56 protein-coding genes and 1 riboswitch (1 of these 57 only partly in view) are annotated in these 54,468 nt (G+C 62.0%); of the genes, 32 read left to right on the top strand and 24 right to left on the bottom strand.

The genetic code is table 11. The features are described from left to right. Both AC1ECN_RS22720 and AC1ECN_RS22715 read left to right on the top strand, forming a co-directional pair. A protein-coding gene (locus AC1ECN_RS22720) for a nucleotidyltransferase domain-containing protein (protein WP_026171062.1) crosses the window boundary here: on the top strand, positions 1 to 482 show its 3' portion. Its footprint begins 271 nt before the window's first position; 482 of the gene's 753 nt are visible here — the last part of the coding sequence; its start codon lies beyond the left edge, outside the window; the stop codon is at positions 480 to 482. A 44-nt stretch (positions 483 to 526) separates the two neighbouring features. Then, a complete protein-coding gene (locus AC1ECN_RS22715; RefSeq protein ID WP_024320864.1) occupies positions 527 to 1,066 on the top strand; it encodes a GNAT family N-acetyltransferase in 540 nt (179 codons plus the stop codon). A 48-nt stretch (positions 1,067 to 1,114) separates the two neighbouring features. On the opposite strand, the gene AC1ECN_RS22710 is transcribed toward AC1ECN_RS22715, so the two are convergent. Beyond that, positions 1,115 to 3,097 carry an adenylate/guanylate cyclase domain-containing protein gene (locus tag AC1ECN_RS22710; RefSeq protein ID WP_024320865.1) on the bottom strand — a complete coding sequence of 661 codons (1,983 nt, stop codon included), beginning with the start codon at positions 3,095 to 3,097 and terminating at the stop codon, positions 1,115 to 1,117. After that, entirely contained in the window at positions 3,097 to 6,864 is a 3,768-nt protein-coding gene (locus AC1ECN_RS22705; RefSeq protein WP_130725876.1) for a FecR domain-containing protein, read from the bottom strand. The genes AC1ECN_RS22710 and AC1ECN_RS22705 overlap by 1 nt, the downstream gene beginning before the upstream one ends. Before the next feature lie 123 nt (positions 6,865 to 6,987). On the opposite strand from AC1ECN_RS22705, the gene AC1ECN_RS22700 reads away from it, so the two are divergent. After that, the gene (locus AC1ECN_RS22700; protein ID WP_130662820.1) at positions 6,988 to 7,527 is read left to right on the top strand and encodes a Pycsar system effector family protein; all 540 of its coding nucleotides are present in this window, start codon (positions 6,988 to 6,990) and stop codon (positions 7,525 to 7,527) included. Between the two features lie 102 nt (positions 7,528 to 7,629). Here AC1ECN_RS22700 and AC1ECN_RS22695 read toward each other — a convergent pair whose 3' ends face one another. Together AC1ECN_RS22695 and AC1ECN_RS22690 are read right to left on the bottom strand one after the other, a co-directional pair. After that, the gene (locus AC1ECN_RS22695; RefSeq protein WP_130661901.1) at positions 7,630 to 8,118 is read right to left on the bottom strand and encodes a RidA family protein; all 489 of its coding nucleotides are present in this window, start codon (positions 8,116 to 8,118) and stop codon (positions 7,630 to 7,632) included. Then, complete coding sequence (locus AC1ECN_RS22690) at positions 8,112 to 8,837, bottom strand: SDR family NAD(P)-dependent oxidoreductase (RefSeq protein ID WP_024320869.1); 726 nt, start codon at positions 8,835 to 8,837, stop codon at positions 8,112 to 8,114. Before AC1ECN_RS22690 ends, AC1ECN_RS22695 begins: the two co-directional genes overlap by 7 nt. Before the next feature lie 192 nt (positions 8,838 to 9,029). Between AC1ECN_RS22690 and AC1ECN_RS22685 the strand changes: the two genes are divergently transcribed. Both AC1ECN_RS22685 and AC1ECN_RS22680 read left to right on the top strand, forming a co-directional pair. Next, a complete protein-coding gene (locus tag AC1ECN_RS22685) occupies positions 9,030 to 9,932 on the top strand; it encodes a LysR family transcriptional regulator (RefSeq protein WP_477954146.1) in 903 nt (300 codons plus the stop codon). Between the two features lie 113 nt (positions 9,933 to 10,045). Next, a complete protein-coding gene (locus AC1ECN_RS22680; protein WP_024320871.1) occupies positions 10,046 to 10,822 on the top strand; it encodes a DUF1194 domain-containing protein in 777 nt (258 codons plus the stop codon). Between the two features lie 118 nt (positions 10,823 to 10,940). Here AC1ECN_RS22680 and ampC read toward each other — a convergent pair whose 3' ends face one another. Further along, positions 10,941 to 12,098, bottom strand: a complete 1,158-nt coding sequence (ampC, locus tag AC1ECN_RS22675; protein WP_477954144.1) for a class C beta-lactamase — start codon at positions 12,096 to 12,098, stop codon at positions 10,941 to 10,943. A 123-nt stretch (positions 12,099 to 12,221) separates the two neighbouring features. Here ampC and AC1ECN_RS22670 point away from each other — a divergent pair, with 123 nt between their 5' ends. Continuing rightward, complete coding sequence (locus AC1ECN_RS22670) at positions 12,222 to 13,106, top strand: LysR family transcriptional regulator (protein WP_477954142.1); 885 nt, start codon at positions 12,222 to 12,224, stop codon at positions 13,104 to 13,106. Between the two features lie 145 nt (positions 13,107 to 13,251). Here AC1ECN_RS22670 and AC1ECN_RS22665 read toward each other — a convergent pair whose 3' ends face one another. After that, positions 13,252 to 13,941: a VOC family protein gene (locus AC1ECN_RS22665; protein WP_477954140.1), complete on the bottom strand. Its 690-nt coding sequence runs from the start codon at positions 13,939 to 13,941 to the stop codon at positions 13,252 to 13,254. 187 nt (positions 13,942 to 14,128) lie between these two features. Continuing rightward, positions 14,129 to 14,755, bottom strand: coding sequence for a CGNR zinc finger domain-containing protein (locus AC1ECN_RS22660; RefSeq protein ID WP_130672845.1), 627 nt, complete (start codon positions 14,753 to 14,755; stop codon positions 14,129 to 14,131). Between the two features lie 170 nt (positions 14,756 to 14,925). Between AC1ECN_RS22660 and AC1ECN_RS22655 the strand changes: the two genes are divergently transcribed. From AC1ECN_RS22655 to AC1ECN_RS22640, 4 genes are all read left to right on the top strand, one after another. After that, entirely contained in the window at positions 14,926 to 15,618 is a 693-nt protein-coding gene (locus AC1ECN_RS22655) for an alpha/beta fold hydrolase (RefSeq protein ID WP_018482916.1), read from the top strand. 35 nt (positions 15,619 to 15,653) lie between these two features. After that, positions 15,654 to 16,253, top strand: coding sequence for a TMEM175 family protein (locus AC1ECN_RS22650; RefSeq protein WP_130672844.1), 600 nt, complete (start codon positions 15,654 to 15,656; stop codon positions 16,251 to 16,253). 46 nt (positions 16,254 to 16,299) lie between these two features. Next, positions 16,300 to 17,145: an alpha/beta fold hydrolase gene (locus tag AC1ECN_RS22645; RefSeq protein WP_075224050.1), complete on the top strand. Its 846-nt coding sequence runs from the start codon at positions 16,300 to 16,302 to the stop codon at positions 17,143 to 17,145. A gap of 64 nt (positions 17,146 to 17,209) precedes the next feature. After that, positions 17,210 to 17,980, top strand: a complete 771-nt coding sequence (locus tag AC1ECN_RS22640; protein WP_130672843.1) for an SDR family oxidoreductase — start codon at positions 17,210 to 17,212, stop codon at positions 17,978 to 17,980. Between the two features lie 66 nt (positions 17,981 to 18,046). On the opposite strand, the gene AC1ECN_RS22635 is transcribed toward AC1ECN_RS22640, so the two are convergent. Further along, positions 18,047 to 18,481: a 6,7-dimethyl-8-ribityllumazine synthase gene (locus AC1ECN_RS22635; RefSeq protein WP_130672842.1), complete on the bottom strand. Its 435-nt coding sequence runs from the start codon at positions 18,479 to 18,481 to the stop codon at positions 18,047 to 18,049. Positions 18,482 to 18,559: 78 nt separating this feature from the next. Next, positions 18,560 to 18,702: riboswitch (FMN riboswitch) on the bottom strand. Positions 18,703 to 18,963: 261 nt separating this feature from the next. On the opposite strand from AC1ECN_RS22635, the gene AC1ECN_RS22630 reads away from it, so the two are divergent. Then, complete coding sequence (locus AC1ECN_RS22630; protein WP_018074290.1) at positions 18,964 to 19,410, top strand: SRPBCC family protein; 447 nt, start codon at positions 18,964 to 18,966, stop codon at positions 19,408 to 19,410. Positions 19,411 to 19,596: 186 nt separating this feature from the next. Beyond that, on the top strand, positions 19,597 to 19,905 hold the full coding sequence (locus tag AC1ECN_RS22625) for a GCG_CRPN prefix-to-repeats domain-containing protein (protein WP_018074291.1): 309 nt from the start codon (positions 19,597 to 19,599) through the stop codon (positions 19,903 to 19,905). Positions 19,906 to 20,014: 109 nt separating this feature from the next. Here AC1ECN_RS22625 and AC1ECN_RS22620 read toward each other — a convergent pair whose 3' ends face one another. Further along, positions 20,015 to 20,239, bottom strand: a complete 225-nt coding sequence (locus tag AC1ECN_RS22620) for a hypothetical protein (RefSeq protein WP_011652655.1) — start codon at positions 20,237 to 20,239, stop codon at positions 20,015 to 20,017. Positions 20,240 to 20,478: 239 nt separating this feature from the next. Between AC1ECN_RS22620 and AC1ECN_RS22615 the strand changes: the two genes are divergently transcribed. The 3 genes from AC1ECN_RS22615 to AC1ECN_RS22605 all read left to right on the top strand — a co-directional run bounded on the left by AC1ECN_RS22615 (position 20,479) and on the right by AC1ECN_RS22605 (position 23,574). Continuing rightward, positions 20,479 to 21,594, top strand: coding sequence for an adenylate/guanylate cyclase domain-containing protein (locus AC1ECN_RS22615; RefSeq protein WP_130672841.1), 1,116 nt, complete (start codon positions 20,479 to 20,481; stop codon positions 21,592 to 21,594). Positions 21,595 to 21,664: 70 nt separating this feature from the next. Continuing rightward, on the top strand, positions 21,665 to 22,309 hold the full coding sequence (locus AC1ECN_RS22610; RefSeq protein ID WP_130655851.1) for an ArsR/SmtB family transcription factor: 645 nt from the start codon (positions 21,665 to 21,667) through the stop codon (positions 22,307 to 22,309). Next, positions 22,306 to 23,574, top strand: coding sequence for an MFS transporter (locus AC1ECN_RS22605; protein ID WP_477954138.1), 1,269 nt, complete (start codon positions 22,306 to 22,308; stop codon positions 23,572 to 23,574). The genes AC1ECN_RS22610 and AC1ECN_RS22605 overlap by 4 nt, the downstream gene beginning before the upstream one ends. Positions 23,575 to 23,592: 18 nt before the next feature. Here AC1ECN_RS22605 and AC1ECN_RS22600 read toward each other — a convergent pair whose 3' ends face one another. Beyond that, the gene (locus tag AC1ECN_RS22600) at positions 23,593 to 24,522 is read right to left on the bottom strand and encodes a LysR family transcriptional regulator (RefSeq protein WP_018074295.1); all 930 of its coding nucleotides are present in this window, start codon (positions 24,520 to 24,522) and stop codon (positions 23,593 to 23,595) included. A 195-nt stretch (positions 24,523 to 24,717) separates the two neighbouring features. Then, positions 24,718 to 25,641 (bottom strand): phytanoyl-CoA dioxygenase family protein, encoded by a 924-nt coding sequence (locus AC1ECN_RS22595; RefSeq protein WP_130672840.1) that lies wholly within the window; start codon positions 25,639 to 25,641, stop codon positions 24,718 to 24,720. Positions 25,642 to 25,738: 97 nt separating this feature from the next. On the opposite strand from AC1ECN_RS22595, the gene AC1ECN_RS22590 reads away from it, so the two are divergent. From AC1ECN_RS22590 to AC1ECN_RS22580, 3 genes are all read left to right on the top strand, one after another. Continuing rightward, positions 25,739 to 26,563 (top strand): helix-turn-helix transcriptional regulator, encoded by an 825-nt coding sequence (locus AC1ECN_RS22590; protein WP_130672839.1) that lies wholly within the window; start codon positions 25,739 to 25,741, stop codon positions 26,561 to 26,563. A 197-nt stretch (positions 26,564 to 26,760) separates the two neighbouring features. Further along, complete coding sequence (locus AC1ECN_RS22585; RefSeq protein WP_130672838.1) at positions 26,761 to 27,867, top strand: AI-2E family transporter; 1,107 nt, start codon at positions 26,761 to 26,763, stop codon at positions 27,865 to 27,867. Next, the gene (locus AC1ECN_RS22580) at positions 27,864 to 28,313 is read left to right on the top strand and encodes a potassium channel family protein (RefSeq protein WP_018074299.1); all 450 of its coding nucleotides are present in this window, start codon (positions 27,864 to 27,866) and stop codon (positions 28,311 to 28,313) included. Before AC1ECN_RS22585 ends, AC1ECN_RS22580 begins: the two co-directional genes overlap by 4 nt. 45 nt (positions 28,314 to 28,358) lie before the next feature. Here the strand turns inward: AC1ECN_RS22580 and AC1ECN_RS22575 are convergent, their stop codons facing one another. Then, the gene (locus tag AC1ECN_RS22575; protein WP_130672837.1) at positions 28,359 to 29,381 is read right to left on the bottom strand and encodes an LLM class flavin-dependent oxidoreductase; all 1,023 of its coding nucleotides are present in this window, start codon (positions 29,379 to 29,381) and stop codon (positions 28,359 to 28,361) included. A 159-nt stretch (positions 29,382 to 29,540) separates the two neighbouring features. Between AC1ECN_RS22575 and AC1ECN_RS22570 the strand changes: the two genes are divergently transcribed. Further along, positions 29,541 to 30,323: a class I SAM-dependent methyltransferase gene (locus AC1ECN_RS22570; RefSeq protein ID WP_018074301.1), complete on the top strand. Its 783-nt coding sequence runs from the start codon at positions 29,541 to 29,543 to the stop codon at positions 30,321 to 30,323. 299 nt (positions 30,324 to 30,622) lie between these two features. Here AC1ECN_RS22570 and AC1ECN_RS22565 read toward each other — a convergent pair whose 3' ends face one another. The 3 genes from AC1ECN_RS22565 to AC1ECN_RS22555 form a co-directional block, all read right to left on the bottom strand. Then, entirely contained in the window at positions 30,623 to 31,504 is an 882-nt protein-coding gene (locus AC1ECN_RS22565) for a transglutaminase-like domain-containing protein (protein ID WP_130673543.1), read from the bottom strand. Positions 31,505 to 31,625: 121 nt separating this feature from the next. After that, a complete protein-coding gene (locus AC1ECN_RS22560; RefSeq protein ID WP_245484729.1) occupies positions 31,626 to 32,183 on the bottom strand; it encodes an RNA ligase family protein in 558 nt (185 codons plus the stop codon). A 239-nt stretch (positions 32,184 to 32,422) separates the two neighbouring features. Then, positions 32,423 to 33,355, bottom strand: a complete 933-nt coding sequence (locus tag AC1ECN_RS22555; protein ID WP_075224040.1) for a LysR family transcriptional regulator — start codon at positions 33,353 to 33,355, stop codon at positions 32,423 to 32,425. Positions 33,356 to 33,470: 115 nt separating this feature from the next. Between AC1ECN_RS22555 and AC1ECN_RS22550 the strand changes: the two genes are divergently transcribed. Both AC1ECN_RS22550 and AC1ECN_RS22545 read left to right on the top strand, forming a co-directional pair. Further along, positions 33,471 to 34,217: an SDR family oxidoreductase gene (locus tag AC1ECN_RS22550; protein WP_075224039.1), complete on the top strand. Its 747-nt coding sequence runs from the start codon at positions 33,471 to 33,473 to the stop codon at positions 34,215 to 34,217. A 199-nt stretch (positions 34,218 to 34,416) separates the two neighbouring features. Further along, a complete protein-coding gene (locus AC1ECN_RS22545; RefSeq protein ID WP_018074305.1) occupies positions 34,417 to 35,064 on the top strand; it encodes a metallophosphoesterase family protein in 648 nt (215 codons plus the stop codon). A gap of 108 nt (positions 35,065 to 35,172) precedes the next feature. Here AC1ECN_RS22545 and AC1ECN_RS22540 read toward each other — a convergent pair whose 3' ends face one another. Together AC1ECN_RS22540 and AC1ECN_RS22535 are read right to left on the bottom strand one after the other, a co-directional pair. Then, entirely contained in the window at positions 35,173 to 35,517 is a 345-nt protein-coding gene (locus AC1ECN_RS22540; protein ID WP_018074306.1) for a hypothetical protein, read from the bottom strand. 5 nt (positions 35,518 to 35,522) lie between these two features. Continuing rightward, a complete protein-coding gene (locus AC1ECN_RS22535) occupies positions 35,523 to 36,332 on the bottom strand; it encodes a DUF899 domain-containing protein (protein WP_024320887.1) in 810 nt (269 codons plus the stop codon). A gap of 119 nt (positions 36,333 to 36,451) precedes the next feature. Here AC1ECN_RS22535 and AC1ECN_RS22530 point away from each other — a divergent pair, with 119 nt between their 5' ends. The 4 genes from AC1ECN_RS22530 to AC1ECN_RS22515 all read left to right on the top strand — a co-directional run bounded on the left by AC1ECN_RS22530 (position 36,452) and on the right by AC1ECN_RS22515 (position 40,260). Next, complete coding sequence (locus tag AC1ECN_RS22530; protein ID WP_130672835.1) at positions 36,452 to 37,672, top strand: helix-turn-helix domain-containing protein; 1,221 nt, start codon at positions 36,452 to 36,454, stop codon at positions 37,670 to 37,672. Positions 37,673 to 37,728: 56 nt separating this feature from the next. Then, positions 37,729 to 38,385: a Vgb family protein gene (locus AC1ECN_RS22525; RefSeq protein ID WP_130672834.1), complete on the top strand. Its 657-nt coding sequence runs from the start codon at positions 37,729 to 37,731 to the stop codon at positions 38,383 to 38,385. A 216-nt stretch (positions 38,386 to 38,601) separates the two neighbouring features. Beyond that, positions 38,602 to 39,516 carry a phosphotriesterase family protein gene (locus tag AC1ECN_RS22520; RefSeq protein WP_130672833.1) on the top strand — a complete coding sequence of 305 codons (915 nt, stop codon included), beginning with the start codon at positions 38,602 to 38,604 and terminating at the stop codon, positions 39,514 to 39,516. Positions 39,517 to 39,633: 117 nt separating this feature from the next. Then, positions 39,634 to 40,260 carry a hypothetical protein gene (locus tag AC1ECN_RS22515; RefSeq protein ID WP_130672832.1) on the top strand — a complete coding sequence of 209 codons (627 nt, stop codon included), beginning with the start codon at positions 39,634 to 39,636 and terminating at the stop codon, positions 40,258 to 40,260. Here AC1ECN_RS22515 and AC1ECN_RS22510 read toward each other — a convergent pair. Both AC1ECN_RS22510 and AC1ECN_RS22505 read right to left on the bottom strand, forming a co-directional pair. Beyond that, positions 40,245 to 41,159 (bottom strand): hypothetical protein, encoded by a 915-nt coding sequence (locus AC1ECN_RS22510; RefSeq protein WP_245484728.1) that lies wholly within the window; start codon positions 41,157 to 41,159, stop codon positions 40,245 to 40,247. The two genes, AC1ECN_RS22515 and AC1ECN_RS22510, sit on opposite strands and share 16 nt — an antisense overlap. Before the next feature lie 153 nt (positions 41,160 to 41,312). Beyond that, positions 41,313 to 41,849, bottom strand: a complete 537-nt coding sequence (locus AC1ECN_RS22505; protein WP_018074312.1) for a GNAT family N-acetyltransferase — start codon at positions 41,847 to 41,849, stop codon at positions 41,313 to 41,315. An 85-nt stretch (positions 41,850 to 41,934) separates the two neighbouring features. Between AC1ECN_RS22505 and AC1ECN_RS22500 the strand changes: the two genes are divergently transcribed. Continuing rightward, the gene (locus AC1ECN_RS22500) at positions 41,935 to 43,680 is read left to right on the top strand and encodes a sensor histidine kinase (RefSeq protein ID WP_130656946.1); all 1,746 of its coding nucleotides are present in this window, start codon (positions 41,935 to 41,937) and stop codon (positions 43,678 to 43,680) included. A gap of 10 nt (positions 43,681 to 43,690) precedes the next feature. Then, complete coding sequence (locus tag AC1ECN_RS22495; protein WP_003560657.1) at positions 43,691 to 44,092, top strand: response regulator; 402 nt, start codon at positions 43,691 to 43,693, stop codon at positions 44,090 to 44,092. Between the two features lie 189 nt (positions 44,093 to 44,281). On the opposite strand, the gene AC1ECN_RS22490 is transcribed toward AC1ECN_RS22495, so the two are convergent. Then, positions 44,282 to 45,691, bottom strand: a complete 1,410-nt coding sequence (locus AC1ECN_RS22490) for an aminotransferase-like domain-containing protein (RefSeq protein ID WP_130692162.1) — start codon at positions 45,689 to 45,691, stop codon at positions 44,282 to 44,284. Positions 45,692 to 45,781: 90 nt separating this feature from the next. Between AC1ECN_RS22490 and AC1ECN_RS22485 the strand changes: the two genes are divergently transcribed. Next, on the top strand, positions 45,782 to 46,645 hold the full coding sequence (locus AC1ECN_RS22485; protein WP_130673542.1) for a DMT family transporter: 864 nt from the start codon (positions 45,782 to 45,784) through the stop codon (positions 46,643 to 46,645). A gap of 444 nt (positions 46,646 to 47,089) precedes the next feature. Here the strand turns inward: AC1ECN_RS22485 and AC1ECN_RS22480 are convergent, their stop codons facing one another. Beyond that, on the bottom strand, positions 47,090 to 47,425 hold the full coding sequence (locus AC1ECN_RS22480; protein ID WP_130672830.1) for an antibiotic biosynthesis monooxygenase family protein: 336 nt from the start codon (positions 47,423 to 47,425) through the stop codon (positions 47,090 to 47,092). A gap of 449 nt (positions 47,426 to 47,874) precedes the next feature. Here AC1ECN_RS22480 and AC1ECN_RS22475 point away from each other — a divergent pair, with 449 nt between their 5' ends. Next, positions 47,875 to 48,612, top strand: coding sequence for a phosphotransferase family protein (locus AC1ECN_RS22475; RefSeq protein WP_130672829.1), 738 nt, complete (start codon positions 47,875 to 47,877; stop codon positions 48,610 to 48,612). A 76-nt stretch (positions 48,613 to 48,688) separates the two neighbouring features. On the opposite strand, the gene AC1ECN_RS22470 is transcribed toward AC1ECN_RS22475, so the two are convergent. The 3 genes from AC1ECN_RS22470 to AC1ECN_RS22460 all read right to left on the bottom strand — a co-directional run bounded on the left by AC1ECN_RS22470 (position 48,689) and on the right by AC1ECN_RS22460 (position 51,143). After that, entirely contained in the window at positions 48,689 to 49,216 is a 528-nt protein-coding gene (locus AC1ECN_RS22470) for a cupin domain-containing protein (RefSeq protein WP_018074319.1), read from the bottom strand. A 207-nt stretch (positions 49,217 to 49,423) separates the two neighbouring features. After that, positions 49,424 to 49,810 carry a cupin domain-containing protein gene (locus AC1ECN_RS22465; protein WP_130672828.1) on the bottom strand — a complete coding sequence of 129 codons (387 nt, stop codon included), beginning with the start codon at positions 49,808 to 49,810 and terminating at the stop codon, positions 49,424 to 49,426. Between the two features lie 115 nt (positions 49,811 to 49,925). Continuing rightward, entirely contained in the window at positions 49,926 to 51,143 is a 1,218-nt protein-coding gene (locus AC1ECN_RS22460) for an ROK family protein (protein ID WP_018074321.1), read from the bottom strand. A 195-nt stretch (positions 51,144 to 51,338) separates the two neighbouring features. Here AC1ECN_RS22460 and AC1ECN_RS22455 point away from each other — a divergent pair, with 195 nt between their 5' ends. The 3 genes from AC1ECN_RS22455 to AC1ECN_RS22445 all read left to right on the top strand — a co-directional run. Continuing rightward, positions 51,339 to 52,613 (top strand): ABC transporter substrate-binding protein, encoded by a 1,275-nt coding sequence (locus AC1ECN_RS22455; protein WP_130672827.1) that lies wholly within the window; start codon positions 51,339 to 51,341, stop codon positions 52,611 to 52,613. Between the two features lie 133 nt (positions 52,614 to 52,746). Beyond that, positions 52,747 to 53,631 carry a carbohydrate ABC transporter permease gene (locus AC1ECN_RS22450; RefSeq protein ID WP_130672826.1) on the top strand — a complete coding sequence of 295 codons (885 nt, stop codon included), beginning with the start codon at positions 52,747 to 52,749 and terminating at the stop codon, positions 53,629 to 53,631. Next, positions 53,631 to 54,468 (top strand): carbohydrate ABC transporter permease (locus tag AC1ECN_RS22445; RefSeq protein ID WP_477954131.1); only part of this gene is annotated, 838 nt, incomplete at its 3' end. The genes AC1ECN_RS22450 and AC1ECN_RS22445, both read left to right, overlap by 1 nt.

Raw genomic sequence — 54,468 nt, 5'->3', positions numbered from 1 at the left:
ACAGCGGCTATCCCATCATGGCCAACATGGTCGCGACGGGCTGTATAATGGGATCGGATATCGACAGCGCGCGCGTCATCCAGGCAAAGGCGGCAAGTATGCTGGCGGCAGGACCCAAGCCTCTTGCCGGGGCAGACTACGACTTGTTGCGCTATCAGGTCACCGATCTGGCCGACGATCTGCGAGGAACGCGCCCACCCGAAGAGATCGCCGCCATCGCCGCGCTGCTCTATCAGAAGCTCGCCGACCTGATGCTTCTCGGACGTGGCGTGTGGGCTGGCCGGGGAAAGTGGGCGCCCCGTCTGATGAGGGAGTTCGACGCGCAATTGGCGGCCGAATTCGACGCGGCGTTCAGTCTGGCGGCTGCGGGTGACGGCACCCGGTTCCTGGCTTTGGCCGATCGGGAGCTTGCCCTGCATGGCGGCCGCTATTTCGAGGGATTCAGGCAGGACGCGCCGCTGGAAGCGCGCCGCCTGGAATAATTTGGTATCGGTGACGTTGCCGCATTTTGAAAATTGGATGGAAGATGCTTGAGCACGAATTCAAGGGCGCCTTGCAGTCGGCAGTAAGGCGTACCGCCAGATTGCGCCTCAGAATTCCCTTGGAGGGGGATATCGATTTCCTGACCCGACTTTTTTCGCGGCCGGAATTGGTCGCACACCGACCGGTGCCCCGGCCTGATACGCCGGCGGAAAGCGCAGCGCGGCTTGCGCGCGACATCGGGCATTGGAAAGATCACGGGTTTGGGCGTTGGGCCGTTGAGGCGAACGGTACGTTGATCGGGTTCGGCGGTGTGACCGTTTCAAAGGAATTCGACGACCTCAATCTTTCCTATCATCTGCAACCTGAAAGCTGGGGGCAGGGATATGCCACGGAATTGGTCAGGGAAGCCCTGGTGTTTGCCATTGATGATCTGCATGCGGGGCGGATGATCGGATTGGTTCGCACCGCCAATGTCGCTTCAAGACGCATTCTCGAGAAATGTGGCTTCAAATACGAGCGGGAGGTAATGCTGCACGGTGCGCCGACCAACATGTACGCCTTCGGCAAAACGAGCGGCTCATGAACGAACATCCGTGCGCAATTGTCAGGTGTGACGAGACGTCTTCGCCGGTCATTCCTCGCCCGCCTCGGCCAGCGCATCCCGCACGATCGCGTAATAGCCTGCAAGCTCCGGGATATCAGCGGCCAGCCTGTCGAAGGCGGGGTCGGATGGCGCAAGTGTGCCGGCGTATTTCGCTTGCGTGAAGGCCCGATGGGCGGCAAGGGCTTCGGCGTCGGCCTTGTGCACGACGGTATAGACAGGCGAGGGCACGGTGCGGCCCTTGACGATGATGCGGTCGAGCTCGATGACAGTGTAGGTGCCGGCGACCAGTCTTGCAGTCTCCTCGCCGAGCAGCAGCGCCACGCCATAATTCTTCGAGGCGCCTTCGAGGCGGGAGGCGAGATTGACGCTGTCGCCGAGGCAGGAATAGTCGAATCGGCGGGTCGAGCCCATGTTGCCGACGATGCATTCGCCGGTGTTGATGCCGACACCCATCTTCAACACGTGCGGCCTGCCACCGCGCGCTGCCGCCTCCCGCTCCAGCTCACGGTTCAGGCTCGATATCGCCGCCTGCATGGCGAGCGAGGCTTTGACTGCGTGGAGTGCATGATCGGGATCGTCGAGCGGCGCGTTCCAGAAGGCCATGATGCAGTCGCCCATATATTTGTCGATCGTACCGCCATGATCCATCACCACGTCGGAAAGCGGCGTCAGCAGCCGGTTGATCAGCCCGGTCAGCTGCTCCGGCTCGTCCTTCAGCGTCTCGGCGATGGTTGTGAACCCACGCACATCCGAAAACAGCACCGAGAGCGTGCGCCGCTCGCCGCCAAGCTTCAACTGCGATGGATCGTTCGACAGGCGCTTGACCAGATCGGGCGAGATATATTGGGCGAAGGCGCGGATGATCTGCCGCTTGTTGCGGCGCTCCTCGGCATAATCGAAGGCGGCCTGGCCGAAGGCGACCGAGACATAGGCGACGACAGGGCCGAGCGGCGAGACGAAGACATGGGCAAAGCGGATGCCGGCAAAACTCGCGGCCGCGAATGCAAGCACTGCCACCGCGCTGGCTACGATCGTCAACCATCCCGTCGAACGCCAGACGGTGGCGGCGGCGAGCAGCACGGAGATCAGGATGCAGGCGGCGACCAGCGGCAGGCGGGCTTCCGCGATCGACAGGCCACGACGGATATTGTCGTAGATCGTTGCCTGGATCTCGACGCCGGAGGTCAGCGTGCCGGTGTGGACGGTATAAGGTGTCGCGAAGGCATCGACGCCGCCCTTGTCGATGGCAGGGGCATTCTGCAGGCTGAGACCGACGAGCACGACGCGGCCCTTGAAATAATCCGGCGGCAGCAGGTTCTCAGGGTCGAGCGCCTGGTAGTAGGAGACTGTGGGATAGCTGCGGGCCGCGCCGAAGGATTGGATGAGCCGGCCAGCCGGCAAGGCTTTGGGTGCTGCTCCCGACGCCTTCATCAGCATGGCGGCAAAGCCGTCCTCATAACCTGGAATGCGCCGGAACGCACCGTCACCGCTGAGATCGACGGAGGCGATGCCGGTCACAGCACCCGCTTCAGTCAGTTGCGGCAGCGGCGTGGCGCGGATCAATTGCGAGGACTGGGGCGTCTCGATCAGCGTTTCGTCGCCGGCGAGCACGACATCCGGGCCGACGGCCTTCGTGATCGCGTCGTCGTTCTCGGGGTTCGAAGGTTCGGCCATGATGATATCGAGGCCGATGACACGGGCACCGGCCGTGCGTAGCTGCCTGACAAGCTGGGCATGCAGGCTGCGCGGCCAGGGCCACTGCGCATTGATATCGGCAAGCGAAGGCTCGTCGATCGCGACGATGACGGGTCCGCCGGGTGGCGGACGGGGATCGTCGACGGTCGAGAGATAGTCGAAGCTTCTCAGCTCAAGCAGCGACCAGGCGGGCAGGCGCGACAGCAGCGAGATGGCGATCAGGACGGTAAGCGACAGCACCAGCAGCCTGAGGCGGCGGCTTTCGGCCTGCCCGCCGGCCGGTCTGAGTTGCCGAGGCTTTTTCTGCTCCCGCATCAGAAGCGGACTTTGAGCGTGCCCTTGAAGGCGCGGCCCCAGCCGGGCACGCCGGGCGTGATCTCGAAGTCGTCGTCGAGGAGATTGTAGGCGGCCGCTTCCAGCTCGATGCGCTTGTCCAGCGGTTCCCAGATCAGGTGGGCATCGAGGCTCCAATAGTCGTCGAGCTTGGTGCCGAGGTCGTCGCCGTCGCGCTCGCCGACATAATTGGCCGCCACCGTCGCCTTGACCTTGGCCTCGTTGACCCAGGTCAGCGCGATCTGGCCGGAATTCTTGGGTATATAGGGMAGGTTACCGCCGTAGTTGAAGGTTCCCGGATCCTTGTTTTCGGAATCCATGTGGGCGTAGGTGGCCGAGAGACCGAAACCATTGCCGAGCGCAACGTTGGCGGTAACGGCGGCGCGGTCGATGCTGCCGCGCGAGAGCGGCAGGCTGTCGAGGGCCGGAAGCGAAATCAGCGGCAGACCGATCGAGAAATCATGGAGTTCCTGATGCTGGTACTCCACCGTGGTGAAGAGACGGTCGGTCCATTCAGCATCCCATTCGAGCGCCGCCGTATCGACGTAACCTTCAGTGCCGACGGAGAACTGGTTCGCCTGAAGACCCAGGATGCCGATCGGCGCAAGGGTAGGAACGCCTGTGTCGGTGCTCTGGCGCATGAAGGCCGCGCGAAGCCAATGGTTCTGCGTCGGCGCCCAGGCAAGGCCGAAGCGTGGTTCGAGCCGGCTGACATCAACGCCATCGCCTTCCAGGCGCGTGCCGAAGAGCGCATATTCGCCCTTCAGGTTCGGGGTGATTTCATGGAGGAGGTCGACATAGGCGCGACCGATATTGATGCGGGTCTCAACCTCCGTGGGTCCGTCGGTCACACCGTCGATGAGGCCCGGAATGACATCCTCGAGATGGAAATAGGTCTCGCGCGACGCGTCGATCCAGCCGCCCTCGATACCGTAACGCCAGGTCAGCGACTCATCGCCGATGCTGTGGCCGAGCGCCGCGATGTAGGCCTTCGAGTCATTTTCGTCGCTGGTTTGAAGGAAAGGCCTGATGTCCCTGCCGGGGCCGCCGAGAAGCGGCACGTCCGCCCAGTCGAACCGTATGTCGTTGGTGGTTTTCGCTTCGGTCTGCTGATAGAGGAATGCAGCGTTCAGGACATTCTCATAGGCGAAGGTATGGCTCCAGCCAAGGCCGGCGTTGGTGAGTTGCGTTGTATCTCGCCGAGTGGTGTAGAGCGGCAGTTCGTCCGGTGCCAGCGGTAAGCCAAAGAAACGCAATACGGGATTCAGCGCATCCGAGAGCGAGGGATCCGTCGACAGCGCATTCAGCGTTCCATCAATCTTGGCGTGATTGAAATAGGCCACGACGCGGTCATCCGGCGTCACAGTCGCCGTCAGATAGCCGTTGCCGCCGAGCAGTTCATTGTCGGTCGCATATCCGCCGAAGTCGCGGTAGTCCCCATCGAGCGCCAGCTCTTCCCAGGTCAGATTGCCATAGAAGCTGATTGGAATCGTCTCGTTGGAATAGCCCTGGATATCGGCTTCGCCGATGCCTCTGGTATGGCCGTCGACGCTGTTGATGCCGCCGCCAAGCGAGCCTTCGATGAAGGGCACATCGAACAGCGTTGCCGAGCGCGAACGGCCCGACAGCATGTGCGGCGAGAGCAGCAGGCCCTGGATGAAGGATGAGTAGCTTGACGCGTTGCCGCGGTTTTGGATGATATTGTCATCGCTAAAGCTCGCCGCGTTGACGTAGGGAAAGATGCTGCCCTTGATCGACTGGTCGATGTAACCGGTGCCTTTGAACGGGTCGAAGGCGGCATCGCCGTAATAGCGGCCCCAGGCGTCCAGGCCCTGCAGGCGGAAGGCGTTGTTGAGCGTCGAACCGGCGCTCGCATTGGCGCCGAGCGAGCTGTAATCGCCGCCGCGGGCGCGAGAGCGTCGCAGGTAATCCTGCGCATTGCGGATCGCGCCGTCGGCGTCGTAATCGTCGATATCGACGGCGGTGCGGAAGGCGGAGATAACCGGGTCGTTCTTGTCGAGTCGGTCGGCATTGTCGAGCGCCTGCTGAGAAGGGATGCGGTCGCCTTTTTCGTAATGGGCGGCGGCGAGCATCAGCTGCGACTGCGAATGCGCCGGATTGGCGGTGCTGGCGGCCAGCAGGTCCTCCATCGCCTTGTCGCGCTCGCCGGTCTGCAGGTAATAGCGGCCGCGGGCAAGGAGTGCGATGTCGAAGGACGAATCGAGCGCGATGGCCGTGTCGATTTCGCGCTTGGCTTCCTTCATGCGCCCCTGGTCAAGATAGAGGATGGCGAGGTTGGCGTGGAGCAACGGGTCCTGCGGATCGAGCTCGATCGCCTTCTTGAAGGCCTTTTCCGCTTCGCCATTGGCATCGCGCGAACTCTGCAGCAGGCCGAGCGAATTCAGCGTGCCTGACCCGCCGGGGGCAAGCTCGATGGCGCGGTTCAGATCGGCGAGCGCGCCGTTGATGTCGCTCTGATAGGCCGCCTTGTAACTCGCGCGGGCGGAGAGCGCCATCGGATGATCAGGGTCGAGCGACAGCGAGCGTTCTATCGCTTCCTTCATCTGCTCGCGATCGTCGGTGAGCTGCGCCAGCTGGGCGCGGACCGCCGGCAGGGTCGGGTCATCAGGATAGCGCTGCTCCGCTTTCTTTATGATCTCGAGCGCTGCGCGCGGGTTTTTCAGGAAGCCTGCCGTATAGGCCTCCATGATCGCGCCATAGGGACCGGTGGTGTTAGCCGGCGGCTGTTCGGCATGGGCGGGGTCGGCCAGCGCACGGGCGAAATAGCCGCCATATTGGGCCATGTTGCGGCGTGTCGGGTCGAGATGCGGCAGGGCCTTCCGGAGGAGCTTAGCGGCATCGCCATAACGCTTCTCGGAGCCGGCGATGGTGGCGTCGATCAGATTGACGCGCGCCTGCTGGGCTGTCGTCAGTTTGCGGTCGCGGATATTCTGCAGCGTTGCGGCGGCAGCCTGGCGTCCGTCGAAGGCGCTCTGCACTTCGGCAAGTTCCAGCCAGTCTTCGGTGGTGCGGCGCTCCGGCGGCAGCGCCAGCAGGCGGCGGCGTTCTGTCGCCATGCGGTCGGCCCGCAGCGGCGAAGTCGGCATCAAGTCGAAGCCGTCGCGCAGGTCCAGATAGAAGAGCATCTGTTCGCGGTCGTCGGGATTGACGCTGATGACCTTATGTGGCGCCTGGCCGATCGTGGCGACCGCTCCTTCGCCCTCGTTCACCTCGACGCTGCCCTGCGGGTTGGTGAGCGCCACGCGGCCTTCGAGCACGATCATCGAGGTCTTGGCGCCCTCAACCGTCATGGTCCAGTCGGTGCCGCGGATGGCGGCTGCGGCCGCCGGCGTTTCCACAGTCAGGCCCTGGCCACCGCGCTCGGCGCGCGCCCAGATCGTTCCCGATTGCAGCTCCAGCGTCGTGTCGCCGCTCGCGGCCATCTTCTTGACCTGCAGCGAGGAATTGCGGCCAAGGCGAACCTGGGTGTGATCGGAAAAGACAATGGCGAGCTGGCCGTTGGCATTGGTGCGCAACACGTCGCCGGTCAGGAGATCTTGATTGATGTCGACGACGCGCCAGTTCGACACGTCGATGAAGCGGACCTCCTCGCCGGTCTTGCGGGCGATGACGGAACCGGCGACCGGTGTTGCACGCTGCACGGGGTCAGCCGCCGCCGGCGAAAAGCCCGGTACGACAAGCGCAAGCGCCACCCCGGCGCGACAGATGTTTTTCCAGCGACCCAGCATGACCCCAACCCCCGCTTCCCCTTTGTCCAAGTAGAAAAGAAAAGTCAAGCATATTGCACACGTGTTCTTGAATTCAGCGTGAAGTGTAATATCAGGGAAACACTTATGGGATGGAGTATTCGGGTGAGCGATTTCGAGAGTACAACTGAACTTATGCCAAGCGAACCGTCGACGGGTGACATCGGCGCCGGGTATTTCGATCATATCAAGAAAATCAATGACATATTTTATGATCAGATCAAGATCTCGGACCAGAAGGCCGCTTATATTTTTACTTTCATGCTGGCCTTCCTGGTGAGTTCCAGCGATGTCAGGGCAGTGTTCAGCCTGGCGCGCTACGTGAGCGGGACGCCGGGCAGTATGCTGTTCTCCGGCTTGCTTGCCGCAGCTTCGGTCTTCTCGATCCTGTCGGCGATCCTCGTCGTACTGCCGCGCCATTTGAACAGCTCGACGTCACTGTTCTGGGGCGCCTGGCATGGCCATCGCGACCGGTTCTTCGATGCGGCGCTGCGGCGCGACGAGCGCTACCTTTTCGAGCAGTATCTCGAAAACGCCGACATCCTCTCCACCATCGCCCGCAACAAATACCGTTGCGTCACTTTTGCGTTCCGCGGGCTGATGGTGAGTGTAATCGCCTATGTGCTGCTGTTGGCGGTGGTGTGAGCGCGGCAAGCCCCAGGAAAATCTCCCCTGAGGTGTCTTTCAGGGGGGTGTCGAAGGGCGAGATGCGCTCCGCCGGGCGCGCCGAAACGCGCCCGGCCGTTTTCATCCCTCGACTTCGAGGACGAGTTCGAGTTCGATCGGCACGCCTAAAGGCAGGCTGGCGACGCCGAGCACGACGCGGCCTGAGAGCTTTTCCTCGCCGAAGACCGCAAGCAGCATTTCGGATGCTCCGTCAGCAACCTTCGGATGGTCGCGGAAATCGCCTTCGGTCGCGATATAGACGCCCAGCTTGACGACCCTGACGACCCTGTCCAGTGAACCGAGATAGTCCCTGGCGGCTGCGAGCGCGCTCAGCGTTGCCGTTTCGGCCGCCTTCCTGCCATCTTCGGCCGCCAGCGCACCGCCGACGCGGCCGATATAGCGGGGCTCATGGCCGACAACCGGCAGCATCCCGCTGAAGAAGACCAAGTTGCCGGTCCTTATCGCTTCGACATAGGCCCCAAAGGGTGTCGGCGGCGGAGGAAGCGTGATGCCGAGTTCCTGCAGCCGTCGATCCGCGCCGGCTGCCTGCGCTTTCGCATGGTCTACCATCTGCCCAGATGTGCGCCGCCGTCGACGTGCAGCACCTCCCCGGTTACGCGCGGCGCTTCGGTAAGGAAGACGACTGCGTCGGCGATCTCCTCGACGTTTGATATGCCTGCCATCGGCGAAAGCGTCTTCAAGAAATCTTTCGGATTGTCCTTGTGCAGCGGCGTATCCACCACACCGGGAGCGACGATATTGAAGCGAATTCCTTTGTTCGCATATTCCATCGCCAGGTTCTTGGAGATGGCGTTGATGCCGCCCTTTGTCATCATCGACACCGAAGCGGAGAAACCGGCGATCGGATGATCGGTCAATGGCGTGGTGATGCTGACGACGCTGCCGCCGGTTTTCTGTGTGAGCATCTGTCCGACGACTAGTTGTGTCAGGTGGATGAAGCCTTCGAGATTGGTCGAGGACAATTTTTTGAAGTCGTCCATGGTGAAATCGACGAACGGCTTGGCCAAGAAAATGCCGGCATTGTTGACGAGGGCGTCGATCGAGCCGAACCGCTCGATTGCGGTCTTTGCCACCCGCGCTGCGGTTTCGGCATCGCCAATGTCACCGTCGACGAGCGCCAGCCTGTCGGAGGCTTGGAAAGCGTTCGAAGTGCTGACCTGGCGCGAGGTGGCGACGACATTATAGCCGCGCTCGATGAAGGCGTTGACGAGGCCGGCTCCGATACCCTGCGAGGCGCCCGTGACGATGACTGTTTTTTTCGTAGTCATGCTGATCTCCATAAGCCGGTTCGGGCAACGCGGGCCGTATGTTTTGCGGAGGCCGGTCGCTCGAGATGGGGCTGCTGCGAATGCGCCTCCATCGGTTGTTTTGTTTTCGCAGGGTGAATATGGCGAAAACTCCATTACCCGATTAGATGGAAATATCTGGATTCTCTTTTGCATCTATGCAAAAATCAGAGCATGGCTGATCTGAACGATATCGCCGTTTTCGTGAAGGTGGCGCAGTACGGCAGCTTCAGCCGCGCTGCCCATTCCCTCGGCATGCCGGTATCGACCGTCAGCCGGAAAGTAACGTCGCTGGAGGAGCAGCTCGGCGTGACGCTGCTGCAGCGGACAACTCGCAAACTGAGCCTGACCGCGCAGGGCCGGGCCTATTACAACAGGTGCAGCGAACCGCTCGCCCATCTCCTCGACGCTGAGCAAGTGCTCACCGAGACACAGAGAAAACCGGAAGGTCTGCTGAAGATCTCCGTGCCCGTCATCTTCGGACAGGAGGTCTTCTACGAATTCGTCTCGGCTTTCCTGAAGACCTATCCGAAGATCCAGGTCGACCTCTTCGTCACCAACCTGTTCCTCGATCTGATCGCGGAGAACATCGATCTCGGCATCCGCTTCGGCGAACTCAAGGATTCGACCATCGTCGCCCAGCGGCTCGGCAAGAGCGTGCGCTATCTGGTCGCCGCACCGGACTATCTGAAGGGCAGGGTGCTTCCCACCAAACCCGAAGAGCTGAAGGACCATCAGTGCGTTCTCTTGAACGGCCGCAACGGCGAGGCGGAATGGCATCTGGTGAGCGGTCGCAAATCTGTTCGCCTGCATGTGTCGGGGCCGGTATCAAGCCGGGATTTCGATGCGGTAAGCGCCTTCACCTATCGCGGACACGGCATCGGCTTGCTGCCTTCGACCTATTGCGACGAACAGATCAGAAGAGGCGAACTTGTTCGCCTGCTGCCGGGCTGGTCGTCCGAGGAAATTTTCGTGCACGCCGTCTATCCCACGCGCCGCTTCCTGCCTTCCCGATTACAGGTCTTTCTCGAGGCGCTGAAGGCATGGACGACCCCCTTGTGGCTTCCCTTGCATTGAGGGCTTTCGATTCCATCACCGAAAATTGAAGCCGCGCGCGGGGCCGAGCGATCTGCGTCGGTCAAGCTGTGTTAGAGTTCGCTGGCTTGGATGGCGCAGGGATTGGATTGCCAATGCTGACGACACTTGCGGTGCTTATGAGTCTTTCCGGCCTCGTCCCCATCGCGCAAGCGGGGGGAAGCGAGGTCGATGTGACCCTCGTGCTTGCTGTCGACACCTCGCGGTCGATGGACTTCGAGGAGATCGGCATCCAGCGCGAAGGTTATGTCGAAGCGCTCAAGCACAAGGAGTTTATCGACGCGGTGAAGGGCGGGCTGACCGGCCGCATCGCCATCAGCTATTTCGAATGGGCTGGCTATGTCGTCCAGGATTCCGTGATCGACTGGCAGGTGATCGAGACGGAAGAGGACGCGATCGCTTTTGCCGGCAAACTCGAAGCCCGGCCGATTGCCACGCAACGGCGCACATCGATCTCTACCGCGATCGCCCAGGGCGCCAGCATGATCGTTTCCGGTCCCTTTCAGTCCAGGCGACAGGTGATCGATGTCTCCGGCGACGGTCCGAACAATTCCGGCGATCCCGTCACCCCCGCCCGCGACAAGGCGGTGGAAGCAGGCGTGATCATCAACGGCCTTGCCATCATGCTGCGGCCCTCCGATGCGCCCAATGGGCTCGACAAATATTATGCGGATTGCGTGATCGGCGGCCCCGGCGCCTTCGTGCTGCCGGTCCGCAAGATCGAGGATTTCGCCGTTGCCGTGCGCCGCAAGCTGGTGCTGGAGATCAGCGGCCTTTCCCCGCCGGTGATGGTGCAGAAGATCGCCGGCGCTGAGGCGGGCACAGACTGCATGATCGGTGAGAAGCAGTGGCGGGACATCTTCGACCGCTGATGCCAGAACAGGATGATTTTAGGCCGGGTCGGCCTAAAATCTCAATCCTGTTCTGAATTACATAGTTAGAGCATGATGTCGTCCGAAAACCGCGCACGCTTCATCATGCTCTACCGGGTCAGCGCGCCGAAGTTATATCAGTCAGTATTTGGTATGCCGCAGAGACGCGATCCTCGTTGGGATAGTTTTTGTTGGCCAGAATGACGATGCCAACTCGCTCTTTCGGGATGAACGCGACATATGCGCCGAAACCATTCGTGGAGCCGGTTTTATTGATCCACACATCGTCGCGCGGTTCCATCGCCGGCGTCAGCTGCTTGACGGGAATGGTTTTGAGCATCGCGCTGGAATTGTTGTCCATCAACGTCGTCAATGTCGGGGGATAGGAGTACTGCTCCCAAATAAGGTCTTGCGTCATCGCGCCGACATCGAAGTATCCCATGTGCGTGTTCGTGATCGCCTGCTGGAGCTTTCCGTCCAACTTGACCAGTTCCATGTTTGCGTCGATGAACCGGATCATGTCGCTTGCTGTGGATTTCACTCCATAGGCCTCGGACGAAAGAGTGGCGAGTGTCATCCGAGCCGGCTCACCGCTTCGCTTGTAGCCTTGGGCATAGTCGGCCATTCTCGATTTCGGCACATTGATATACGTGCTCGTCAACCCGAGAGAAGGAAACAATTGGTCTTCCATAAGGGMTGCGAAATCTTTGCCCATGCTTTTCGCCGTTATGTATCCGAGCACGCCGATGCTTGGATTGGCGTATGTTCGGTGCGTTCCGGCGGCATATGAAGGTTTCCAACTTGCGAAATACTCCATCAGCTGTTTTTCGGTTTTGACTTCATCGGGAACTTGCAGCGGAAATCCGCCAGCCGTGTGCGTGCCCAAATTCATCAGCTCGACATCGCCGAAGGGTCTTCTCTTCATCGACGGAAGATATTTGCGTGCCTTGTCCGACAGCGAAAGTCGGCCGGTCACGTCCGCGTAGGAGGTGAGGGTGACTGTAAACGTTTTGCTGATCGATCCCAGTTCGAACATGGTCGCCGGGCTGACGGGCCTGCCTGTGTCCTTCGACTCGACACCGTAGTTGAAGATGTGGTCCTCTCCGTCAACGGCGATGGCAACGGCCATGCCCGGAATGCTGTTTTTATCCATAATCGGCTTTACCGCTGCGTCCGAGATTGCTTTCAGTTTCATCTCGTCGGCCGCAAAGCCACTTGTGGCAATGCATGTCGAGACCAAGGTGGCCGATAGAATTTTTATCCAATTACGATTCATTTTCATCCTCCGCAGGCAGCTTTTCATCAACGCAAAGGCGCATGAGGACGGCATTTAACGGCACTGTTTTACAGCAGCAAACGATGATATCTCGGAGGAGATCCAAGAAAATCTAGGGCTAAGATGGTTCGGCAATTCCTCCCTCTAAATGGCTTGAGAGCCTTCGAGGCATCGGCAAGACATCTCAGCTTCACCCGTGCCGCGATCGAGCTTTGTGTTACCCAGGCCGCGGTAAGCCAGCAGGTCAAAAGCCTGGAGAAGCGATTGGGGGCTGCCCTTTTTCAGYGTCTCCCGAGGGGCTTGAAAATCACCGCAGAAGGCGAAGCTCTTTTGCCGACCTTGACCAATTCCTTCGATCAGATGGCGATCACGCTGGACCGGATTGAAGCCGGGCAGGTTCGGGAATTGCTGTTCCTGGGCGTGGTCGGAACGTTTGCCGTCGGCTGGTTGTTGCCAAAGCTTTCGGATTTTCAACAGCAGCACCCGTTCATCGATGTGCGCGTTTCGACAAACAATAATCGCGTCGATATGGCGGCCGAGGGACTGGACTTAGCCATTCGCTTCGGCAGTGGCTCCTGGCACGGCACAGAAGCGCTGCGTCTGTTCGACGCTCCGCTCTCTCCTCTGTGCACGCCCAAATTGGCCGAGCGTTTGAGGTCGCCTGCAGACCTGGTCGAAGCGACGCTTTTGCGGAGCTACAGGGCGGACGAATGGAGCACCTGGTTTGCGGCAGCGAACGTTCCTCCGGCGGCGCAGGTAAATGCCGGTATCGTCTTCGACTCTTCCCTCGCGATGATGGAGGCGGCCCTGCAAGGACTGGGGATCGCTCTGGCACCGCCGTCGATGTTTTCCAGACATCTATCCTCGGGGGCTATTAGACAACCTTTTCCTACGACCATATCGTTGGGGAGCTATTGGCTGACCCGACTTCAATCAAGGCCGCCAACAGCAGCCATGCTCGCATTTTCCGATTGGATAACGTCGCAGATGTCTTCCGCATCTCAATGACAGCTTCTGGTGGATTCCGATCCTCGACCTGACGTCGGCAAGGAGATCGGTGAAATTGGTGAGGCGAAGACACAATAGAGTATTTCGGTATGGCGCGCGCCATACCGAAATGCCGTTGCTTCTCAGAGGATGTCGCCGCTGTTGCCTATAAGGGCAGCTGCTTGCCGGCCTGTTCGCTGACCATGTATTCGGCGTACCAGTCCGGCCAACCTTCGTCGTGCTTGCCGCCGTTTCGCTTCTCGTGTTCGCCGTGGGCGGTCGCCGCGCGGCGGAGCGYTGACGCAAGCTCGGTCGACGTCGTGAATTTCGTGTCGTCGGCGTCGATGCGTCCCGGCAACCGCGTGGTGACTTCCTGGAACAGCCAGCCGTTGCCGTCGGGATCCTTGAAAGATGCGAAGGAGCGATAGCTGCGGTGATCGGGATCGCGGCCGGCGATCCGCAGCCGTCCGAACAGATAGGGCTCGTCCTTGCCGGCATAGACGCCGGCCGCGTCATGGAACACTTGGCTCACCTCGACCCCGCGGGCGATCAGGTCGCGGCGGGCCGCCTCGACGTCGGAGACGATAAGGTAAAGGCCCTGGGCCGAGCCGGGTGGCGCGGCGGTGACGTTCTTGCCGAAGATGATCGCACAGCCGGAGCCGGGCGGGGTAAACTGGATCACACGGAAATCGGCATCATTGGCGAAGTCGGCATCGAGCCGCCAGCCCAGGCCGTCGTAAAAACGTTTGGCGCGGTCGACGTCGGAAACGGGGATGACGACCACCTCGAGCTTGGTGTCGACAGGCTGTGTTCTCGGGGTCTCAATGGGGGTTTCACTGCGCATGGCATTGCTCATCTTCAGCTCCTTGAGGTTTTGGATGCGTTAAGAATGGCGATACATGTCACCAGCCAGTGGACCACAGCGCTGTGAGGCCGTCGAATCAATTATTCTGTCTGATTTGGCCGGTATTGGCGGATTCCATGCCTATACCGGTTGAAGACAGATTCCGACCCGGCCATGCAAAGATCCGGCTGACAGCGCATCACTCGTGATCCGCCTTCAGCCGATGCCTGTGGGCTGCCTGCTTTGCCCGGTTGCCGCACATGGCCATGCTGCACCAGCGCCGCCGGTGGCCACGGGTGTGGTCGGCAAAAAGCAACGTGCAGACCGGTCCCTCGCAGGCCTTCACGGTAGAGAAATCCTCCGTGCAGACGAATTGCGCCAGCGCTTCGCCGACCGGCAGCAGCAGCGCATCGGGCGAGCGCCATTTGCGCATCGGCTGAAGCTCCAGTGTGGCGTGGCCGTCGGCGTGCCCAGTGACGATGCGGCTGAAGCCCTCGTTGCGTTCGAGCAGGCGGTTCAACGGCTCCAGCTCTTCCAGGGCATTTGCTGGAAGCGGGCGGCCCTTGTGGGCGCGGACGAAATCCCGGAACCACTCGCGCAGGTGCCTCGCCTGGTCGGCGACCTTATCGAGTTCGCCGGGCAGAGCCTGCGCCCTCATCGCCTCCAGCGTCTCGTGCGGGACGAGCCCTGCCTGCTCCAGCCAGCGCAGCAGTCCTTCGCCGTCGTCGATCCAGTCGATCGGCATGTCCACGGGTGTGGCGATCGAATTCAGAAAATCCAGTCCCAACGCGTCGCCGACGAAAATGGCAGGGGAGCGGTTGTCCATCATAACTCCTGTTCCGGCTGCCGCGATGTGCACCGCCGGCGATCTCTCGAAGACATCAATGGCATGTAACCTCTTAAATGGTTCTTGACAAGTTACGCGCTATGGAAGTAACCGTTATAAACACATTAAACAGGTTACCTGATCTCAGCCAGATGCAGAGGAGAAGGCCGATGTCCCCCAATGAAGTAAATGTTGTGCTCGTCCACGGCGCGTGGGCCGATGGTTCTAGCTGGTCGAAGATCATCCCGCCGCTCACCGCCGAAGGCGTGGCAGTGGTCGCAGCACCGCTGCCGCTGACCTCCTTCAGCGATGACGTTGCGGCACTCGAGCACACCTTGGAGCGGGTGGCGGGGCCGGTGGTTCTCGTCGGCCATGCCTATGCCGGCGCGGTGATCGCGGCGACGAAGGATGAGAAGGTCAAGGCGTTGGTCTACATCGCCGCGCTGGCGCCCGATGAGGGCGAGACGGTTGCCGATATCTTCTATCGCGGCGAGCCGCACCCGCAAGCGCCGAAACTTTCGCCCGATAGCCATGGCCTGATCTACCTGCCTGATGAGGCCTTTGGCAAAGCATTCGCCCCGAATGCCGGGGCCGATGAGCAGATAGTGCTTGCCGCCGTGCAGCGGCCGATCTCGCCGGCCTGCATCACCGTTCCCGTGCCGCGCCCGCTCTGGAAGGACCGCCCGACCTGGTTCCTGGTCGCCGAACAAGACCGGATGATCGTTGCCGACAATCAGCGCTTCATGGCCGAACGGATGGGCGCGCTTACGCGTTTCCACGCTGTCGACCACACGCCCGGTGTGACCGCGCCGGCCGCCGTGCTCGACATTGTCAGGGAGGCAGTCGCCGCGGCGGCGGCCTGATGTCAACCGTCAACATGGGATGAGGAGGAACTGAGATGCACGGAGAGAAGATGACGACGGAGCGGGTGAGCGCCTTTTCGGACGCCGTGCTCGCGGTGATCATCACCATCATGGTGCTGGAATTGAAGGCGCCCGAGGTTCCGGACATATCGGCGATGCTGTCGCTCTGGCCGATATTGGTCAGCTATGCGCTGAGCTACCTGTTCATCGCAATCATCTGGATCAACCATCACCATCTGCTGCGGCTGGTGCGCTTTGCGTCGACCCGGCTGATCTGGATCAACTTCGCGCACCTGTTCCTGGTGTCGCTGCTGCCGTTCACGACGGCCTGGATGGCGAGGACCGACCTCGCGCCAATGCCGGTCGCCATCTATGCCGCCGTCTTCGTGGTCGTCAATGCCGCCTATCTCTTGTTCGAGCGCGAGATATTCGCGCATGCCGAGGCGGACGCCATGCCCGAACCGGCCCGCCGCCTGGCGCGCCGGCGCACGCTGCTGGGTCTTGCGATCTTCGCCGTGGCGGGGTTCGTCGCCCCTTTCGTGCCGCTCTTCGGCTTCTTCCTGATCTGCTGCGCCCTCGTTCTCTATCTCCAGCCGGAGATCTTCAGCAGCCGCCTGCAACGGCAGGCGAAATAACCGAACATAATATCTCAAACAAGTTACCAACACAAAGGAGACTGTCATGTCCACCATCAAATACCGCACCGCCGACGTCGACGGCTTCAAGATATTCTATCGCGAAGCGGGTTCGCCGGATGCTCCGAAGCTGCTTTTGCTGCACGGCTTTCCGAGCGCCGGCCACATGTTCCGCGACCTGATTCCGCTGCTGGCCGACCGCTTCCACATCGTCGCGCCCGATCTTCCGGGCTTCGGACAATCCGACCTGCCGGCCCGGCCTGCCACCTTCGACGGGATCGCGGCCACGATCGACCGCTTCACCGAAATCGTCGGCTTCGATCGTTACGCCGTCTACGTGTTCGACTATGGCGCGCCGACGGGCTTCCGGCTGGCGGTGAAACATCCCGAGCGCATCACGGCGATCATCTCGCAGAACGGCAATGCCTATGTCGAAGGTCTCAGCGACGGCTGGAACCCGATCCAGGCCTATTGGGAGGACGCCTCCGAAGAGAACCGCAATGCGCTGAAAGCGATGCTCCAGCCGGAGGCGACGATCTGGCAATATACCCATGGCGTCGCCGATCCGACGGCGGTTTCGCCGGATGGTTATTCGCTCGACAATTTCTATCTGGCCCGGCCTGAAGTCGAGGATGTGCAACTCGATCTTTTCGGCGACTACAAGAGCAATGTCGCGCTCTATCCTGCCTTCCAGGCGTATTTCCGCACCCACAAGCCGCCGTTCCTGGCCGTGTGGGGTGAGAATGACCCGTTCTTCCTGCCGCCCGGTGCAGAGGCCTTCAAGCGCGATAATCCGGGCGCGGTCGTGCGCTTCCTCGACACGGGCCATTTTGCGCTGGAAACGCATGCTGCCGAGATCGCTGCCGAGATTCGGGATTTTCTGGCCCGCTGACGGCAACCCGGCGCCGCCCCGCCGGAATGGGCGGGCGGTGGCCGAAGCAGAGAGGAGAAACGACATGTCGAACTCAGTAGCGATCATCACCGGGGCCAGCCAGGGTATCGGCCAGGCGACGGCGCGGCGCCTCGCGCGCGATTTTTCGGCGCTGGTGCTGGTCGCCCGCAACCGCGCCAATCTTGAGGAGACCGCGCAGGCGGTGAGGGCGGCCGGCGCGCAAGCCCTCGTCATCGGCGCCGACCTTGCCGAGCCGCAAACGGCGCAGGCCGTGGTCGATCAGGCGCTTGGCGCCTTCGGCCGCATCGATGCGCTGCTCAACATCGCCGGCGGGGTGCCACAGATCGATCTTTTCGAGATGACCGATGCGCAGTGGGAAGACGGGCTGGCGTTAAAGCTGCACGGCGCGAGGCGCCTGACGATAGCGGCATGGCCGGCGCTGAAAGAGGCAAAGGGCTCCGTCGTCTTGATGTCGGGCAATTCGGCGGTGTTTCCGAAGGCGCCGTATGCGGCGGTCGGTACCATCAATGCTGCCATCGTCGCGCTCGCCAAGGCCTTTTCCGATCGCGGCATCACCGATGGCGTGCAGGTCAACAGCGTGCTGCCCGGTCCCGTCATGACCGGCCGGCGTCGTTCCTATCTCGATTACTGGGCGCCGCTGCATGGCGTGAGCGTGGAAGAGGCGACCGCGCATTTCCCCAAGCAGGCCGGCATCGCCCGCTACGGCGAACCGGAAGAAATCGCCGAACTGATGGCTTTCCTGGTATCGCCGGGCGCACGCTGGATGACCGGCTCGACGCTGCGCATGGATGGCGGCGAGGTGAAGTCGATCTGATGCGGTCGACGGCGGGAGTGCCCCGCCGTCTTCATCTCCTGCGTTCCTCTGTTCGTCGAACCGCTTTCACGCGGCGAGAGCGGCGCGGGTTTTGCCGATCGTCAGAGCCGCCTTTGCGGCCTCGCGCCCTTTCTCGACGAAATGTGCGCGGTAGATCTGCTGGTGATGCTCGGTTTCCTGATACTGATGCGGCGTCAGCGAAACCGACAGCACCGGCACGCCGGTATCCATGCCGGCGCGCATCAGCCCATCGACGACGGCCTGGGCGACGAATTCGTGCCGGTAGATTCCGCCGTCGACGACGAAGGCGGCGGCAACGACAGCAGCATAGCGCCCGCTTGCCGCAAGATCGCGTGACAGCAGCGGCATCTCGAATGCGCCGGGAACATCGAACACATCGACCTGCTCGGGCGGAATAAGCTGATGGAAGCCATCTAGGGCACGGTCGACGATATCGGCATGCCAGCTGGCTTTGATGAAGGCATAGCGGGTGAGTGTCATGGTAATCTCCTTTGGCGAACAGACACATCACCCAAGGCGATCACGAACGTCCCCGACAGCCGCAAGGGCGGCAGGAACGCGCGTTCTCTTTCATCCGGACTATGACCGTCGGCTCAGGCATCTCACCTGATCTGCTGACCCTTCCTGAGAAGGCGCTCGCGGGCTCGCAATCCAAATTGCATACCGCCGGTAGGGACTTGCACCCCGCCCTGAGAACGGCGCGAACAATAGGTGGAAGGTGACGGGCTGGCAATAGTCAGGAAGAGGCTTTCGTGACCGATGAAAGCGCCGATGCAGGATCAGGGCTCCCGACGCGGCGATTTTGCTTGTTCGTCGATCGCGACGGGCAAGCCCTCTTGTGGAGGATGGGCTTGCGCCTACATGCTTCCAGTGAGGACATTCACGTCAGAATAGCACGGCAAGACAGGATGCGCCGTCTCCACCGGAGACGGGCAGGGCCGTGGCAACCACGGGAGAGAGAGATGCAAGACCCCTTCGTCGTCCACCGCGAGGCGCATATCGCGGCGCCGCCGGCCGCGGTGTTCGCGCTGATGACCGACCCGGAAAAGATCCTGCGCTGGATGGGAACGGAGGCGCAGGTCGAGCCGCAGCCCGGTGGGCTCTATCTCGTCAACGTCACCGGCGCCCGCTTTGCGCGCGGCTCGTTTCGAGAAGTGGTTCCGGTTCATCGCCTTGCCTACAGCTTCGGCTGGGACGGCAGTGAGGTGGTGCCGCCGGGGTCGAGCCTGGTCGAGATCGACCTGATCGAGCAAGGAGATGGAACGCTGTTGCGGCTCACCCATAGCGGCCTGCCGAGCGCCGAGCAATGCGCCGGCCATGCGGAAGGCTGGGCGCATTACCTCGGGCGGTTGACCGAGGTCGCCGCCGGGCATGATCCGGGTCCCGACCCTTTTTACGGCAGGACATGAACAAATTTTGCCGGCAGCGGGGCGTCTGTGAAGCGCTTGCCGTTGCGACAACAACGGTCGGCGAGCGCCCAAGCCGGTCGTGCGGAAGCGCTTCTTTTGCTACCGCAAACATGAACGCGCAGTTCATCTCCAGTTCAATTTAGCGGTCCTAATCTGCGGACGGCTGGATTGAAAATGGAGTTCACGATGAAGGCACTTTCTATCGCGGCTGCCTTGCTTGCCGGCAGCCTCTCGATCGGTACCGCGGAGGCAATGCCGATGGGGACAATCAATGTCCAGAGCAATGTCACAAAGGTCGACTACGCCTGCGGTCGCGGCTGGCATCTGACGCGCTGGGGCGAATGCCGGCGAAACTGGAGACGCCCGCCGCCGGTAGCTTTCTACGGTGGTCCGCCCCGCTGGGGCTGGGAGCGGCGTCACCGGGATTGGGATGGTCCGCGCTGGCGCGATGAGAGGCGCTGGGATCGCGACCGGCGCTGGCGGGATGATGACTAAAGGTCTGGCTTAGATGTAGATGGACGAAGGCCGGAGCGATTTTCGCCCGGCCTTTTCTAATGCTTCGCCGACGCTGACAGCCAGCGTTCTCCCGATTCGCCCGAGAGGATCAGATCCTGCTGACGAGCCAGTGCTTGTCGTCGATCAATTCCTCGAGCTCGACGGGATCCTTGACGCCGAATTCGAACCATTCGACGAGTTCTTTCGCCTTGCGGCTACTCTCCTCCGCCGTCAGCTCGACCTGATATCTTTCGCACCATCGCCGAAGGATCGACGTCAGCAGCGTCATGTCATTCCCATCCAGCGGATCTTTCGGCCAGAAAATCGTGCCCATCGTACCCCTCAATCACACGATGACGAACGGCCCCATAATGGAATCAAAGCCGCGCAAGTTTAAAGTGTTTATTTTTTGTTTTCCACCGCGGCGAATGGTTTTCGACAGGGGAGTGGAACGTCCTTTTGGGGATGAAAGGTTGAGCCGGTGGAAACGTCCTCATGGACATTCGGAATGGCTGCTTGCGCTCACCCGGGGACATCCTTGCGGCCGCCCCGGTCAGCGTGCGATGTTAAGCCATGGATCTGCCATCTCCCCTTGCCTGGCTGGTTGATGAGGCCGGTGCCTCGCCCAGTCCCGAATGGTTTCTGGCCGAACTCGGGCGCCGGCTGCTGGCCGATGGCCTGCCGCTTTTGGGCGGCGCGCTGACGCTTTCGGTGCCGCATCCGATCATCGCGCGGCGCACCTGGCTGTGGCGGGCGGAGACTGGCGCTGTTATTGAGGCTTTGGCCTTTGCCGCCGCTCCGCGGAGCGAGGCCGGGCGCGAGTGGCTGGCCGGGCTCGGGCCGGTATGGGAAGACAGGATCGGGCCTTCACAGGACAATCGGTCGGACAGCCCGCTGCTCGGCTGGGCGAGGGTTGCCAGCGGGGAAGGGGCAGGTGCATTCGGCGCAGCCGAGGCCGGCCTGCTGCGCGAGGTCGCGCGTTTTGCTGCAGCGCCGCTCGCCGCTTTGGCGGCGCGCGAGGCGCGGGCAGCGCTGCTTGAAGCCTATCTCGGCCGCCGTAGCGCCGCGCGGGTGCAGGCCGGCGCGCTTGCCCGCGGCACCGGCGAGACCATCCGCGCGGCCCTTCTCTGTGCCGATCTGCGCGACTTCACCGCCCTCTCCGAGGTGACCGAACCTCACGTGATGATATCAGCACTGGACGCCTGGTTTGACCGCGTCGCTGGCGCCGTGCATGCCTTCGGCGGTGAGGTGTTGAAATTCATCGGCGACGGCGTGCTGGCGATCTTTCCGGTCACGGCTACGTCAGGCGAGGGCGACGCAGCCCGAGGGGATTGCGAGGCTTGCGAGGCCGCACTTCGGGCGGTCGCCGCCAGCCGTGCCGGCATGGCCCATCTCGATCAACTGCGCCAGGCGCAGGGACTGGCACCGCTGCCCTTCGGCGCAGCACTTCATTTCGGCGAAATCCTGTGGGGCAATATCGGCGCGGCCGACCGGTTGGATTTTACCGCCATCGGCCCCGCCGTCAATCTGGTCAGCCGGCTGGAAGGGCTCTGCAAGCCGCTCGGCCGAAGCGTGCTGATCTCGGGCGCGGTGGCAGCGAATACGGCGACGGCGCTGACGCCGCTCGGAGAGCACACATTGCGCGGCATCGCCGACCCTTGCGCTGTCTTTGCCCTGCCGACGGATTGAGCTGCGGGCAGGGATGAAGTTTTGCAAAGAAAAATTTGCAAAGATATGTTTGCAATAGTAGGCTTGCGGCATGAAAACACCGCGCCCGCAGCCTGCTCAATCCGTCACCGCACCCCGCACCATCAGCCGCGTGGTGCCCGATCCGACCGCGCTGAAGGCGCTGGCGCATCCAGTCCGGTTGCGCATGCTCGGCATGCTCAGGGTCGATGGACCCGCTACGGCGACGCAGCTGGCGGTGCGGCTCGGGTTGAACAGCGGCGCTACCAGCTATCACCTGCGCCAGCTTGCCCAATACGGCTTTATCGAGGAAGCACCGCATCCCTCGCGGCGCGATCGCTGGTGGCGCGCAAGCCACGAACTTACCTCGGTGCCGGCCAGCGAGGCTGAGGGCGAAGCGTTGGATCTCGATCTTGCCTTCAACCAGGCGGCACTCTCGCTGCAGGTCGGTCAGATGCAGCAGGCGCTGGAGGAATATACCGAGCTGCCGGCGGAATGGCGCAAGGCGAGCACGGCCAGCGACATCATCATCCCGATGACGGCGGAACAGGCCGAAGCCCTGACCAAGCGGCTGACCGATATCATTCTCGAAGCGATGCGGGTAGCTCCGCCTTTGGGGGAGCTGGCACCCCCGGATATGGTTCCCTTCTCGATCATGCTGCACGCCTTTCCCTACCCGGGCCGGCTCCCGCACTGCGATGGGGATGGTGGGCCATGAGAAGAGGTGGACCTTTCCTGGCGCTTGCCGCAGCCGAGACGCTTTCGCTTTCCGGCACGCGGCTGTCGACCATCGCCATTCCCTGGCTGGTGCTGAGCACGACGGGCAGCCCGGTTCTGACCGGGCTGACGGCTATGATGGAAATGCTGCCCTATGTCGCCGCCAAGGCGCTCAGTGGGCCGCTGATCGACCGCGTCGGCCCGAAGCGCATCGCCGTCGTCTGCGATACCGCCTCGGTGGCTGTGGTGGGGCTGGTGCCGCTGCTCGATCTCTTTGGCCTGCTTAATATGCCGCTGCTACTGCCTGTTGTCTTTGCCATGGGCGTGCTGCGCGGCCCTTCCGATGCCGCCAAACAGGCGATGGTGCCTGATATCGCCACGCTGGCGGCCATGCCGCTCGAACGGGTCACCGGCGTCGTCGGTGCTATCGAGCGGCTGGCCTCGACGGCGGGGGCAGCCGGCGCCGGCGCGCTGATCGGCCTGATCGGCCCGGGCCAGGCGCTCGTCGTTAATGCCGTCACCTTCGCCGCCGCTGCGCTGATTGTGGGAGTAGGCATTCCTGGGCTGCGGCGCGTCCCCGAGCCACGCGGCATGCCCGAACCGCGCGGCGCGCCTGAGGCTCGGCCGGGCGGGATGTCCTCCTATTTCAGCGATCTCCGGGAAGGCTGGCGCTTTCTGCGCGGCGACGCGGTGCTCGTCAGCATCGTCACCATGGTGGCGACCACCAACCTGCTGGACCAGGCTTATCACGCCGTACTGCTGCCCGTCTGGACGCAGAGCTCAGGCCATGGCCCGGAATTGTTGGGGGCGATGTTTTCGGYCTTCACCGGCGCCTCGATCGCGGGTGCCGCGATTGCCGCTGCGATCGGCGAGCGGATGCCGCGCCTGATGGTCTATACCGTGGCGTTCCTGCTGACCGGGTTTCCGCGTTTTCTCGTTGTTGCGCTGGATGCGCCGCTCGCCCTCATCTTCATCACCCTGGCAATCGCAGGATTTGCCTCGGGCTTCCTCAATCCGATCCTGTCTGCGGTGATCTTCGAGCGCATCCCCAAGCCGTTGACCGGCCGCGTCACCGCGATGAACGCCGCCCTCTGCTTTGTCCTCATCCCCTTCGGCGGCCTCGTCGGCGGCGCGTTGATCAGTACGATCGGCCTTGCCGCGGCGCTCTCGCTCACCGGGCTCGCCTATCTCGCCGCAACGCTCTTTCCCCTGGCGCTGAAAAGCTTCCGCGGCTTCGACAAGGCGGTCGCCGATGCCGGCGCATGAAAGCGTGCGTCTACTGTTTTAGCGTCGCGGCCCCGTGCTTTGCCCCCGGCGCCCAAGCTCTTCAACTATCAGATCGACGAAGCGTCGGACACGTGGTTCCAGCAGGCGCTTGTCGAGATAGAGCGTGACGATCTTTGCGTCGTCGGTTTCGAGGTCGGTCAGGATCTGCCGGAGGCGGCCGGTGACGAGATCGTCGGCGACGAGAAAATCGGGAAGCAACGCGATGCCCAGCCCCGCCAGGGCGGCGTCGCGGATTGCCTCTGCGCTGTCGAGCCTCAGGCGGCTGCGCCCTTGCGCTTTGACCCAGGGACCGCCTTCACCGCGAAAGCGCCAGCCCTGCCTTTGATTGCGGCCGGCGAAGATCAGGCAGTCGTGGGCTGCGAGATCGTCGATGTCGCCCGGCTCGCCGCGCTCGGCGAGATAGGACGGCGAGGCGCAGAGCCGCGCCTTATAGGTGGCGATCACGTGCGAGACGAGGCGGATGTCCGACGCCGTCGCCGTCGCGCCGATCCGGATCGCCAGATCGAAGCCTTCCTCGACGATGTCGGCCAAACGATCGGTGAAGCTCACTTCGACCTGGATGTCGGGCCAGGCCCGCAGATATTTTTCAAGCAGGGGCAGCACGACGAGCCGCCCGAAGGCATCGGGAACGGTGAGCCTGAGAACACCTCGCGGCGTGCTGTTCTGCCCTGCCACGCTCGCTTCCGCCTCGTCGACCGATGCGAGGATCTGCAGCCCGCGCTCGTAAAACATCCGGCCTTCATCGGTTAGGCTCAGTGTCCTTGTCGTGCGGTTGAGCAGGCGCGCGCCGAGCCGGTCTTCCAGGCGGATGACGGCCTTTCCTGCCGCGGAACGGGACAGGCCCATGGCCTGGCCGCCGGCGATAAAGCTTCCGGCATCGACGACGGCCATGAAGATCATGATATCGTTCAGGTTCGTACGCGGCATGAGGCAACTCGAGCGGTTCGGCTACATCAATAAGTCGGTCAGTCATGGGATCGATTCAAGGTTCGCACCATCAACGGCTACCGCGGCAGTAAGGTCCCGACGCTCCGCTTCTGTGTCGACGTCTCTTCGCCAATCAACCTTTTATGGCAGCCATAGCACCGGATCGCCGGTCAAAGATGGGCACTGGAAGCCGGGCTACAGCATATCGCCGAGGCTCCAGTGGTTGTTCCACCGGACGTCGATCTCGTCGTCGACATTCTGATATCTTATGTCGGTGGAGAGGCGCAGCCGCCGGCTGCGGTCCTGGTTGATGGTCGAAGCGTGGATCATGTAGGGCGAGTGGAGCACCACGTCGCCGGCCTCATAATCGGCGGCGAGCCAGCGGGTGTCGAAACGCTCTGCCATGTCGGGGAGATCCTTCGAGACCCAGCCGCCTTCGCTCATGTGGCTGTTATAGGCACTGATCTGCTCTTCCGGAGAAAGATCGCCGCTTGCCGCCCTGAATTCGGCCTCCATCTTGGTGCCCAGAGCATGCGAGCCTTCGAGATAGACCAAGCCGCCCATCTCGGCGGGGGTGTCGCCGATCGGTATCCAGGCCGTCACCAGGCGGCTGGTGCCGCCTCGGAGATAGACGAGATCGTAGTGGGCGGGCGTGGCTGTCAGCGATCCCGGCTGGACGAAGCGCATGATCTTGCGCTTGTGCAGATAGGAGATGCCCTGCAGGAAATCGTCCATGAAGCGGGCGAGCAGTGGTTGCGCACAGAAGCCTTCATAGGCGGCGGAGCGGACGAGCGACATCAGGCGCCGGTCCGCCAGGCTTCTGTCGAAGCCACCGGCAGACGCGATCCCCAGAGAAAAATCGCTGCCCGGCTCGAGCAGTCCGGTTTCGGCAAGGCGTTCGAAGACCCAGTGGCGGAAATCGATGACATCGGCCCGCGGCAGAAGGCCTTTCAGCCAGACATAGCCATCGTGCTGGTAGCGKCGGCGGATGGCGTCGACGCCGATGGCGGGATCGGTCGACATGAGCCAGCCCGTCCGCTCCGCAGGCAAGGTTTTGCCATGGGCGGCAAGGGGAAATTCCGGCCTGCAGATCTGCTCGGCCTCCGCGGCAATTGACATTTCACTCCTCCGTCGCTTGAGTTGGCTTGCCATCAATTACCTGATCCGGCGCGCCAACCGACATAGAGGAAATTCATAGCTGGACTTTTCGCTCACCATGAGAGACCCAGAGGCCATCTATAGGACGCCGCTAGCCGCTGCCGGCGGACTTGCTGTTACCGGCAGCGGCAGGCAGCAGGCCCGCCGTGCGGTGACGGACCGGAAACTGCCGAGTTTCGCCGTCGTGCTGGTAGAGCGCGGGCAGGGCTGGCTGGACACCGCGGCCAGCGGCCGCCTGAGCCTCACCGGGCCGATCCTCTTCTGGCTGTTTCCGAACCGCGTGCATTCCTATGGCCCCGATGAAGGCGGCTGGGACGAGCGCTGGGCGCTTTTCGAAGGATCGTTCACGCGAGACTTCGTCCGGTTGAGGCTCATGACCGAGCGACAGCCCGTCGTGGCCTTGCATCACGTAGATGAGATGGCGCGGCTATTCGGCACCCTGCATGCCGACCTGCTCGACGATACCAACCTCGGGCAGGCATCGGCGGCCTTGATGCTGCATCGCATCGTCATATCAGCCGCAAGACAGGCAAGCGGCGCGGCCGATCACCGCCGAGACAGGCCCGACATGGCCGAAATCGTCGAGACGCTGCGGCAACGCGCAATGCAACCGCTGGACCTTACAGCCTTCGCCGCCGAGCACGGGATGTCGCCGGCGACGCTGCGCAGGCGGTTCACGCTCAAAACCGGGCTGCCGCCCAAGGCATTCCAGCTTCGTGCGCGCATGGATCACGCCAAACAGCTCTTGGCAACCACCGAGGAGAAGATCGAAACCATCGCCGCCATGGTCGGCCTGGATGACCCGTTTTATTTTTCGCGTGTCTTTCACGAACGCGAGGGCTGCAGCCCCCGCGAATTCCGCGCCAGGTACACCAGGGTTTGAGAGCTCGGCAGCAGTGGCCGTATCCCGTTTTCACGAAGTCGTGTATGATGATGGGGCGTTGGAGACGATCTTTCACGGTGTCGGCAAGATCCTCGCCGCACCACCAATTGCAGGTCCGATACCGGGTGGAGGGTTTCGTTGTCCGATGCGTGAGCGTCCGGCTTCGCTCTTGGCGGAGGCCGGGCCGGGAGGGGAAAATGACGTCCAGCGCATCGAATGTCGATCTCGCGCCGTCGAGACCGTCCATCATCCATGCAGCGGTTCAATTGGGAGTCGTCGCGCTTCTGGTCTATGTCTGCGCCAGGATCATGTCGCCGTTCCTCGGCATTCTGCTTTGGTCAGTGATCCTGGCGGTCATGCTTCATCCCTTGCATCTGCGCCTGTCCGATCGGATCGGCAATCGCTGGTCGGCATCTCTTATCGGGATCGTCGGCGTTGCCGTCGTGCTGGTGCCGATGTTCGTCGTGATCACGTCGCTTGGGTCTTCCATTTACTGGCTTGTGTCCAGTTTGCAGAACCATAGCCTGACAATTCCGCCGCCTCCAACGTGGCTTGCCGACCTGCCGGTAGTCGGAGCGAAGATCTCGGACGGCTGGTCGCTCGCTGCAGCCAACCTGCCCTCGGCATTGCGTCAATACGGCGAGATGCTGAGCAAGCCTGCTGCGTGGCTCGCATCCTTCGCCGGCGGCCTGGCCTCTGGCGGCCTGGCCTTCGTTCTTTCCATCGCGATCGCCGCCGTGCTTGTCGCTTACGCCAAGGGTGCTGCGGCTTTTGCCCTCAGTCTGCTGGAACTCGTCACCAACAGCAGGGCGCGGGGTGCCCGGCTCGTCCACCTGACCGCCACAACGATCCGGGGAGTTGCGGTCGGCGTGGTCGGTGTGGCGGCAATCCAGTCGATGCTCGTTGGCATTGGCTTCTTCGCCATCGGGGTTCCGGCGGCCGGTGCCCTGACGCTCGTCACGTTTCTATTGGCAGTCGTGCAGATACCGCCGCTGCTGCTGACGCTGCCTGTCATGGCCTATGTCTTTGTCACGGAAGCGACAACACCAGCAATCATCTTCGCCATATGGTCTTTCATCGCCGGGCTGAGCGACAATTTTCTCAAACCATTGATGCTCGGCCGCGGATCTGATGTGCCGATGCCGGTCATCCTGGTCGGTGTCATCGGAGGGATGATAGCTGACGGCCTTCTCGGTATATTTGTCGGCCCCGTGCTGCTGGCCGTCGGCTTCGTTTTGCTGATGGAATGGCTGCATCAGCGCCCGGTCGAGGACGGCCCCCAGATCGAAGGTCCGGCCCCATGATCAAAGTCATTGGTCTCGGCCTGCTTGCGATGGCGATCTGCCTCGCACTCCAGGCGCTGGCTTCGGTGCTGGCTGCGCGTTATTTTGCTCACGCGCGCACGCAACCCGTAGGCCGAAAGCCCTGGCGGACGATCTTCGTGCAATTCTCGGTCCTGATGATCGTGCTCATGCTGGGCAATATCTTCCAGGTCGCTTTTTGGGCAGTGTTATATCGCGTGCTCGGTGCCTTCGAAGACTTCGAAACGGCAATGTATTTTTCGGGCGTCACTTTCACGTCGCTCGGTTATGGCGATGTCGTGCTGGATGGCCGTATCCGGCTGCTAGCGCCGCTGCAGGCAGCCAATGGGCTGATGATGTTCGGGATCACGACGGCGCTTTTCTTCTCGGCCATCCAGCAGGCCATGGGGAAATTGGCTGCGGCAAATCAAACCGCGCATGAGCCATAGTGTGACGCAGCCTGGTCGACGAAGATCGCCTGCCGGGAAGGGGCCTCAGCGCCAACCCATCGCAGGCGCGACGTGGGTGAGGATCGCTTCAATGACATGGGCGTTGTAGTTGACGCCAAGCTGGTTGGGGACGGTCAGCAGCAGGGTGTCGGCTTCGGCGATGGCTTGGTCTTCGGCGAGCTGCTTGATCAGGGAGTCGGGCTCGGCGGCGTAGCTGCGACCGAAGATCGCCCGGGTCTTCTCGTCGATGAAGCCGATCTTGTCCTCACCGTCATTGCCATAGCCGAAATAGGCGCGGTCGCGGTCGTCGACCAGCGCAAAGATGCTGCGGCTGACCGAGACGCGCGGCTGGCGCGTGTGGCCGGCTTCTTTCCAGGCCTCGCGGTATGCGCGGATCTGGTCGGCCTGCTGGACGTGGAAGGGCTCGCCCGTCTCATCGTCCTTCAGCGTCGAGCTCTGCAGGTTCATGCCGAGCTTGGCCGCCCAGACGGCGGTGGCATTCGAGCTTGCGCCCCACCAGATCCGCTCACGCAGGCCCTCGGAATGCGGCTCGAGGCGCAGGAGACCGGGCGGGTTCGGAAACATCGGCCGCGGGTTCGGTTTGGCAAAACCCTCGCCGCGCAGCACTTCGAGGAAGACTTCGGCGTGGTGGCGGGCCATGTCGGCCTCGCTCTGGCCTTCGGGCGGGGCATAACCGAAATGGCGCCAGCCATCGATCACCTGTTCGGGCGAACCACGGCTGATGCCGAGCTGCAGGCGGCCGCCGGCGATGAGGTCAGCCGCGCCGGCATCTTCAGCCATATAGAGCGGGTTCTCGTAGCGCATGTCGATGACCGCGGTGCCGATCTCGATCCTGTTGGTTCTAGCGCCGACGGCTGATAGCAGCGGGAAGGGTGCGGCCAGCTGGCGGGCAAAATGATGAACGCGAAAATACGCTCCGTCGGCGCCGAGCTCCTCGGCCGCGACGGCAAGGTCGATCGACTGCAGCAGCGCGTCGCCGGCCGAGCGCGTCTGCGATTGGGACGAGGGCGTCCAGTGCCCGAATGAGAGGAAACCGATCTTCTTCATGCCGATGCCGCACCTTGATCTGTTGTATCTGGGGTCGATCGGTCATGGCACAGTTTCGTCCCGGAAGACAATCGGAACCGGATGGCCGAACCGATGAAAACCCATTGACATAAACTTGTGTTACAGCGTCTGCTTAGGCCGCGAGAGCATGGAGTTTTGATGGATCAGCGCAGGGGCTCCTCCTTTTCGGAAACCGACGTTGTCGCAAATTACCGGTATCGCCCGCCTTACCCCGATGCCGTATTTCGAAAGCTTCTGGCAATTGCGCCACGGTCGGAGCATCTCCTGGATATCGGTTGCGGACCTGGAAAAATCTCGTGCGCTCTGGCGGGTGCGTTTACAAGTGTTACGGCAGTTGACCCCTCTGAGCATATGATCGCTCTCGGCAGATCGCTGCCGGGCGGTAACGCGGGGAATATCCGGTGGATAGAAAGTTTCGCCGAGGATTTCCCGGCCAACGGTGGACCTTTCGATCTGACGGTCGCTGCGGCAAGCATCCACTGGATGGATCATAGCAGGCTGTTTCCGCATCTTCTGGCAAACGCCGCGCCAGGCCATGTCATGGCCGTCATTTCCGGAGACGACCCGTTCGAACCTCCATGGCAATCGGATTGGCATTCTTTCCTGGGGAAGTGGGTTCCGGAGGTGACAGGCCAGCCTTTCGATCACGATAAAAGGTCCGAGGGCATGCGAAGCTATCAGAGCTATCTCAACCTCCATGGCAGCGAACACTTCGTATCAGAGCGTCCCTTCGAGCAGAACGTCGAAGACTTCGTATCCTGCCAGCATTCGCGGGATACATTTGCGCCTTCAAAACTGGGCGACCGCATCGCAAGGTTTGATGCGGAACTCTCGGAGCTGTTGCGCTCCTATTCGAATGATGATCGGTTGAGCTTTGTCGTGTGCACCAGGATTGTCTGGGGCGAAATCAAGCCGATCTGAGAAGAGTGGACATTTGGGGTGGGTGGCAGACAGAGGCGTTGCGGCATGCTCGCCTTACCTCTCTCGCCATAGTCGAGGAGAGGGAAACCAAGGCGCCGCCGCGTATCTCTTCTCCCCGGTGGGGAGAATGTGCCTGCAGGCGGATGAAGGGGGTGAGCGACGACAGGAGCGAATGCGCTGAGCGCAAACGAAGGGGCAATGAATGGTGTGCCGTGTAACCCCCTCATCCGACCCTTCAGGCCACCTTCTCCCCGGCGGGGAGAAGAGGGAACAAGCGGCGATCTCAGCCATTCCATAAATCACGCGCTGCCCACATCCTCCATCTGCTGGCGCACGCCGTTGAAGACCTGCGCCGGCACGCGCAGCCCGGCATCGTCCTCATAGAGCGCCCGCAACTCCCCGAAGCGTTCGTCCGCTGCCATCGTCAGGGCAGCGAGGCGATCGAAGCGGGCGAGACCATCCGCAGACATCTCTTCTTCGGGTTCCGGCATCGATCCCCAATTGTCCCAGGGAAGCATCTCCATGTTATTGAGGGCGGCGAAGTCGCGGACGAGGTTCATGGCGATGAACCAGAAGCCGGACTCGTCGAAGATGCCGAATTTTCCGGGGTCGGCGGTGCCGGCGCGGCAGCGCTGCCAGGCTTCGCCAGCGCTCAGGAATTTGCCCGAAGGCTGGTCGAGAGGATCGAAATCGAGTTTCAAGGCAGCACGCTGGAGATCGTCGATCTGGAAGTCCGCAGACACCCAGCGCTCTCCGTCCCAATATTCCACGATCCAGTGATCGATGCCCTTGCCGCCCTCGAAATACATTCCGAAGCCGCAGCGGGCGCGTGCCGGCAGGCTCTGGGCCTTGAGTGCTGCGCAGGCAAGCACGGTGAAATTGCGGCATGTGCCGATGCTGCGCTTGTCAGGCGGGCGCGTGATGTCGAGGGGCGCAGGATCGATCGCCATGATCGTATCGAGTATCTCGCCCGCCGGCCGCGTGTGCGATTGCGCCCTTCGTTCCGGGGTCAGCACCTGATCGTAGTGTTGCGCCCAGGCATCATGCAGCAGCGTGCCGTGTACGGCGGCGGCAACGGCGCCGACGCCCTGGAGCGCGGCAAGGGTAGGCGCATGCAGCCCGGCCGAGGTCATCGGGCCGGGTCGCGTGTAGAACTCGATAGGGCTCTCATGTCCGCTCATGCCGGGCAGTATGATAAAACCGGCGTCGCAGGGCAAGATCCCGCGGGCCATGCGTGAGGCCCGCGAGCGGCGTGGCTGGATTCCTGTGACGAGCACAGGACGGAGGAGAGGCGAGCGGCCGTCAGGAATTTGCCAAGCGATTCGCGATCAGCTCCGACTGCATCCAATGCTTTTCACTCTGAACGTGGTTGTCCCGCACATACTTGCCCATCCGAACTGGCATTTCGGCTTCCAGGAACGCATCAGCGATCCGAACGACAAACCCCTCCTGCTTGGTCCTATCCAACGAGGCCGCAGTATCCTCGAACAGGCCGGCATTGTATGGCCCCCGATACAGAGTCGACACCGGAACGATGCTCAGTTCTTCGAACCGAGCCAGAGTCAGATCCCAGGATTGAACTTCGCCTTCGATAATCCATGCAAAGCCGAGGAAGTATGACGGCAGATCATCATAACCGATCGAGTGCCGGGCATAGAGGTTCTCGCCCACGATGCGTTCGCCGTCTGCCAGTTGCGGGCTGATCCCGGCGGCAAAGGCTTTAAGCCAATCGCGCGACGAATGGTAACGGCTGTCGGGACTGCGGGCATGAGACCCACCCCGATGAATGGTCGTGTTCTCACCATCCATTTTCTCGGTGATAACAAGATCGGCGATCATCAGCCCGTCAAGCTTCGTCATGACCTTGTCGTCGCTTGTCGCTCCGGGCGAAATCGGCAGGTGATAGGTTCGTCCGTATTTTTTCATGGGATGAAGGCATAGCCGTTGACGATCGCACAATGCAAGGTCGCCTTCGGGCTACAAGCTGCCCTTGATGGTACGTAACGCCTGGCTTTTATTGATGCGACAATCGTTCGTGGATCGGCATCTTCGGCGACTGTCACGGCGATCGCCGACGGGTGCCCTGTCTAGTTGTCATCCTACGATCCATTGCGGTTTCGTCGAGCGGTCTCTGCTGCCCCCGAATCGCGCCTGAGGAAATCGACGAAGGCGCGTAGGCTCGGCGGTGTGTAGCGTTGTGAGGGATAACAGAGGAACCAGCCAGGGAAGGTGCCGCACCACTCCTCAAGCAGCGGCACGAGCTTGCCGTCCTCGATCAGCGGACGCACGAGGTCTTCGGCCCAGAAGGCAATGCCGACGCCCTGGACGGCGGCGGCAAGGGCCATCTCGCGGTGCGAGACGATCAGCGGGCCGTTGACCGCGACGGAGAACCATGTGTTTTCTTTGAGGAATTCCCACTTGTAGAGACCTTTACCGCCCGGCCGGCGCCAGTTGATGCAATGGTGCTGGAGCAGGTCGCCCGGCACATTTGGGCGGCCGTGCCGGACGATGTACTCTGGCGAAGCGACGGCCAGCTGGCGCTGCTCGCCGCCGAGCTTGACGGCGATCATATCGGCTTCGAGAAACTCACCCAGCCGTGCGCCGACATCATAACCGGCTTCGACGATGTCGGTGACTGCATCGTCGATCGTCACGTCAAGGACGATATCGGGATAGGCGGCGTGGAAGCGGCCGAGGGTTGGCTCGAGGAAGGTTGCGGCGGCGACACTCGGCAGATGCACCCGGAGCGTTCCCGCCGGCGTGTCGCGTGCGTCGACGACATTGCGGACCGCCGCCTCCATCTCGATCATGGCCGGCCTGAAGCGTGCATGCAGCCGTTCGCCGGCGTCGGTGAGCGATATGCTGCGCGTCGTGCGGTTCAATAGGCGAAGCCCCAGGCGGGCTTCCAGCGCGCGGATCGTCTGGCTGAGCGTCGATGCCGACATTCCGAGCTCGGCTGCGGCGCGCGCGAAATTGCCGTGGGCGACGATGGTCACGAACGCCTTGAGCTCCGCATAGTCGCTGCCGCGCATTATGCCTCCAAGTCCACATAGTCTGTTCGATTTATATAGCATTGTTGTCATGATCATCGCAGCCTAAATTGCCGATAATTTCGCCAGCCCTGAACCAAAAGACGGGAGAGCCGGTATGCAGACAGACAAAAAGCTCAGTGGCAGGGTCGCCCTCATTGCCGGCGCTTCGTCTGGCATAGGTGCGGCGACCGCTCTGGCGCTGGTGGAGGAAGGGGCAAGCGTGGCGATCGCCGCGCGCCGCATGCCGCGCCTCGAGGCGTTGGCGGAGCGCATCCGCGAGCGCGGCGGTGAGGTCCTACCGATCGAGGCCGACGTGTCCGACGAGGCACAGGCTGCGGCGATGGTGCAGCGGGCAATCGGCGATTTCGGCAGGCTCGACATGCTGCTCTGCGTCGCCGGCGTCGGCGTTGCCGCGCCGTTCCGGAACACGACCACCGCCGAGTATCGGGAGATGGTCGAGGTCAATTTCCTCGGGCTGCTCTACCCGATCCATGCGGCGTTGCCGACGATGCAGCGGCAGGGGGCCGGCCATATCGTCATCGTCTCCTCCGGCACCGGCCGGTACATTCATCCCTCGACGGTCTATTCCGGCACCAAGCATGCGGCGAGCGCTATGGCGGAATCGCTGCGGCGGGAGATTGGCCGGGATGGCATTCGCGTCACCTGCATCGAGCCTGGCGCCGTCAGGACCGAGTTTACCTCCCACATGCGCGCCAGTGTCCGCGAGGCGGTGGAACAACGGCTTGGCGACATGGAGCAACTAGAGGCCGCGGACATCGCCACGGCCATTCTCTATGCGGTGACGCAGCCGCGCAGGGTCAATGTCAATATCCTGACGCTCTACCCCACTGAGCAGGCGTGAGTGTTGTGGCGATTGCCTCAAGCGGAAGGAGAGCCAACCGCCATAAATACCGGAGATTGAGTCGGTTTTCCCGATGGCGGCGGGCTTTCGTTTGTTATGATGCGGTGGACGGCGTGGGGCGTGAGCCTCGGCATAATGCCCTGGCGCGTCTTCTCGTCTTGGCCGCGCGCCGTCGCACTGCAGCCGAGAGGGTCGAAGCATGCGCTACACGTTCGCCATAGGTGATATCCATGGCTGTATCGATCCGCTGAACAGGATGATCGATCGGATCGCGGCCTATGCGCCTCGAGGGACCGTCGTCTTCGTTGGCGACTATGTCGATCGCGGGCCTGACAGCAAAAGCGTCCTCGACCGGATCATCGCCGGTCCATCGGACCCGTGGCGATGGATCTGCCTGAAAGGTAATCATGAGGACCTGATGGTCGCTGCCTATGCCGATAGCTATAGCAGAGACGTGTGGATCGGCAGCGGCATCGGCGGACTTGAAACCGAAATGTCCTATGGCGGCAGAGTTCTGCCCCAGCATCTGCAATGGGCGGCCGATCGTCCCCTCATGCATGTCGATCGATATCGCATCTTCGTCCATGCGGGCGTCGATCCAGCATTTCCGCTGGAGCAGCAGAGCGAGCACGATCTTCTCTGGTTACGGTTCCCTCCCGGTGAGTCCAGCGACTATTGGGGCAAGCACCTGGTCCACGGCCATACACCGTCGCTGTCCAACCCGGTGACGACAGGAAACCGCACCAACATCGACAGCGGCTGCGTCTTCGGCGGCAAGCTTTCCTGCGCGGTCTTCGATGACGAGATTGCCGGCGGGCCGATCGACTTTATCGAGGTGAGGGCATGAACTTGATCGCTTTGGTAAGGGGTAAAGCCGGACGCGGCTGAGCGGGAGTGCGGCTTGCTCCCTCTTCTCCCGGCCGGGGAGAAGAGATACCGGCGGCGTCGCGGAGCGTTATCGGGGGCTCAAGCCCCGCCAGCCGGCGGCGAGCCGCAGCCAGGGCGCCAGGTGGAAGCCGCTCATCAGCAGGTACATGGGCACCATTCCGCCGATCGGGAAGGCATCCGGCGCCGTCATGCAGATCATGTCGGCGCTGCCGGTCGTGGCCGTCAGCAGTGCCATGATCGCGAATGTCGGAGCGGCGGCGAGCGACAGCCAATCGGCAACGGCGAGGGTAGCGGGTTTGCAATTCGGCTTGGCGGCTGATCCGTCTGCGGCGGCGGAGAGCGAGAGCCATTCGGCGGTGTTGAGGGCGGCGTTGCCGCCGCCCCTTTTCGAGGTGTGGATGGGAAGCAGCATCGCAGTCACTCCTTGCCATATCGGTCGTGGTGGCGCCACCAGACGCCTTGCTCGTTGCGGCCCTTGGGGGCGCGGTCGAGCCATTGGTACATGCCCCAGAGGCCGTCCAGGCCGCGGGCATAGCTGGAATAGCTATGGTAGACGGCGCCGTCGGCAAGCTCGAAGGCGCTGACTCCGGGCCGGTCGCGGGTGTAGGTCGCGACATCGGTTTCGGTCATGGCGGCGATCTGGGCGACCGGTCCCTCGGTGCCGCGCAGTTGCCATTCCTGCACGGTCCTGCCGGCCAATGGTTCGGAGGCGGACTGTTCGGGAGCGGGCGGCTCGCGGCGATAGTTATATTCTATCCCGCCCTGGCGCTGCTGCTCGGGGGTGAACCAGACGCTGAAATCGCTGTTGAAGTCGCTGCCGGAGGAGGAGGCCCAGGGAAAGCTCCAGTCCATGCGCTGCCGGAATGCCAGAAGCTTTGCCAGCGGCGCGCGCGAGATCGCGGTGAAGGCGACGTCGTGGTTTTCGAGATGGACGAAGAAGCCGTTGAAGCCGTCGGCGATCGAGGAGCAGGAGGGGCATCCGGCGGTATAATCCGGCCCGAACATGAAGTGATAGACGAGGAGCTGCGAACAGCCGCCGAAGAGATCCTTCAGCGAAACGTTGCCGGCCTCGGTGTCGAAGCGGTATTCCTTGTCAATCCTCACGCAGGGCAATTGCTGGCGCTTCATCGCCAGCGCGTCGCTCTGCCGCGTCAGCGCCTTCTCCTCTTCGAGCAGGTCGAGCCGCGCTTCCAGCCACTGCTGCCGCGTTCCGAGTTGTATCGTCATGGGTCTTCTCCTTTGCCTGTTTCTCGTCGTACCATCCGGCGCGGGGTTGCTTGCCGGTCGACGACAAAGCTACGGCCGGGCAGGGCAAGGGTGGGAGTGACAAGTGTGACGGGATTTGAATGGACTCGCTGATCACGGCGGCGGCGCGGGCGCTGGCAGTGGGAGATGCGCTCGGCGCGCTGAAGCGGGTGGCGCTGCGCGACGATGCGCCGGCGCTGGCGCTGCGCGGCATTGCGATGGCGCAGCTCGGCGATCTCGTCCGCGCCAAGGCGCTGCTGAAGAGTGCGGCCCGCGCCTTCGGCCCGCGAGAGGCGGTGGCGCGAGCCCGCTGCGTGGTCGCCGAGGCCGAGATCGCGCTGGTCTCGCGCGATCTCACCTGGCCGCCCAAAGCGCTGGAGGAGGCGCGCAAGGTGCTCGCAGCGCATGGCGACAGGATCAACGCAGCCCATGCCAGGAATGTCGAGCTTCGCCGGCTGGTGCTGATTGGTCGGCTTGACGAGGCCGAGAGGGCGCTCGAAACGCTCGACCCGACGCCGCTACCGCCGGCGGCAAGGGCTGCCCACGAACTGGTGGTCGCGGGTATCGCGATCCGGCGCCTGCAGACGAAAGCGGCGCGTGCGGCTCTTGACCGGGCAAGGCAAGCGGCGCGCGAGGCCGGTATGCCCGTATTGACGGCGGAGGTGGAAAATGCCGCCGACGTACTCAACGCACCCGTGGCACGGCTGATCTCGCGCTGGCGGGAAAGCCCGCTGCGGCTTGAGGAGGTGGAAGAGTTGCTCGGTTCGGGCGCGCTCGTCGTCGATGCCTGCCGCCATGTCGTGCGCGACGACCAGCTTTCCGTGTCGCTGGCAACGCGGCCGGTGCTCTTCGCGCTCGCCCGCGCGCTCGCCGAAGCCTGGCCGGGGGATGTTGCCAGGGGCACGCTGGTCGCACGCGCCTTCCGCGGTAAACATGCCGATGAATCACATCGCGCCCGGCTGCGCGTCGAGATCGGCCGGTTGCGCGCCGAGCTGCGGGCGCTCGCCGAGGTCTCGGCGACGAAACGCGGCTTTGCGCTTTCGCCGCGGCGCGCCGGCGAGACCGCCGTGCTGGCGCCGCTCGTTGAAGGCCAGCATGGGGCGGTGCTCGCCTTTCTCGCCGATGGCGAGGCGTGGTCGAGCTCGGCGCTGGCGATCGCGCTCGGCGCCAGCCCGCGCACCGTGCAGCGGGCGCTGGATTCGCTTGCCGGGGAGAGCAAGGTGCAATCCTTCGGGCGCGGGCGGGCACGGCGTTGGATGAGCCCGCCGYTGCCCGGTTTCCCGACGATCTTGTTACTCCCGGGACCTTTGCCAAGCGACTAGTATGGCCTGACAGATGAGGATGGCCCTGGTCAGACGGGGCAAACAGGACGGAAGAGATGAAAAAATCGGCTGCGACGATCATCCGTGAATATGGACCCTTTCCCGGCGCCGAGCGCGTCAACGGTGTCACCTTCGATGGTGAGCACGTCTGGTTCGCCTCGGGCGATAGGCTGAACGCGCTCGATCCCGCAAGCGGCGACGTGGTGCGCTCGATCGAGGTTGCGTCCCATGCCGGAACGGCTTTCGACGGCGAGTTCCTCTATCAGATCGCCGAGGATGTCATTCACAAGATCGATCCGAAGACCGGCCGTATCCTTTCCACCATCCCGGCGCCCGGCAATGGCGGCGATTCCGGCCTTGCGTGGGCCGAAGGCTCGCTTTGGGTCGGCCAGCACAGGGGCCGCAGGATCCATCAGATCGACCCGGAAACCGGCAAGATCCTCCGCACCATCGAATCCAACCGCGTCGTGACAGGCGTCACCTGGGTCGACGGCCAGCTCTGGCACGGCACCTGGGAGGGCGATGACAGCGACGTCAGGCGCATCGACCCCGAAACGGGGGAGGTGCTAGAGCGGCTTGATATGCCCGAGGGTACCGGCGTCTCCGGCCTCGAATCCGATGGCGCCGACTGCTTTTTTTGCGGTGGCGGCGCCAGCGGCAAGGTCCGCGCGATCAGCCGGCCGGCGCAGGGCAAGGAGGGGAAGGGGAAGTAGCCGATGCGACGCCGAAGAGGCCGAGGCGGCATATCTCTCCCCAGTGACAGTCAGCTCGCCAGCAATCGGGGCGCCAGGTTGGACGTCGACACCAAGGGGCAAGTTGTGGGAATTTCAACCGAGTGAGCGATTGATTTCGGCAGGTGACGATCTACCTTCGCGGCAGTGTCGGTCGAGGCCTTTACGCAAAACCGGTATGATCGCGGGGGAGAGACTTTGAAACATCTGCGCACGACGCTCGGGCCTAAGAGCAAATCCGAACTTGGGATGATCCTCCCGCATGAGCACGTCTTCGTCGACCTCAGGACGCCGGACCAGCCCGGTTATGCCGAAGCAGACATCGAAGACGTCGTCCGGCTGATGGCACCTGAGATCGAGCGGATCAAGAAGCTCGGGGTGACGGCACTGGTCGAATGCTCGACGGGCGGCGTTGGACGCCGTGCGGATATCGATCTTGCCGTGTCGCTCGCGACGGATTTTCCGATCGTCGTTCCCACCGGCAATTACCGTGAACCCTGGATTCCCGAATGGGTCCGCCAGGCTTCCGAGAAAGAGCTGGAGGCGTGGATGCTTCGTGAACTGACGGAGCAGATCGACGAGACCGGGTTCCAGGCAGGCTGGATCAAGCTCAGCGCCGGCGATGACGGCATGACGGCGCTCGAGACGAAAATCCTACGGGCAGCCGCGCGCGCCGCGGCGCAGACAGACGCCGTCATCGGCAGTCATACGATCAGGGGACGGGTCGTCATGGACCAGCTCGATGTCATCGAGGCGGAGGGCTACAGGGCCGACAGGTTCATCTCGATCCATACGCAGGAAGAAAAGGACTTCGCCTATAACGTCGCCGTCGCCGAACGAGGCGCCTGGATCGAGTATGACCATGTCGGCCGAGGCGGGGACAACGAGGTGGCTGAGCTGGTGATCAAGGCGCTGAAGGCGGGCTGCGGCGATCGCCTGTTGTTGAGCCATGACCGCGGCTGGTTCGATCCGGCGCAGCCGATGGGCGGGATACCCAAACCGTATACGCATCTTTCCACGGTTTTGCTGCCCGAGTTGAAACGGCGGGGTATAGACGACGACACACTGGTGCGCCTGACACACGACAATCCGTTCGAGGCTTTCGCCCGATAGGAGAGTGGCCGGGCGAAAGAGGCCCGCACTATATCAGCGTTCGAAATCAGCGCGTTGGCGGCTCCGTCCCAGCTGGTTGTGCCTCAAGAAAGATAAATAGGATGGGAGGGCTGGTAAGTGAGATTTAGGTTGTTTTATGAAGGTGAGTTGCATTCCTCTGGTAATAATTCGAAGCGGCCAGGCCACAAGCACGACATTCGCCGCGAGTTCCACAAGCAATTCCGAGAACTTTGGCGAGTGGACGGAAATCTAAATGAATGGATGGACTACGCGGCCCATAAGGCTGTCCCTGAGTTTCAGCGGATTGCCGATCGCCATGGCAAATTGGGTTACCATTGGGTTCCGCTTGTAAGCGATGAGACCTTTACCCACTGCTCTATAGACGTTCTAATGTTGCGGCCTGGCAAAGTTGGCGGCCTCATTCTCGATACGGACATAGACAACAGGCTCAAGACGCTGTTTGACGCTCTCCAAATTCCAACGAGTCAATCRCAATTGCCTGAAACACCAGCATCGGACGAAGATCCCTTTTTCGTTTTACTTGAGAAAGATAGCTTGATCTCATCAGTGAGTGTGACAACAGATCGACTTCTGGCGACAGAAAGGTTCATTCGGAAAGACGTTCCGGACAGCTTGACGCTATCCTTAGCTCAATCAGCGAACCGCGATCATGTGGTTCTCATCATCACAGTGGCGATACACGCCACGAAGACCACATTGGATAATCTTCATTTGATTGGATGAGCACGACATCTGGAACTTCTCAAGATCCGGTTCAGCCGATTGCCGCCACCTCGGCTCCGCGAAAGCGGAGTTCGCCGAGAATGTTGCGCGGACCATTCAAGAGCCCGATCGGCAGGATGATGAAAGCGTTCGTGCCTGGAGGCAGGTTTGCGATCCGCTCGATGAGGAGCGCGCGTAACTTGTCCGCATCGATGAGATCTGTGGGCGTCACGATGCCCTTGGCGGTGATTTCCTCTCCGAGGCTTGCGATCTCTGCGCTCTTTCGAGTTTTGTAGAGTTCGTCGAAATAGGCGCCGATCGGTCCGATCCGGCGGCGCGAGAAGATAGGTGATCGGGTCCGGGCCGACGGAATTGACCGTTTCGAGCGTCAATGGCTTCTGCATGGCCTGCATTTCGCCGTCGGCTACAAGCGTCTTCACATCGCGCCCGATCGATACGCCGTACTTCGCCAGCGCCAGGCCGATGCTCGGCGCGTCGGGGCCGATGGCATGCTGTCCTTCGCCGATGAGGAGCAGGCTCGCCTCGAAACCGGAAAGTTTTTCGATCGCTCCCTTTGCCGGGGATGTCGAGAGGATGGTCTTTAACTCGTCCTGATCGGATGGCGTCAAACCTGACAAGACGGGCTTGATATCACTGTTCTTGAACTTGGCGGTCGACAGGGTGAGGCCGGGATTGACGTCGATCAGCACCGTCTTCGATTGATCGACCAGGCGTTTTCCCTCGGCCACGATGTCAGGAAAACTGTCGGCGCGGATGCGCACATAGCCGAAAAGCACATGGTCGTTCGCGGGGGACTTGGCGCGCCAGACGACGGCGTTCTCCTCGTCTGCCGCTTTCGGCATCCCCGGCAGGAAAAGCAAGGCTGCAAGGGCTGCAAATTGCCGGCGGGTGATGTGCATGGCTGCCTCCTCGCTGAGCCCGATGCATGGCGGCGCATTCGCATCGGACTAATCTGGTGAAAGAGCATTTGTTCCAACTCCCGGTGGAAATGATGAACGTCCGGGGCACGGGAGTCAGCTGGACTCGTTCTAAAATTCTCGGCGATATCAGGACTATGCCGCGCCGCGCTCGTCGAACAAAAGCGCCATGCTGATCGCATCGATGAACCGACCATCGATGTGTGCAGCACGTCGGACGATGCCTTCGCGGGCAAATCCCATCTTTTCGTAGAGAGCGATAGCACGGGCGTTGTCTTCATAAACATCGAGTTCAACCCTGGCAAAACCGCTTTTCTGCGCCGCTCTCAATGTGGTCTCGATCAGCATCCGTCCGAGACCTTTGCCCCGATAGGCGGGAAGGATTCCCATTCCGAGCTTACCGCGATGGGCGTGCGACGGGAAAAAATGCCGGCTGATGTCGCACCAGCCGACGACCTTGTCTTGAGCGGTGGCAACGAATTGCGGATTGCCTTTCGCAATCATGCCCATGACGAACTCACGCGTTTGCGGCAGCGGAGTTGCTTCCAGCATGGACAGGTATTTTTTCTCCCGCGCGACCACGTCGAGCGCATGATGAAAGCTGTCGATGTGGGCGGCAGCGATCGGCTCGATCCTGATGCCTGGCATATCCGACGATGCTGCTGCATCCATGTGCTTCTCCTTCAACGATTGCGATGCCTATGGGAGACCTGCCACAGACCCTCACGGGAGCGCATAATTCATGGTCCGTCAACCTTTGCGTGTCAATTTCTCGGCATCAGGCGCCATCAAAAGGTTGCAGGTATTGAAGGTCGGGCTCACATCCCACATCACATTCGTCTTGGTGACGCTCACCTGCGCGGCGGCTGTGTTGTTGTGCGGGTTTGCGTGGCTTGCCGCGGTGAAGGTCGACGATCTCTCGTTGCGCCGGCAGGCCGACTTCGTCGGCCAAGGATTGGAAGAGCAGATCGCGGCACTTCCCCGGGAGCAGGAAAGCGTCACCAAATGGGACGATGCCTTCCTCTATGCAAAGCAGCGAAACCATGAATGGCTGCTCGATAATGTCGGTCGGTGGACGAGCCAGTATTTCGGGCACGACAGAACCTATATCTTTGACGATACCAATCGCCTGATGTTTGCGTTCCGCGACGGCGCGGATGCCGTGCCGCCGCGGCTCGGTGACGACGACGGCCAAGAAATGGCCACTCTTGCCGGAGAGATGCGCGCCGCTCTCGTCGAGCGGGCTGCAAATCCCGGCGCCGAACCGATTGGTCAACTGGCCACGGTTCGGACGATCATGATCGGCAACCGGCCGGCGATATCAAGCGCGCGTCCCATTCTGCCGAGCTCGGCCAGGATGCAGATCGAGGCGGGCCAGGAGTTCATCGCCATCTCGGTCAAGTTCATCGATGGAAAAGCTGCCGAAAGTATCGGCCATCATGCGCGGCTCGAAGGATTGTATTTCGCGCCTTCGAAAGGTGGGGATGAGCGGGCGCAAGTGCCTGTGTCGTCCCATGACGGCGGCACGATCGGCTATTTCGTATGGCCGCCTATCCGGCCCGGATACATGCTGCTGCAGCAGATCGCGCCGGCGGGGCTCGGCTGCCTGGCGCTGCTGATCACCGTCGTGTTCTGGCTTGGACGTGGTCTGCATCGCACCTCGCTGACCTTGCTGGACAGCCAGGCGCAGCTCACCCATCACCGCAACCATCTGGAAGAGATGGTGGCCGATCGAACGGCCGAGATCGAAAGGCAGAGAGAGGAACTGGACCGCTTGCTGGTGCACGAACGGCAGGTGAATGCGCTCCAGCGCCAGTTCGTCGCCATGGCCTCGCACGAGTTTCGCACGCCGCTCGCCATCATCGACGCCGCTGCCCAGCGGCTCTGCCGCTCGACGACCAACGTCAGCGGCGACTACGTTCACGAAAAAGCCGGCGTGATCCGCAGCGCGGTCGTGCGCATGGTCGATCTGATGGAGAGTATCCTCGCCAGCGGCCGGCTCGAAACCGGACAGATCACACTGAAGCGCAGCGAAGGCGATCTGAAGGCCCTGCTCGTCAGCTGCTGCGACAGGCAGCGTCACCTCAGCCGCTCGCATGTGTTCCATCTCGATCTCGCGCCCATACCGGATGTATTGACGTTCGACCGCAGCGCGATGGAGCAGGTCTTCACCAACCTGATTTCGAACGCCGTCAAATATTCGCCGAACGCGCCTGACATTCATGTTCGCGCCCGGGCCGACGAGAAGACGGTGGAGATCGCCATCTCCGACAGTGGCATCGGCATGGATGCGGAGGATCTGCCGAAGCTATTCCAGCCCTATTATCGCGCCCGCAGCGCGACGGGCATTGCCGGAACGGGCATCGGCCTCAACGTCGTCAAGCAGGTCGTCGAACTGCATGGCGGCACCGTCGAGGTGACGAGCGAGCTCGGCAAAGGCACAACATTCACCATTCTTCTGCCAATAGAGTTTTTATTGTCGGATCAACAAGTCGCAGCTTAAGGAAGAGCTCATGGTTACAGTCCTGTGCATAGAAGACGAAGTCGAGATCCGGAACCTCCTCGTCGAAGAATTGAGCGAAGCCGGCTACAAGACGCTCGAGGCATCGAACGGCGCCGAGGGACTGGAAATGATCCTGTCGAAGTGGCCCGATATCGTCATCAGCGACATTTCGATGCCTGTGATGGATGGGCACCAGCTTCTGGCGGAAATTCAGATCAACCACCCCGAGCTTTCCAACATCCCCTTCATCCTGCTGACGGCACTGACCGACCGGGAAAACACTCTAGCCGGCCTGCGCGGCGGAGCGGCGGACTATCTGACGAAGCCGCTCGACTTCGATCTGCTGCTCGCCAAGCTCGAAGGCTGCGTGACGCGCCTMGCCAACGACAAGGCGGTCCACCGGTCGTTTTGATGGTTGCGGGCGGGGCGAGAGAAGAAAGCACATGTCCTTCGTTTCCGCAAAGACTCGCTCAGGAAGGGTGAGGCGCTGCCGCATATCTCTTCTCCCCGCTGGCGAGAAGAGGGAGCAAGGCGCTTGCTATTGCCTCGCCACAGACGTTTCGTGGGGCAAGGCGCTCGATCCGCGACGGCTCGCCTTCCATTATCCTCTTCCTGCCAGCGCATCACCCAGCACCTCGAACACTCGCGGATCGAGCGTCTGAGACACGTTGAAGCGCATGAAATTGGTTGCCGATTGCGACAGGCTGAATGCGTTTCCAGGCGCCAGAACGATCCTTTTTTCGAGTGCGGCCCGCGCGGCATCAGCCGCATCGATGCCATCGGGCAGCCGGCACCAGAGGAACATTCCGGCCTGTGGCTCCAGCCACGGCGTTATGCCCAGATTCTTCAGCTTGGCCGAGACCTCGCTCGTCGCCCGGGAGAGCCGGTGTCTCAGCGTTTCCATGTGTTTGCGATAGCTGCCGTCGCTCAAGACGTTCAGCACCAGTTCCGCCGTCAGCCGGCCGCCGCCGAAGGTGGTGGCGATCTTGAGGTCTGTCAGGCCGTCGATCCATTCCGGTTTCGCCACGACGAAACCGCAGCGGGCCGAGGCCGACAGGGTTTTCGAGAAGCTGCCGATGTGAATGACCCGCTCGAGCCCGTCGAAGGCGGCAAGGCGGGGTGCCGGCGTGTGCTCGAAATCGGCGAAGATATCGTCCTCGATGATGGTCAAGTCGAACTGGTCGGCGAGTTTTAGAACCCGGTGAGCCGTAACAGGAGACAAGGTTGCGCCGGTCGGATTGTGGATGGCGGAGTTGGTGATGTAGAGCCGCGGACGCTCATCGGCGACGACTTGCGCAAACAGCTCGATATCGGGACCGGACGGCGTGTAGGGCACGCCGACGATCTTTGCCCGATGGGCGCGTAGCAATGCATGGAAATTGAAATAGCAGGGATCGTCGACCAGCACCGTGTCGCCGGGTTCCAGCAGGAAACGGCAGAGCAGGTCGATTGCCTGCGTGCCGGAATCGGCCAGCATGATTTGACCCGGGGAGGCTTCTATCCCCCGTTCACCCATGCGCCGCGAAATCAGTTGGCGCAGTTGCGGCAAGCCGAGTGGCGAGCCGTAATCGGCGAGCGCCGGCCCGTCGGCGCGGGCAAGTGTTCTGAGCCCGCGGCGCATGCCGTCCCCCGGTAGCCATGAGGGCGGCAGCCAGCCGCAGCCGGGCTTCAGGTCTGCTTCGCCGGCCTCTAGCGATTGCCGCGATATCCAGAACGGATCGACCGCGCGGTCGAGCTTCGGCCCAGTCTCGGCAAGCGCAAAGGGCGCTGCCTGGTTGGCGACGTAGAATCCCGAGCCTGGCCTTGCCAGGATCGCGCCTTCGGCGACCAACCGCTCATAAGCGTCGACGACGGTCGAAGTCGACAGCTTCAACGTCGCAGCCAGCCCCCGGACGGAGGGCAGCCTTGCGCCCGGCGTCAGGCTGCGCCCGGCGATGCGCTGCCTGATCGTCGCCACGACCATCTCCACGCGTGTGCGTCCTTCGCTCATCTGTATTGCTTTCTGTATCACTACAGTTTCGCAAAATCGTATCAGACTGTCACTGTTATGGCCATCGCTGTTGGCCGATAAGGATTAGGAAATGAAGGAGTGCAGCGCATCATGGACCGTATGGCATCGGGATGGATCAATGGTTTTATCGGGGTGGTGATCTTCAGCGGATCGCTGCCGGCGACGCGCGTGGCGGTGATGCAGTTCGATCCCGTCTTCCTCACCGTGGCGCGCGCGGCGATCGCCGGCTTCCTCGCCCTCGGCCTGCTGATCGCTTTCAGAGAGAAGCGGCCGAGCCGAGGTGATATTCTCTCCCTGGCCGTCGTGGCGCTCGGCGTCGTTGTCGGCTTTCCGTTGCTGACGGCGCTGGCGCTGCAGCATGTCACCTCAGCCCATTCGATCGTCTTCATCGGCCTGCTGCCGCTCGCGACGGCGATCTTCGGCGTGATCCGTGGCGGAGAACGGCCGAAGCCGGCATTCTGGCTGTTTTCGGTTCTCGGCAGCGCGCTGGTGGCGGGATTCGCATTGACGCAAGGCCTGACAGCCTCGCCGGTCGGCGATCTGCTGATGCTGGCGGCTGTCATCGTCTGCGGCCTCGGCTATGCCGAAGGCGGCAGGCTTTCGCGCACGCTCGGCGGGTGGCAGGTGATTTCCTGGGCGCTCGTGCTGTCGCTGCCGGTGACGGTCGCAGTCGCGCTTTTCCATCGGCCGGAGAGCTTCTCCGGCATCGAAGCGCCGGCGCTGCTCGGCCTTGCCTATGTCTCGCTGTTTTCGATGCTGATCGGCTTCATCTTCTGGTATCGTGGCCTGTCGCAGGGCGGCATCGCCGCCGTCGGCCAACTGCAGCTGCTCCAGCCGTTCTTCGGGCTGGCGCTCGCAGCAACCCTGTTGCACGAGCCCGTGACCTGGGCCATGCTCGCCGTGACCGTTGCCGTCATCCTGTGTGTCGCCGGCGCCCGCAGGTTTGCGCGGTAGGGGGCGGATCGACCGGGAACCCGTCAACTGAATACGGACGACTTGCCATCAATCGCGGCTGTTGGGGGCTTGTGCCTTGTCCAAGGCATCCGACAACCAGAGATCCCGTTTTTCATGATAGCAAGGTAAGCCGCCGATGCAGCGCCTTTCATGTACATATCGCCTTTCCATTCCCGGAGCGAAACCCCGGACGGCAGATATCCGAAGGCAAGGCAGGTGAATATGCAGGCCCAAACTATTGCGAAGGTGAGTTGTCGCGTCGTCATTGGTACACCCATCAGCCAGACGACGCGACTTAATCAGGCTTCGATTGCCGAAGGCTTTTCGAAATTCGTAAACTTTCAATGATCTTCATGCGGAGGCGACGTTAGATCCCGGCTGCATTTCGAAAGGAAATGTGCTTCCGTTTCACGCGCTTAGCCTTGGCTGTCCAAACAAGCCAACTCATGTCGCTTCGATGTTGAACCCGTAGGATCGCGTGACGAGCGCAACACGGATTTCGTACCGGGTGTACCAGTCTGACCGACCGCGATTTTGTGCCTGAACGTGATCGACGACTGATTTCCAGGCTCGAATGCTGTCCTCATCCTTCCAATAGGAGATGAGTATGCCGAAACCGTCGGCTCCGCGAGCGCTTTCGAAGCCGAGATAACCCGGCTGCTGTTTTGCAAGTTCCGTCATCGCATAGCCCATCTCGCCATAGCCACTGTCGACCTTGGTTCGTTGAGATGAAAAACTGACCATATAGTATGGCGGTTCAGGCAAAGCGGCGGTCGACATTTGAGCTCCGATCGGTTGCTATATGCGTGGCTTATCGCCGCGATCGCAATGACTGCTGTCGGCATACTGCGAAAGCGAGTAATCTTAGGCGCGGCGGATTGCCCTCATCGTGAGTCATCCACCCGCCACGACAGCTCGATGCTGTTCCGCCATGGCTGCGCCGGAGCTTTGGACTGAATATCATCCATCATGGTTCGACAAGTTCTCGTTGATAGGTATCAGCGATCCGTTGTGACGGCAGCCTAGGCCCTCGCGCTCTCCCAATATTGGGAAGGCGCAAGAGTTGCTCCTATGGCTGTGGCCCCCGGCCAGGTCTGCCGGCGGCAGGTGCTGGCCTTGACAATTTCGCTCACCCGTTTTCGTCGAGCGTGGCAAACTGCGATGGCGGTGATCGCGGCATTTCTTGCGAGATCACCATCCACCTGCTGAATTCAGACGGAGGCACCGCTATGACCGAAACGGGTCGGCTCCTTGGTTCGGGTAAAGAGGCCGAGGTCTTCGAATGTGGTGCCTTGGCGCTCAAGCTATACCGGTCAGCCGCCTCCAAGGCATCGTCATTCAGGGAGGCGGCGAACCTGTCGATCCTTGAGAGGCTCGCGCTGCCGACGCCAAAGGTCCACGCGGTCGGTGAATTCGATGGGCGCTGGGGCGTATTGATGGATCGCGCGCCCAGTTCCTGTTTTGCCGACCCATTCGTCTCGACGGCAGGTAGAGCGTCGCTTGAAGACATGGCGCAACTGCATCGAAGAATTCACGAAAAGCCGGGCGACGGGTTGCCGTCTCTCATGGCGAGGCTTTCTGCCAGGATCCGCCGGGCCGAGCACTTGGATTCTTCATCCAGAAATCGGCTTCTTGCGCAACTCGAATCCCTGCCAGATGGCGACAGAGTGTGTCACGGCGATTTTCACCCGTGGAATATTCACGGCTCGGGGCAGGGGTTTATGATCGTCGACTGGCTCGATGCCTGCTGTGGCAATCCTCTGGCCGATGTCTGCCGAACATACGTGCTGTTGCACCATGCGATGCCGGAGCGGGCAATGGGCTATGTCGAAGCTTACGCCTCGGTCACCGGATCGGAGGTCAGCGGCATTCTCGCCTGGCTTCCCCCGATTGCCGCCGCCCGGCTGACGGAAGGCGTTGCAAACGAAAATGACGAGCTGTTGCGGTTGGCTGGCCTGAGCCCCTAACTGTCGAAGCTCCGCCAAGCGTTGGTCTCGGCTTTGCGCGAAGCCGCCATTGCGGCCGGCTATCGGCCTGGTTGATCTATTCGCTGTTTCCTCGGCCCTTTGCTTCCCGCGCTAGGTCCGGCATTCCATCGTGCGGACCGAGGGCATGGGTGGGATGGTCATCCCACCAATCATTATGCAGCGGTCTGCGGTGAGGGTGGAGCGGGTAGAAAATGCGGTTCTCAGCCTTGTGGCGCTCGCCGACGACGAGGAGGTGCACTTCGGCTTGCGTGTTGTTGAGGAAACTATGGGCGATGCCGGTGCCGGCAGGAAATCCGACGGCGTCGCCGGGCTTCAGCCGATAGAGGTGGCCATCGAGCCAGACGTCGGGTGCGCCTTCGATGACATAGACGAATTCTTCCTCGGCGCTCTCGGCATGCGGAAAGGATGTGCGCCGGCCAGGCGGCAAGCGCTCGTGATGAATGCCCAATTTCGCCAGGCCGAAATAGCGTCCGAAAGGCGCACCGATGCTCATCAACTCGTCGTCATCGTCATAATGCGAGTCGTCAGGCCGTTCGATCTCGCTCCAATGGACGACAAAGGTCGGCCGCTCCAACGTTGCCATGGCAATCCTCCTAATGTGAGAGGTTCAGATGACTGGGGACACGTGCATGCTGCCGTGAATGGAAGGCGACCGCAAGGGAGAAACGGCCGGCAAGCGTAGCTGGCGGTGGTTAGCATGAGGTCGCCGGCCAACCCGTCCTTCGAACCCTGTGAACGGGGTCGAGTGAAGGGAGCTGGTGTCTGCCAGATCATCGGCTCTGGGAACAGCTCACTTGGCAGGTACGACGAGCGGTGCGCCTTTGCGGACGATGTAGGTCGCCAATTCCGACGCCTTGCCGCTGCCGACGTTCTTTGCCGAGTGAGTGACGCCGGTGGGAATGAACAAGGATTGGCCGGCTTTAAGGGTAACCGGCTGCCTGCCCTCGAGCTGGTATTCCAGCGTTCCTTCGATGACGAAGGCGATCTCCTCGCTGGGATGCGTGTGACTGGGGGCGAGAACGCCGGGCGCAAAATCGACGCGCACCTGAACGACCTCGTGGCCGGGCACATCGATATCGCTCTTGAGGAGATCGGTGCGCTGTAGCGGCTGTTCTGCGTGTGCAGCAGCTGCGCCGCCTAGAACAAGGGCGAGCGCGATAGCCTGGATCATTTTCATCTTGTCATCCTTCCTGAATTAATCATTCCCGACCGGTTGGCCGCATCGGGATTTAAGTCGATGATTKAACCAGGGATGTGTCGGCGAACCCCCATTTTTGTAAGCCAGTGTATCACTACGCCGCCGATGATGAGCCCGCGGTTCTGACGCCGACGAGACTGGCGATGTCCGTAATGCCGCCGGAGGATTCGAAGTCGAATATTTTTTGGGTGACAAGGGCGGCGGCACCCCGGGCCCAGGAATTGTCCTCCCAGTCGGGCAAGAGGGGCGGGGCGGTTCGGAAGGTCCGGGCGGAAAGCGCTTCGCGCAGCGGCGTCAGGAAAGGGTCGCCGAGGGAGACGGCTTCGCCGCCGGCGACGATGACTTCGGGATCGGTGATGTTGACGAGATTGGCAAGGGCGGTGCCGATGCCGCGGCCGGAATCGGCGACGAGGGCGAGGGCGTCGGCATCGCCTGATGCGAGCGCAGCCGACAATTCCGGCAGTCCCAGTTCCTCGCGGCCGGTCGCTTCCCGCCAGCGCCGGAGCATTGAGATTTCGGAGTGATAGGCCATCAGACAGCCGCGCTTGCCGCATTCGCAGAGCCGGCCATTCTCCTCGTAGAGAGTGTGGCCGAACTTGCCGGCCGCGCCGTTTGCGCCGCGGTAGAGCTTGCCGTCGATGACGAGTGCACAGCTGATGCCGACGCCGACGGCGAGAACCGCCATGTTGCGATGCTGGCGGCCGAGCCCGAAGAGCTGCTGCGCGATGGCATAGGCGTTGGTGTCGTCTTCCAGCCAGACCGGGACATGGACGCGGCTGGCGACCAGCGAGGCGAGGGGGACATTGTCCCACTTGAAGCGGTAGCTGCGCACGCAGGCCGTCTGTTCGTGGTTGATGACGCCGGGCATGGAGATGCCGATGCCGGCGAGTTTCGCGTTCGGCCGGCCGGCGAGCTTCACCAGTTCGGGCACGGTGCTCGCCAGCAGGTCGGCAACCTTGTCAGGATCGTGGCCGCCGAGGCTTACCCGCATGGCGGCGACGGGGTTGGTGGCAAGGTCGGTTGCCACGCACTCCACCGAATCCACCATCAGCTTGAAGCCGACGGCGAGCGCGTGCTCGTAGTTGATGTCCACCGGGATCGGGCGGCGGCCGGTGAGGCCGGGCACGGTCTTCCCTTCGATGACGATGCCTTCCTCCAGAAGGTCGGCGACGACGAAGGTGACGGCGGCAGGACTTAAACCGATCACCGTCGCGATGTCGGCACGGCTCCTTGGCCCCTCGCGCCGGAGAAGATTGAGGATGAGGCGTCGGTTCATGGCTCTCGCCGTGGTCTGGTCGCCTTTTAACTTCACGATGCATTCCTTAATTTTGTAAATTAATTATTGCGAGCTGCAAAGATCTATGCATAAGTTCGGCCGCGGATCAACTCAGCCAGGCGAATTATCGCTGGAATCGCCGAGCGGATCGCAGCGTTGAATGCCTGGTCGGTCGTTTCATGGAGGAGGCGACGGTCGGGAGATGTTGATCGATCAACTGGGAGGAATTCAATGACATTTTTGAAGCAATTTCCGTCGACCACCCGCAGACGCTTCCTGAAGGGCGCGGGGCTGGTTTCCGCTGCAGCGGTTAGCGGCAGCTTTCCGATCCCGGCGATCGCGCAGGCTCAGGAGGTCACGATGATCTCCGCCGAAAACAATGGTGCCGCCCTCGATGCGCTGAAGACGATTGCCGCGGGCTTCAGCAAGGAAGCCGGCGTCAACGTCGTCATCAACAATATGGACCACGAGGCCCACAAGACGGCCATTCGCAACTATCTCGTCGCCGGCGCGCCTGACGTCTGCTCCTGGTTTTCGGGCAACCGCATGCGCGCCTTCGTCAAGCGCGGCCTGTTCGACGATATCTCCGACCTTTTCGAGAAAGAGAAATATAAGGACGTGCTCGGCGCGACGGCAGGGGCCGTCACCGAAGACGGCAAGCAGTACGGCCTCCCCACAGGCGGCACGCTCTGGGGCATGTTTTATCGCAAGGATGTGTTCGAGCAGCATGGCCTGACCGTGCCGAAGACGGCCGAAGAGTTCATGGCCTACGGCGACAAGTGCAAGGCCGCGGGCATCACGCCGGTCGCGATCGGCACCAAGGAATTATGGCCGGCGGCCGGCTGGTTCGACCAGATGAACCTTCGCATCAACGGCCTCGACAAGCATATGGCGCTGATGAACGGCGAGATGAGCTATCTCGATCCCTCGCTGACGGCGGTTTTCGACCAGTGGGAGGCAATGATTTCGAAGGGGTTCTTCACGGAGAATCACACGTCTTTCGGTTGGCAGGAGGCCGCGGCGCTCCTGGCGCAGAAGAAGGCCGGCATGATGAACCTCGGCGCTTTCCTGCGCTCGGCCTTCACCGCCGAAGATCTACCGCAGCTCTCCTATGCGACCTTCCCGGTGCTCGATGCCAAGGTCGGCCACTTCGAGGAGTTCTCGGTCAATTCGATCCACATTCCCGCCAAGGCTAAGAACAAGCAGGGCGCGCGCGAATTCCTCGCCTACTTCTACAAGCCCGAGAATCTGGCGGCCTATCTGGAGCCGGGCGGCAACGTTCCGCCGCGCCACGACCTGCCGCCAAGCAAAGACCCGCTGGTCAACGTCGCTGTCGAGACGATGAAGACGGTGCAGGGCACGTCGCAATATTACGACCGCGACAGCGATCCCGATATGGCGCAGGCCGGCCTCGTCGGTTTCCAGGAGTTCATGGCCAAACCCGACCGGCGCAGGGCCATCCTGACGCGCCTCGAGGGCACGCGCAAGCGCATCTACAAGATCTAGCAGCTCTCCCAGGGGCGGCGGCGAACCGCTGCTTCCAAGGGGTGGAGGCTGTATGCCTCCACCCCTTGGGGGAGGTGCGCCTCTGCTCCCGGAGCACGCATAAGTCTGCTCCTGTATTAATGAGGTTCTTGAGATGTTGATGTTATGGCGCCGCCAGCGCTGGTGGCTCACCCCGACTTTACTCATCGCGCCGGCGATATTGCTGTTCTTCACCGTCATCCTGCTGTCGGCCGTCAGGAGCCTCTGGATCAGCCTGCACGACTGGGACGGCTTCGGCCCGATGGTGTGGATCGGCTTCGGCAATTACGTCGAACTCTACGACGACCCGCAATTCTACGTGTCGTTGAAGAACAACCTGATCTGGCTGGTGATGTTCATGGCGGCACCGCCGATCGGGCTCGCCATTGCGCTGCTGGTCAACCAGAAAATCCGCGGCATGCGCTTCCTGAAGTCGCTGTTCTTCATTCCGCTGGTGCTCGCCTCGGTGACGGTCGGCGTCGTCTTCACCTGGGTCTATACGCCGGAGTTCGGGTTGCTCGCGCTGATCTTCAGGGCATTCGGGGCGACGGCGCCGGCGGTTCTCTCCGACGAGCATTTCGTCACCTTCGCCATCGTGATTGCAGCACTCTGGCCACAGATCACCTTCTGCATGGTGCTTTATCTCGCCGGCCTCAACAATTTGAGCGAAGAGCTGATCGGGGCAGGGCGCGTCGATGGGGCGAGGGGCTGGAACATGTTGTGGCACATCGTGCTGCCGCAGCTGACCCAGGTCACCTTCATCGCCATTGCCGTCACCGTCGTCGGGGCACTCAGGTCCTTCGACATGGTGTCGGTGATGACGAACGGCGGCCCTTTCGGTTCGTCCTCGGTTCTCGCTTACCAGATGTTCGAACAGTCGATCTTCTCCTACCGCTTCGGTTACGGCGCGGCTATCGCCTCGGTGCTGTTCGTGATCATGGCCGCCTTCATCGTCTGGTACCTCAGCCACATCATCCATACCGAAGAAAGGGGAGGCTGATGTATCCTCGTCCCATTCCCGATGCCGCCCTCTGGCAGCGCCGCCTCTATGTGCTCGCCGTCGTCATCGTCCTGCTGCTCTGGCTCTGCCCGCTGTTTGCGATCATCCTGACCTCGTTCCGCTCGACCGAGGATGTTATGGGCGGCAATCTGTGGGGATGGCCGACCGGGATCGGCGTCATCGACAACTATACTGATGTCTTCACGCAGACGCCGATGGCTCGCTACTTCCTCAACAGCCTGACGATCACCATTCCCTCGGTGATCGGCGTGCTGGTGCTCTCCACGCTCGCCGGCTACGTGCTGTCGCGCTACCGCTTTCCCGGCAACATGCTGATCTTCGCGCTGTTCGTCGGCGGCAATTTCCTGCCGCACCAGATCATGATGATCCCGGTGCGGGACCTGATGGTCCGGCTCGACCTGATCGATACCACGGCAGCGCTGATCATCTTCCACGTCGCCTTCCAGACCGGCTTTGCGACGCTGTTCATGCGCAATTTCATCGCGGCATTGCCCGACGAGCTGTTCCAGGCGGCCCGGGCGGAAGGGGCGTCTCCCTTCCAGACGCTATGGCATGTGGCGATCCCGCTGGTGCGGCCGGCGCTTGCCGCACTCGCCATCCTCATCTTCACCTTCATCTGGAACGATTACTTCTGGGCCGTGGTGCTGACCGTCAGCGACTCCGTCAAGCCTGTTACTGCCGGCCTTGCCAATCTCCGCGGTGAATGGGTCTCGGCCTGGAACCTGATTTCCGCCGGGACCATCGTCGTCGCCGTGCCGCCGGTCGTCATGTTCTTCCTGATGCAACGCCACTTCATCGCCGGCCTCATCGCCGGCC

Source organism: Rhizobium sp. 01N447_2 (genome assembly GCF_056399245.1).
This window is presented reverse-complemented; position numbering and strand designations above follow the sequence as displayed.

Excerpts from the sequence above, each read along its gene's own strand:
- AC1ECN_RS22715 (WP_024320864.1), top strand. The coding sequence starts at position 527 with ATGCTTGAGCACGAATTCAAGGGCGCCTTGCAGTCGGCAGTAAGGCGT.
- AC1ECN_RS22710 (WP_024320865.1), bottom strand. The coding sequence starts at position 3,097 with ATGCGGGAGCAGAAAAAGCCTCGGCAACTCAGACCGGCCGGCGGGCAG.
- AC1ECN_RS22695 (WP_130661901.1), bottom strand. The coding sequence starts at position 8,118 with ATGGTAGACCATGCGAAAGCGCAGGCAGCCGGCGCGGATCGACGGCTG.
- AC1ECN_RS22690 (WP_024320869.1), bottom strand. The coding sequence starts at position 8,837 with ATGACTACGAAAAAAACAGTCATCGTCACGGGCGCCTCGCAGGGTATC.
- AC1ECN_RS22685 (WP_477954146.1), top strand. The coding sequence starts at position 9,030 with ATGGCTGATCTGAACGATATCGCCGTTTTCGTGAAGGTGGCGCAGTAC.
- AC1ECN_RS22680 (WP_024320871.1), top strand. The coding sequence starts at position 10,046 with ATGCTGACGACACTTGCGGTGCTTATGAGTCTTTCCGGCCTCGTCCCC.
- AC1ECN_RS22660 (WP_130672845.1), bottom strand. The coding sequence starts at position 14,755 with ATGGACAACCGCTCCCCTGCCATTTTCGTCGGCGACGCGTTGGGACTG.
- AC1ECN_RS22655 (WP_018482916.1), top strand. The coding sequence starts at position 14,926 with ATGTCCCCCAATGAAGTAAATGTTGTGCTCGTCCACGGCGCGTGGGCC.
- AC1ECN_RS22650 (WP_130672844.1), top strand. The coding sequence starts at position 15,654 with ATGCACGGAGAGAAGATGACGACGGAGCGGGTGAGCGCCTTTTCGGAC.
- AC1ECN_RS22645 (WP_075224050.1), top strand. The coding sequence starts at position 16,300 with ATGTCCACCATCAAATACCGCACCGCCGACGTCGACGGCTTCAAGATA.
- AC1ECN_RS22640 (WP_130672843.1), top strand. The coding sequence starts at position 17,210 with ATGTCGAACTCAGTAGCGATCATCACCGGGGCCAGCCAGGGTATCGGC.
- AC1ECN_RS22635 (WP_130672842.1), bottom strand. The coding sequence starts at position 18,481 with ATGACACTCACCCGCTATGCCTTCATCAAAGCCAGCTGGCATGCCGAT.
- AC1ECN_RS22630 (WP_018074290.1), top strand. The coding sequence starts at position 18,964 with ATGCAAGACCCCTTCGTCGTCCACCGCGAGGCGCATATCGCGGCGCCG.
- AC1ECN_RS22625 (WP_018074291.1), top strand. The coding sequence starts at position 19,597 with ATGAAGGCACTTTCTATCGCGGCTGCCTTGCTTGCCGGCAGCCTCTCG.
- AC1ECN_RS22620 (WP_011652655.1), bottom strand. The coding sequence starts at position 20,239 with ATGGGCACGATTTTCTGGCCGAAAGATCCGCTGGATGGGAATGACATG.
- AC1ECN_RS22615 (WP_130672841.1), top strand. The coding sequence starts at position 20,479 with ATGGATCTGCCATCTCCCCTTGCCTGGCTGGTTGATGAGGCCGGTGCC.
- AC1ECN_RS22610 (WP_130655851.1), top strand. The coding sequence starts at position 21,665 with ATGAAAACACCGCGCCCGCAGCCTGCTCAATCCGTCACCGCACCCCGC.
- AC1ECN_RS22600 (WP_018074295.1), bottom strand. The coding sequence starts at position 24,522 with ATGCCGCGTACGAACCTGAACGATATCATGATCTTCATGGCCGTCGTC.
- AC1ECN_RS22590 (WP_130672839.1), top strand. The coding sequence starts at position 25,739 with ATGAGAGACCCAGAGGCCATCTATAGGACGCCGCTAGCCGCTGCCGGC.
- AC1ECN_RS22585 (WP_130672838.1), top strand. The coding sequence starts at position 26,761 with ATGACGTCCAGCGCATCGAATGTCGATCTCGCGCCGTCGAGACCGTCC.
- AC1ECN_RS22580 (WP_018074299.1), top strand. The coding sequence starts at position 27,864 with ATGATCAAAGTCATTGGTCTCGGCCTGCTTGCGATGGCGATCTGCCTC.
- AC1ECN_RS22575 (WP_130672837.1), bottom strand. The coding sequence starts at position 29,381 with ATGAAGAAGATCGGTTTCCTCTCATTCGGGCACTGGACGCCCTCGTCC.
- AC1ECN_RS22570 (WP_018074301.1), top strand. The coding sequence starts at position 29,541 with ATGGATCAGCGCAGGGGCTCCTCCTTTTCGGAAACCGACGTTGTCGCA.
- AC1ECN_RS22565 (WP_130673543.1), bottom strand. The coding sequence starts at position 31,504 with ATGAGCGGACATGAGAGCCCTATCGAGTTCTACACGCGACCCGGCCCG.
- AC1ECN_RS22560 (WP_245484729.1), bottom strand. The coding sequence starts at position 32,183 with ATGACGAAGCTTGACGGGCTGATGATCGCCGATCTTGTTATCACCGAG.
- AC1ECN_RS22555 (WP_075224040.1), bottom strand. The coding sequence starts at position 33,355 with ATGCGCGGCAGCGACTATGCGGAGCTCAAGGCGTTCGTGACCATCGTC.
- AC1ECN_RS22550 (WP_075224039.1), top strand. The coding sequence starts at position 33,471 with ATGCAGACAGACAAAAAGCTCAGTGGCAGGGTCGCCCTCATTGCCGGC.
- AC1ECN_RS22545 (WP_018074305.1), top strand. The coding sequence starts at position 34,417 with ATGCGCTACACGTTCGCCATAGGTGATATCCATGGCTGTATCGATCCG.
- AC1ECN_RS22540 (WP_018074306.1), bottom strand. The coding sequence starts at position 35,517 with ATGCTGCTTCCCATCCACACCTCGAAAAGGGGCGGCGGCAACGCCGCC.
- AC1ECN_RS22535 (WP_024320887.1), bottom strand. The coding sequence starts at position 36,332 with ATGACGATACAACTCGGAACGCGGCAGCAGTGGCTGGAAGCGCGGCTC.
- AC1ECN_RS22525 (WP_130672834.1), top strand. The coding sequence starts at position 37,729 with ATGAAAAAATCGGCTGCGACGATCATCCGTGAATATGGACCCTTTCCC.
- AC1ECN_RS22510 (WP_245484728.1), bottom strand. The coding sequence starts at position 41,159 with ATGCACATCACCCGCCGGCAATTTGCAGCCCTTGCAGCCTTGCTTTTC.
- AC1ECN_RS22505 (WP_018074312.1), bottom strand. The coding sequence starts at position 41,849 with ATGGATGCAGCAGCATCGTCGGATATGCCAGGCATCAGGATCGAGCCG.
- AC1ECN_RS22485 (WP_130673542.1), top strand. The coding sequence starts at position 45,782 with ATGGACCGTATGGCATCGGGATGGATCAATGGTTTTATCGGGGTGGTG.
- AC1ECN_RS22480 (WP_130672830.1), bottom strand. The coding sequence starts at position 47,425 with ATGTCGACCGCCGCTTTGCCTGAACCGCCATACTATATGGTCAGTTTT.
- AC1ECN_RS22475 (WP_130672829.1), top strand. The coding sequence starts at position 47,875 with ATGACCGAAACGGGTCGGCTCCTTGGTTCGGGTAAAGAGGCCGAGGTC.
- AC1ECN_RS22470 (WP_018074319.1), bottom strand. The coding sequence starts at position 49,216 with ATGGCAACGTTGGAGCGGCCGACCTTTGTCGTCCATTGGAGCGAGATC.
- AC1ECN_RS22465 (WP_130672828.1), bottom strand. The coding sequence starts at position 49,810 with ATGAAAATGATCCAGGCTATCGCGCTCGCCCTTGTTCTAGGCGGCGCA.
- AC1ECN_RS22455 (WP_130672827.1), top strand. The coding sequence starts at position 51,339 with ATGACATTTTTGAAGCAATTTCCGTCGACCACCCGCAGACGCTTCCTG.
- AC1ECN_RS22450 (WP_130672826.1), top strand. The coding sequence starts at position 52,747 with ATGTTGATGTTATGGCGCCGCCAGCGCTGGTGGCTCACCCCGACTTTA.